Here is a 56,990-nt window from a genome sequence, read left to right on the forward strand (position 1 = left end):
CGGTACACGGCTCGATGGCGTTACCCTCCCCGTCGAGACCGTCAAACTCATACTCGACCGGCTCACCCGCAGCACCAACACGAATCGACCGATCCACCGAATCGTCGTAATCACCATCATTATTGACGTCGATCTGCAACAAATGCCCGCCGAAAAAACTATCGCCGAGGTCATAGGTGAACGTACCCGCAGACGTCGTCGTGCTGGTAGGAGTGAAATCGAAGCCGGAGGCCGACAGAGTGGTCTCGTCAACCGGCGACGGCGCGATGACCTGCGTATCGGCTTGCGCGGTGGTCTGGTTCCAGATGGTCGCTGTCGCGGGAAGGTCGGCGGCTGGCTCTTCGAAAAACAAGCGGTACGGATCGGCACAGGCCATCGAGTTGCCCCCACCGTCCCAGGACCGGTAGGACGGCGTGCAGGCGTCGGCTCCCGCAGTGCCGACCGGCACACCCATCGAGTTGGCGGAGACCACCGAGTCAATGCCGTAGTAATTCGTCAACCCGAGATTGTATTGGTATCCGCTGTCGTTGAGCATCCAGAAGTTGATGTCCTTCGCGGTGCCATCGTCCTGATGAATGTTGTAGTAGGTCACCCAAACGCGGCCGGGAATCTCGCTAACCCCGGTGGCCAGAGTCTGAGTGCGCGGATTGACGGCACCGAAACCAGGATTGCCGTCCCAGACAGTGAACGACCAGTTCTGGTTACCGCCGGCACCGACCTTCCAGACACCCACTTTGGCTCCGGTGGCCTGCTTCGGCGCGGAGATCCCTCCGTTCGCGGCACCCGAGTACACCGTGCCGTCGGGGGCAACGATGGTCGAAGTGCCGCCCTGCGCCCACCACTGCACATACTCACCCTCACCCACATAGGCGTAGTACGTGTTAGCCGTGTTCACCGAGTAGTCGGTGGTATCCGGGCTGACGTTGTCCTCGACCCCCACCGCATGAGCCTGGGGAGCAGTCACACCGATCATGGCCGCCACAGCAACAAGAACGAACGCCACAACCTGCGGTACTACGCTGCGGGGGGGGGAGAGTCGAGGCATGAAACGCATCCTTACTACAGAAATAGCGGCCCCGGCCGATCCCCGTGCAGGAAAATGCCAGAACCCTTCAGCCGGAGCTTACCTCAAACACAGGGAAGTCCTGGTAAATAGCCCACTGCCGCTCGTTGTCCCCCACAGGCGGGAGGCACCCCGTGCGGAGCGCCCTTCGGATGTGCCGCACTCGCACCTCAATGACCGGCATCAGCGGGTGAGGTGGTCGAGGAAGGCGGTCAGCAGGGCCTCGCGCAAGCGCGGCGGCGCGGCATCGAGGAGCGCATTGACCGGAGCCATGCGCTCGGGCAACCCCAGGCCGCCCGAGGCGTCGGCCAGGCCGGCGATCTGGAGCAGGCCGGCGAAGGCCGCATCGTCGAGGGCGGCCGGATCGAGCGAGGCCGCTGCGGCCCGCAGCCCCTCGTCAACGGTGACCGGTCCGCGTTCGACGGCCTCCTCGACGGAGACCGCCAGCGTCGCCAGGAAGTCGGGCACCGAGGCCGCGGTCGCGGCCGACAGGCTCACGTGCATGGTCGCAGGTGCTCCGGCGAAGGCCATCTGCGGCTGCACGAACCACCCGCGCTCGCCCATGAGGTCGGCGATGGTGAACACGTCACACGTGTCGTCGGCCGCGATGGCGACGAGGGTCGAGTCCGGCTCGGCGACGACCCGCACATGCTCGATCTCCTCGACACCCCGCACGAGCGCGGCCGTGCCCTCCAGCGCCGTGCGCGTCAACCGGGCGTAGCCGTCGGTGCCGATGAAGCGGGTCACCGCCCAGGCCGCCGCGAGCGGGCCGCCGGACTTGGTGGACTGCACCGTCGAGTTGAGCATCGTGTAACCCGGCCAGTCGGCGCTGGCGAAGAACTGGTCGCGGCGCAGCCCGGGCGCCGCGTGCAGCAGCAGCGAAACGCCCTTGGGCGTGTAGGCGTACTTGTGCAGATCGGCCGACAGACTCGTGACCCCCTCGACGGCGAAGTCGAAAGGCGGCACCCTTCGAGGCTCGGGAGTCGAATCGGCCCACGGCAGGACCCAGCCGCCGATGCAGGCATCCACGTGGAAGCGCACGCCTCGCACGCGGGCCACGGCGGCGATCTCCTCGATGGGATCGACCACCCCGTGCGCGTACGACGGTGCCGACGCGGCCACCAGCACGACCCGGCCCGCATGGGCGTCCATCGCCTCGGCCATCGCCGCCGGATCGGCCCGGAAGGTCAGCGGATCGACCGGCACCGCGACCCGCTCGACACCGAAGTAGTGACACGCCTTGTGGAAGGCCGCATGGACCGTCGACGGGGCGACGAGCACCGGATCGGCCACCCCGGCGGCGTCGCGGGCGGTCTTGACCGCGAGCAGGATCGATTCGGTGCCCCCGGAGGTCACGGTGCCCACCATGTCGGCCGAGCCGTGGAACAGGCCTCGAGCCATTGCCACGAGGTCGTTCTCCATGCGCAGCAGGCTCGGGAAAGCCGTCGGGTCGAGGCCGTTCGTGGAACCGTACATCGCCAGGGCGCGGCGGCCCAGCTCGTCGGCCTCGGCCAGGCCCGAGTCGTACACGTAGGCCAGGGTCCGCCCGCCGTGCGTCGGTAGATCGCCGGCGCGCAGGGCCTCCAACTCGGCCAGGATGTCATCGAACACCGCGGACCTCCTCGTCCAATCGATAGCCGCGCAGCGCCAGCAGGCTGACCGCGGTGAGCGCCGCCGGAACGATGGTGAAGCCCAGCCGGATCGCCAGGCGCGCCCCGTCAGACTGCGCGACATCCTCACCGGCCGAGGAGGAGGCATATCCGCCCAGCGCGAGGACGAGGGCGAACAGTGCCGGGCCGAGCGCCAGGCCCAGGGTCTCCCCCGCGGTCCAGACGCCGGTGAAGACGCCGATGCGGTTCTGCCCGGTCCGCTCGGCGTCGCGGGCCGCGACATCGGGCAGCATCGCCATCGGGAACACCTGCGCCCCCGCATAGCCGACGCCGACCAAGGCCGCGCCCGCATACGCCACGGCGGGAACGGCGGGCAGGAAGGCACCGATCACGAGCATCCCGGCGACCATGACGACCGTCGAGAGCACGTAGCCGGAGCGCTTGGTCCGTGCGCGGGCGTAGCGCTCCCACAGCGGGGTCACGACGAGCGCCGGGCCGACGAAGGCCGCGAACAGGATCGTCGCCGCCGAAGCCGCGTCGAGCACGTCGTCGGCGGCGTACGCGACCCCGGCGAGCATCGTGCCGATACCCAGCGCCTGCAGGACGAAGGTGACCAGCAGCGGGCGGAAGTCCGCCGCCTCGGCGACGAGGCGCACCTGCCCGGCGATCCCGCCGCCCGGGGTGTCGACCCAATGCTCCGGGGCGCCGCGCGTGCCCCACCAGGCCCCCAGGACCCCGATGACGAGGATCGCCGCGACGTACACGCCCATGAGCCGGTATCCGGCCGGCGAGTCGTGGCCCACGGCGTCGACGACCATCGGTGCCGTCGCCCCGGACAGCAGGATCGCCAGCGCGAGGACGGCCACCCGCCAGGTCATCAGCCGGGTCCGCTCGTCGTAGTCGAGGGTCAGTTCGGCGGGCATCGCCACATAGGGCACCTGGAAGAAGGCGTAGGCGGTGGCGCAGCCGGTGAACAGCACCACCACCCAGATCGCGCCGGCCACGGTGCTCGTCGGGCCGGCGAACAGGAGCGCGAAGCAGGCCGCGAGGACCAGCCCGCCACGCAGCAGGAAAGGCCGCCGCCGTCCCGCCGGGTGGGTGCTGGTGTCGCTGATCCGCCCCGCGACGGGATTGAGAACGACGTCCCAGGCCTTCGGCGCGAAGACGATCACGCCGGCCAGAGCGGCGGCCACACCGAGGGTGTCGGTGAGGTACGGCAGGAGCAGCAGGCCCGGCACGGTGCCGAAGGTGCCCGTCGCGACGCTGCCGAGACCATAGCCGCGCCGCACCCGTGCCGGCAGGACCGTGGTGGCCGTCATCGGCTCAGTCCCGGCCGGGGCGCAGGTGGGCGAAGGCCTCCAGGTTGCGCGTCGACTCCCCGCGCGCCTCGCGCCACTGCCACTCCTTGCGGATCGAGGACGCGAAGCCGAGTTCGAGGATGACGTTGAAGGACTCGTCGGCGTAGGTCAGCACCGCGCCGAGCAGCCGGTCGATCTCGGCGGGGGTGACCGCGTGCAGCGGCAGGCGGCCGTCGAGGTAGATGTCACCGGCGGCATCGAGCGCGAAGGCCACCCCGAACATCTTGAGGTTGCGCTCCAGCATCCAGCGGTAGACGCCCTCGTGGTTCTCGTCCGGGCGACGCGCGACGAAGGCGTGGACGCCGAGCGCGTGCCGGCCGACCTCCAGCCGGCAGGTGGTCGTGAGTTTGCGCACGCCGGGCAGATCGACCTCGAAAACCCCCGGCCGGTGTTCGACATACTCCAGTTCCGAAGCCGAGAGCGTCTCGGCGATGACCTCACGTGCGGACATGCGGTGTTCCTTCCCGTGCGGCGGCGTAGACCGCCAGCGTGCGCTCGGCCGTGGCATCCCAGCCGAATCCGGCGGCGTGCAGGACCGCCTTGGCACCCATCGCCTCACATAGCGCGCGGTCGGCGAGCAGCGGCCGCAGCGCCTCGGCGTAGTCGGCCGCGTCGTGACGGTCGACCAGCACCCCGCTGACGCCGTCGGAGACCGCCGTCGGCAGCCCGCCGACCCGCGCCGCGACGACCGGGGTGCCGCACGCCTGGGCCTCGATGGCCACCAGGCCGAAGGACTCGTTGTAGGACGGCACACACACCACGCTCGCGGCCGCGTACCAGTCGGCCAGGACGTCCTGCGTGACAGCCGGGACGAAACGGACCACGTCGTCCAGGCCGAGCCGGGCCGACAGGTCGGCGAGCGCGGTCGGCCGGTCCATGCCCGAGCCGGAGACCCCGCCGACGACGGCGACCCGCAGCCGCGAGCGCAGCGACGGATCCTCGGCGAGCAGGCGGGCTGCGGCCCCCAGCACCAGGTCGGGTGCCTTGAGCGGCTGGATGCGCCCGGCGAACAGGATCAGGGCGGTGTCGTCGGCGATGCCGAGCCGTCGGCGGGCCTGCCCCTGACGGCCCGCGCGGAACCGGTCGAGATCGACCCCCGGATGCACGACGTCCACACGCGCGGGGTCGGCGTCGTAGAGGCCGACCAGCTGGGCGCGCTCGTCGTCGGTGTTGGCGATGAGCCGGTCGGCGAGCCGCACGATCTCCTCCTCGCCGCGGACCCGGCCGAGGGGTTCGGGGGCGTCGCCGGCAGCGAGCTGGGCGTTCTTGACCTTCGCCATCGTGTGCATCGTGTGGACCAGCGGGACGCCCCACCGTTCGCTGACGACAGTGCCCACCTGCCCCGAGAGCCAGTAGTGCGAGTGGACGAGGTCGAAGTACCCCGGACCCAACTCGGCCTCCACCCGCAGCACGTCGCGGACGAAGGAGCACAACTGCGCCGGCAGGTCCTCCTTGCGCAGGCCCTCGAACGGCCCGGCGGCCACGTGCCGCACGGTGATGCCGGGTTCGGCCCGGACGGTCTCGTCCTGGTGCCGCGAGGTCGCGCGCGTGAAGATCTCGACCTCGACACCCCGCACGGCGAGCTGCCGCGAGAGTTCCATGACGTAGACGTTCATGCCACCGGCGTCACCGTCGCCGGGCTGGGCCAGCGGCGAGGTGTGGGCCGACAGTATGGCGACTCGACGGACACTCACCCCGCCATCATCGCGCACCGGCCGGCTCGCGCGGCGGGCCGTCCACCACCGTGGTGGAAGGATGAGGCCATGACCGTCACCCGTACCGCCGTCGTCACCGGTGCCAGCAGCGGCATCGGTGCCGCCACCGCCCGCGCCCTGGCCGCAGAGGGCTTCCACGTCGTCTGCGCCGCGCGCCGCGCCGACCGGATCACCGCGCTCGCCGATCAGATCGGCGGAACCGCCGTCCCCTGCGATGTCACCTCCGCCGCCGATGTCGCCCGGCTCGCCGAGGCCGTCGGGGAGCGGCTGGACGTCCTCGTCAATAACGCCGGCGGCGCACTCGGCCTGGACCTGGTCGCCGAGGGTGACGTCGAGCGGTGGCGGCGCATGTACGAGATCAACGTCGTCGGGACGGTCCAGGTGACGCAGGCGCTCGTGCCCGCCCTGGAGGCCGGCGGGGCGGGAACGATCGTCAACGTCGGTTCCACTGCCGGGCACGGGGTGTACGAGGGCGGGGGCGGCTACGTCGCGGCCAAGCACGCGCTCGCAGCGGCCACCGAGACGCTGCGCCTGGAGTTGAACGGCCGGCCCGTCCGGGTCACCGAGATCGCGCCGGGCATGGTCCACACCGAGGAGTTCTCCCTGGTGCGGCTCGGCGACCAGGCCAAGGCCGACGCGGTCTACGCCGGGGTGGAGGACCCGCTGCGCGCCGAGGACATCGCGGACGTGATCTGCTGGGTCGCCACCCGGCCCGCGCACGTCAACGTCGACCTGCTCGTCGTGCGGCCGCTCGCCCAGGCAGGCAACAGCAAGGTCCACCGTGGCCCGCTCCTCAGCCGGCTCGCAGAGCGGCCGAACCCAGTCATTGAGACGGGCAGAACGCCAGCGGCCGGTACCCGGTCCTGAGGTGCGAGGCCGCCTGCGGCCGAGCCTCGAAGGACGAGGGGACCCCGGCAAACGGTCCGCCATTAGGGTCATTTCGAGGCTCGCTCGTTCCTCGCTCGCACCTCAATGACCGGGATGCTCGGTCCCTGAGCTGCGTAGGCCGCCCGCGGCCGAAGCCTCGAAGGGACCCCATCAATGACCGGGACCGGGTGCGGCCTCGGGGCGGCGCAGCGCCCAGGGAGCGACGAGCAGCGCCCAGACGAATATCAACACGGCGATCTCGACACCGACATACCAGGGCCACTCCGGCAGGACGTCCAGCAGCGAGGCGCGCGCGGGCTTGCGGTTCACGTAGCCGTAGTTGGTGCCGACGACCGCGTTGAAGACGAGCACGCCGGCGAGCCACGCCAGGGTCGCGGCGATGGCCCGGCGGTAGGTGCTCCAGGTCGGCCCGGTACCGAGGCCCGGAACGAGCCAGAAGCCGGCCCAGATGATGAGCACATGCATGATCCAGAACATCAAAAAGCGCGGCTCCGGGAAGGGCGAGACCAGGTCCGGTGTCAGCATGCCCTGCATGGTCAGGGTCAGACCCCACAGCCAGGTGATCGTCGTGGTCGTCCGGTTCCGCGTCCACAGGGCGTGCGCGGCGACCATCCAGGCGAAGTCGCACAGTTGCAGCGGCAGTGAGGTCTGCAGGCTCCACTCCGCAGGCGTGAACTGCAGCAGCTGCATCGGCACGGTCACCGCCACGACGGCGACGGCCGCGCTGCGGGAGACGATCTCGGCGGCCGGGGTGTCGCGGCAGCGGTGCCCGAGCGCGATGACGGCGGCGATGCCGATGACGAAGACCACGAGGACCGTCACGTGCGAGGAGTCGTACGCCTCGAACCGGTCCGCCGCCCACATGCGGCCAGCGTAGAACGTCCACGAGTGAGCGGGAACCGATCCCTGAGGTGTGAGGCCGCCTGCGGCCGAGCCTCGAAGGGTGAAGGGACCTGTCCGTGGGTGGGTCCCTTCGAGGCTCGCAAGCTCGCACCTCAGGGGCCCACCACCGCAGGCGGCCAGCGTGGTCGCGCGCGGGGCTGGGGACGCGGTGAGCGGCGGCGGGTGTTGACTGTGCTCGTGACGGAGCGCGGCGCGGGAGGCATCGGATTCGGCGTCGCCGCCTACCTGTGCTGGGGCTTCTTCCCGCTGTACTGGCCGCTGCTCGACCCGGCGACACCCCTGGAAGCCCTCGCCCACCGGGTCGTCTGGTCACTGGTGTTCGTCGCAATGCTGCTGACCGCCACCGGCCGCTGGCCCGCCTTCTGGGCGGTGGCGCGCCAGCCTCGGCTCCTCGGACTACTGTGGTGCGCCTCGGTCGTCATCGCCGTCAACTGGGGCCTGTACATCTACGGGGTCACCAGCGGGCGGGTGATTGAGACGTCACTGGGCTACTTCATCAACCCGCTCGTCACGGTCATGCTCGGCGTCGTCGTCCTCGGCGAGCGGCTGCGCCGGCTGCAGTGGTCGGCCGTCGCACTCGCCGCCGTGGCCGTCGCGGTGCTGACGCTCGACTACGGGCACCCGCCGTTCATCGCGCTGACCCTGGCCTGCTCCTTCGCCACCTACGGCTTCCTCAAGAAGGCGGTCGACCTGGGTACCGTCGAGGGACTCGGCATGGAGACGCTGCTACTGGCACCGTTCGCGCTGGCCTTCCTCGCCTGGCTGGCCGCACAGGACCAGCTGGTCTTCGCCCACCACGGCTGGGGCAATGCGCTGCTCCTGGCCGGGGCCGGGATCGTCACGGCGATCCCGCTGCTGCTGTTCGGCGCGGCGGCGACCCGCTTGCCACTGACAGCCATCGGACTGCTGCAGTACCTGACGCCGGCGCTGCAGTTCGCCATCGGGCTGGTCGTGTTCGGGGAGGCGATGACGCCCGCCCGCTGGGCCGGGTTCGCGCTCGTCTGGCTGGCACTGACGCTGTTCACCCTGGACGCACTGCGCCATCGCCGCCAGGTGCCCGCCCCGCCTGCGCAGCCCTGAACTGCGGCGGACTCACCGGCCGCGGCCAGAACTTCGCTCCCTGAGGTGCGCAGGCCGCTCGCGGCCGGAGCCTCGAAGGGCGCGCCTCAGCCAGCGGGCCTCCTGGCAGAATCTCCGCTCACCGGCCGCGCAGCGGAAGGCGGATCGCGTCGAGACCGTGGCGCAGAGCGTAGGCGGTGACGTTGACGATCTGGTGACGGTTCGGGGCGGGTTCCTTGCCGGCGGCCATACGCCACATCTGCACGGTGTAGTACGTCAGCTCGGTGAGGCTGTCGAGCAGCGTAATGCCGGCGCGGCGCGGCTGGGTGACCACCTCGTCGAGGGAGCCGTCGAGCAGGGCGGCCGGGGAGTCCGGGGCCACGGCGAGGGGCCGGCCCAGCCCGACGAGGTCGATGCCGCCGGAGGCCACGGCGTCCTCCATCGCGGCGGCCGTGCGGAAGCCGCCGGTGAGCATGAGCGGCAGGTTCGGCAACTCGGCGCGCACCCGCAGCGCGTAGTCGAGGAAGTACGCCTCCCGCTGCCGGGTGCTTTCCTTGACCGGGCCGCCCACGCCGAGCATGGCCGCCGAGGAATAGGTGCCGCCGGAGACCTCCAGCAGGTCGATGCCCGCCTCGGCGAGCGCATGGACGACCTCCAGGGACTCGTCCTCGCCGAAGCCGCCGCGCTGGAAATCCGCAGAGTTCAGCTTGACGGCGAGAACCTTGTCGGCACCGATCCGCTCGCGCATCGCCCGCACGAGTTCCAGCAGGAAGCGGCGGCGGTTCTCCGGGGTGCCGCCCCATTGGTCGGTGCGCCGGTTCGACAGCGGCGAGAGGAACTGGCTGACGAGGTAGCCGTGCGCGCCGTGGATCTGCACCCCGTCGAAGCCCGCAGCGGTGACGACCCCGGCGGTGGCGGCGAAGCGGCCGATGATGTCCTCGATCTCGGCGCCGGTCAGTTCCCTGGGCGTGGCGAAGGACTTGGCGGTTCCGGGCACGGCGATGGCCGACGGCGCGACGGGATGCGCACTGAGGGTGCGCGGCGACTGGCGGCCGGGATGGTTGATCTGCACCAGGCCCACCGAACCGCCGCCGGTGACGATGCCGGCCCATTCGCGCAGGTCGTCGGCATGGCGGTCGTCCTCGACCACGACATTGCCCGGCTCGCCGAGCGCCCGCCGGTCAACCATCACGTTGCCGGTGATCGTCAGGCCCTGGCCGTTGGCGGCCCAGCGCCGGTAGAGGGTCTTGATCTGGTCGCCGGGTGCCAGCCCCGGTCCGGCCAGCGATTCGCTCAACGCCGCTTTCGCCAAACGGTTCGGGACGACCGTGCCGTTCGGCAGCATGAAGGGGGTGCGAAGCACGGGTGTCGAGGTCACTCGGACCGCCTTGGGGTGGGAGGAGACAACGGGGCGAGCGGCGAAGCGCTCCGGTCCATCATGAACGACGCAGTGCGCTCCTTCTCCACGAACCCGGTTTCTTCGCCTTGCGAGGCAAGGCCGCAGGCAGGAGACGTCATCAGGGTCCGGCGCTCCGCAGCAGCGGCGGGTGCAGGATGGACCGGTCACCGGGGCGGTAGAGGCGCGCCGGCCGGCCGCCGTCGCGAGTCGTGGTCTGCTCGGTCGAGGTGACGAAACCGGGGGTCTTGGTGACCTTGCGGTGGAAGTTGCGCGGGTCGAGCCGGGTCCCCCAGACCGCCTCGTAGACCCGGCGCAACTCGGCGATGGTGAAGGCCGGCGAACAGAAGGCGGTAGCCAGGGCGGAGTATTCGAGCTTGGCCCGCGCACGCTCCAGGCCGGCTGCCAGGATCCGGTCGTGGTCGAAGGCCGGCGGGGCCGGCAGCCGGTCGACTTCGGTCCACCGGGCGCGCGCCGCGTCGGTCCCGGCCTGCGGTTCGGGCAGGTCGGCGGCGAGAGCGAGGTACGCCACGCTCAGCACGCGCCCGCGTGGATCGCGGCCGGGATCGCCGAAACTGGCCAACTGCTCCACATGCACGCCCTCAGCATCGACCCCGGTCTCCTCGGCGAGTTCGCGCAGTGCCGCCTGCTCCAGGCCCTCCCCCGTCCGCACGAAGCCACCCGGCAGCGCCCACGTCCCCGCGAACGGTGCGAGCGCGCGCTCGACGGTCAGCACGTGCAGCCGCTCGTCGCGGATCGTGAGGATCACCAGATCGACGGCGACCGCGAACACCTCGCCCATCTGTCCGTCGCCCTGCGGATCGGCATCGCGCATGTCACCACTCTAGCAATTCTCGTCTTCTTGACGACAGTGGTACCCTTCACTTATCGTCAGAGTAACACTAAATCCGAGATCGGAGTCCCTCATGGCCGACATCGCCCGCTACCCCTTCGTCCGTCACCTGCGCGGCGGCGCGACGACCCACGTCCAGCACCTGCGCCGCGGCAAGACGGCCCACTCCGGCGTCGGTACGTCCTTCTGGTTCCGTCCGCTCAGCGCAGTGCTGACCGAGGTCCCCGTCGACGACCGCGAGTTGCCCCTGCTGTTCCACGCGCGCACCCGCGACTTCCAGGACGTCACCGTCCAGGCCACCGTCACCTACCGGGTCGCCGATCCCGCCCTGGCCGCCGTGCGCATCGACTTCTCCATCAGCCCCGACACCGGCGCGTGGCGCGGCACCCCGCTGGACCAGGTTGCCGGACTACTGACCCAGACCGCCCAGCAGTACGCGCTCGACCGGGTGGCCGGAGCAGACCTGACCGAGGTGCTGACCGCCGGCATCGAGCCGATCCGCAGCGTCATCGCCGACGGCCTGGCCCACGACCAGCGGCTGAGCGACATCGGCATCGAGGTCGTCGGCGTGCGCGTCGTGGCCCTGCGCCCCGAGCCGGAAGTCGAGAAGGCGCTGGGCCTGCCCACCCGCGAACAGGTGCAGCAGGAGGCCGACAAGGCCACCTTCGAGCGGCGCGCCCTGGCCGTCGAGCGGGAGCGCGCCATCGGCGAGAACGAGTTGCAGACGAAGATCGAACTGGCCCGCCGCGAGGAGCAGCTGATCGCCCAGCGCGGTGCCAACGCCCGGCGACAAGCCGAGGAAGCCGCCGCAGCGAGCACCACCGAGGCCGGGGCACGGGCCGAGGCGGCCCGCCTGACCGGCCAGGCCGAGGCCGACGGCGAGGCGGCGCGCGTCGCGGTCTACCGCGACCTGCCCGAGGCGGTGCTGCTGGGCCTGGCGCTGAAGGAACTGGCCGCTCACCTGCCGAACATCGAGACGCTGGTGCTGACACCCGATCTGCTGAGCAACGCGCTGGCAAAGTTCGGCGTCGCACCGAAGGAGTAAGCCATGTCCTCAGCGCCACGGGTCGTCGTGGTCCACCGCCGCAGCGAACTCGACGAACTGATCGCCCGGCACGGCACGCGCGGCCAGGCGGCGTTCTTCCTGTCCACCCGCGGGCGCGATCTGGCCGAGGTCGAGGACCGGCACCGGGCGACCGCCGCCGCCCTCGAACGGGTCGCTGCGGCGATCCCGGTCGACTGGCGTCGCGGCCTGCTGGAACGCGGCGACATCGACCGATTCCTGTTCGGACCCGATGACATCGTGGTAGTCGTCGGCCAGGACGGCCTCGTGGCGAACGTCGCCAAGTACCTCGACGGCCAGCCCGTCGTCGGCATCGACCCCGAGCCGGGCCGCAACGCCGGGGCGCTGGTCACCCACGCCGCCGCAGACGTCGCCGACCTGCTGCGCGCCCACGACGCGATCAGCGAGCGCACGATGGCCGAGGCGGTGCTCGACGACGGGCAACGGCTGCTCGCGCTCAACGAGGTCTTCCTCGGGCATCCCTCCCATCAGAGCGCCCGCTACACCCTCACCACGCCCTCCGGCGCGGCCGAACAGCAGTCCTCGTCGGGCCTCATCGTCTCAACCGGCACCGGGGCGACCGGCTGGTGCAGTTCCATCGCCCGCGAACGGCAGAGCACGCTGACCATGCCCGATCCGGGCGAGGAGCGCCTGCTGTGGTTCGTCCGCGAGGCGTGGCCCTCACCGGTGACCGGGACCGACCTGACCGCCGGGGAACTCACCCGCGGCCAGGTGGAGGTCGTCGCGCAGTCGGACCGTCTCGTGGCCTTCGGCGACGGCATCGAATCCGACGCGCTCAGCATCGGCTGGGGCCAGTCGGTCCGCCTGCGGATCGCCGCCCGCCGCCTCCGCCTCGTCGGCTGACCCGAGCGCCAGTTGATCGATCTCCCGAACAACTCGTCTTGCGACGACCAGAGGAGTCAAGCGAGCCGAGAACGGAGATACTCCAGGGCCTCGTCGGCGATCCGACCCGCAGTTTCATGGCGATCGGGGAAGTTGACAGCCCACGGGCGGCCCGGATGCAGCGTGTCCCACCGCGACTTCACACCTGCACGGCGACCGGTGCCTGGATCGTGGTTCCCGAAACCTTCCACCAGCGTGTTCCACACGGGTTGAGAATGCTGGATCATCGCCGACTCGCCGAGAGGGATCCAGATCGGCTCGACGACGAGATAACGGAAACGAAAATCTTCGATGTTCAGGTTCTCGGTGTGGCCGATGCTCTTCACGTGCTCTCGCAGCCTGTCGCGCAACGCCTTCGTTCGCGCTGTCACATCCACCGCAATGCCTTTACGCGCGCCTCCGGGGACGGCCTTCCCGACATAGATCGCCACATCATGCGCAGCCTCGTCTACCAATGGAGCGTAGGCGGGGAAGGACCCCCGGTAGTAGATCGCGTAGACACCAGCGCCTCGGAAGTCTCCGATGTCAGTGGATGTGACGGCGGGCGTCTGCAACAACTTGCTGGCGATGCTTGTGGCGAGGTTCTCCATGTCGAGAGGATTGAACGCCGTCACGCCGCCGGATCGTTTCGTCTCCACGCGCGAGCTTCGACGGCGGCACGCACCGTCGCCAACTCTAGGTGCGTGCGCACCGACCCTGCGACGATCTGCGCCAATCGGACGGGGACGGCGTTGCCCAGTTGCCGCATCGCTTCAGTCCATGATCCGTGGAGTTCGTACGCATCGGGGAAGGTCTGCAAACGAGCGGCCTCACGCACCGTGAAGTAACGCACCGTGCCGTCTGGCCGACGCAGCATGTTCTCACCGCCCGGCACACCATGATCGCCGGCTTTCAGCGCCTTCGACGGCAGATCGAGAGGCGAACCGGTGTGCCCCGGATAGGACCGCGCGCCGGGACGCAACACGTGGTTGAGGTAGCGGCGACTGCCGTTCTCCGTCGGCTCAGGAAGCCCCTCCACGGCTTCTCGGACAGTGCGCCACGGCTTACCCACCGGCGCGATCAAGCCGCCGTCCAGTTGTCGCGCACGTGAGAGCTGTCGCTCCGTCGGCTCCGGTCGCTTCGCGCGCGACACCCGCAGCCGGTCCCAGTACTCGCCTGAGACCCATTGGTCGTACACCAGCGCGTCGGAGGTGTGTGTCGCCGCCGGGAAGGACCATTCCGCGTTCACGTCGGCACGGAAGCCGACGAGGAAAACCCGCCACCGCTGTTGCGGCACGCCGTAGTCGGCCGCGTTGACCAGAGTCGGAATGACTCGATACTCGAGCATCCCGTGCGCCGCCGTGGTCAGTTCTGCTTGCAGCCGAGCGTGGTGCTCCGTCCACGACTCCCCCTGCTTGGCGGAAAGTTCCGGAAACCTCAAGCGGGCCTGAATGTAGTCGTAGTAGTTGGCAAAAGCCGGGCGCGTGAGTCCTCTGACATTCTCGATGATGAATGCTCGGGGCCGAAGCTGACGAATCACCTCAGCCGTCGCCGGGAACATATCGCGCTGGTCATCGGCGGCCCGCGCCTTGCCCCCCATCGAGAACGGCTGGCAAGGAGGCCCGCCCGCCACCAAGTCGATGTCGCCGAACGACGACCAATCAACATCGCGCACATCGCCCTCGTGGACATCCCACCCTGCTACCAGCGGATAGCCCCGCTCACGGTTCCCACGGACCGTGTCACACGCCCAATGGTCCCATTCGGCCACCATCGCAGGCTCAAATCCGGCCAAACCGCAGCCTAAAGCCAAGCCTCCGGCACCGGCGAACAACTCCACTGATCTCACTTCACGACCGTACCGCAGTAGATGACGACCAGGCCACAAAATCGAACAGTTGATCGAAAGCCTTCCCGAAGCGGCCTCAGCCGAGGCGGGTGGCGACGGCGTCGCAGAGTTGTTCGAGGGCAGCGCGGGCGGAGATGTCAGGCAGGCCGTGCAGCAGGGCGCGGGCCGCGTCGGCCTCGGCCTGGACGTAGGCGCGCGCGGCATCCATCGCGGAGTGCGCACGCAGCGCCGCCAGCGCCTCGGCGTGCTCGGCGTCGTCGACCAGCGGCTTGCCCAGCAACTCGCGCAGGCGGGCATCGGCCGGATCATCGGACTGCAAGGCGAGGAGCACCGGCAGCGTCGGCACGCCCTCGCGCAGGTCGGTGCCGGGCGTCTTGCCGGACTCCCCGGTCTCGCTGGCGATGTCGATGATGTCGTCGCGCAACTGGAAGGCCGTGCCGATGCGCTCGCCGAACTCGGTCAGCGCCCGCTCCACCTCGACCGGCGCGGCGGCCATCATCGCGCCGAAACGCGCTGCAGTGGCGATCAGCGAGCCGGTCTTGTCGGCCACGACGTCCAGATAGTGCCGCAGCGGGTCGGCCTCGCCGGGGCCGATGGTCTCGCGGATCTGCCCCTGCACGAGGCGCGAGAAGGTCCGCGCCTGGATGCGGACCGCCTCCGGGCCGAGCGAGGCGACGATCTGCGAAGCCTGCGCGAACAGGAAGTCCCCGACGAGGATGGCCAGGGTGTTGTCCCAACGGGCGTTGGCGCTGTCCGCGCCGCGCCGCTTGTCGGCCTCGTCCATCACATCGTCGTGGTAGAGCGTGGCCAGGTGGGTCAGTTCGACGACGACCGCCGACGGCACGACACCCGGTGCGGCAGGGTCTCCGAACTCCGCAGCCAGGGCGACGAGCAGCGGCCGGAACCGCTTGCCCCCCGCGCGCAGCAGGTGCGAGGCGGCCTCGGCGACGAACGGCTCGTCCGAATGCGCGGCGTCGGCGAGCTGGCGCTCGATCTCCGACACGCCCGCGACCACCCGCGCCTCCAGGGCCGGATCGGCGACCGCGAAGGGCAGCGCTGACGAGGTCTGCACGGATTCCTCCAGGGACGTAGACGGCACCCTCACGGCACGAGGGAGCCTGCTTGCTGCACCAACTCAAGCACAGGGCCGGGGACGATGCCGAGGATCACCGTACCGACGGCGGCCAGCACGACGACACCCGTGGTCAGCCGCGCGCCCGAGGCCACGGTCAGCGCGTCCGGATCGGCGAAGAACACCACCGAGATCATGCGGACGTAGAAGAACGCCGCCACCGCGCTCAGCAGGACGCCGAGCACCACGAGCCAGGCGTATCCCGCGCTCGCCGCCTCGGCGAAGACCGCCCATTTGCCGATGAAGCCGCCGGTCAGCGGGATGCCGGCGAAGGACAGCATGAAGACCGCGAAGCTCACGCCCAGCACCGGACTCTCCCGGCCCAGGCCCGCCCAGCGCGCCGCAGCCGTCGCCTCGCCGCCGGCGTCGCGCACCAGCGCCACGACCGCGAAGGCACCCATCGAGGCCAGGCCGTAGGCCAGCAGGTAGAACAGCACCCCGGCTGCGTCGCCGTCGAGCACTCCGGTCAGCACGAATCCGGCATGGGCGACCGACGAGTACGCGAGCATACGCTTGACGTCGCTCTGGGCGATGGCCAGCAGCGACCCGACGAGCATGGTGGTCGTCGCGATCACCGCGACGAGCGGCTTCCAGTCGGTCTCGGCGGCCGCGAACAACACGCGCATCAGCGCCACGAAAGCGGCGGCCTTCGTTCCAGCGGCCATGAACGCGGTGACGGGGGTCGGCGCGCCCACGTAGACGTCGGGCGTCCAGGCGTGGAACGGCACGGCACCGACCTTGAACAGCAGCCCGACGGCCATCAGCGCGAGGGCCGCGACGCGCAGTTCGGCCTCGCCGCCGGGCGCGCCCAGCCCGTCGAGGGCGAACGAGCCGGAGTAGCCGTAGGCCAGCGCGGCACCGTAGAGGAAGAACGCCGAACTGAACGCCCCGAGCACGAAGTACTTCAGGGCCGCCTCCTGGCTCCACAGCCGGCGCCTCCGGGCCAGCCCGCACAGCAGGTACAGCGGCAGGCTCAGGACTTCGAGCGCGACGAACATCGTCAGCAGGTCGGCGCTGGCCGCGAACAGCATCATGCCGAGCAGCGCGAACAGGCCGAGCGGGAAGACCTCCGTGTGCTCGATCCGCTCGCGCAGCGCCTCGGCCTCCTCGTCCGAACCGGGGCGGTCGGCGGCCCGGCCGGTGAAGGCGCTCAGCCCGCCGTCGGCACGGCGGTCGGCGAACAGCGCGACACCGAGCAGCGCGAAGGCCGACAGCGCGATCCAGGTCAGCACGGCGGCCCGGTCGGCGAGCACAGTGCGACCCGGCTGGTCGGCCGGGCCGAAGCCGCCGCCGGCGTACACGGCGACGCTCGCGGCCAGCGCGACCAGGCTCACCGCGAACGCGAGTCCGGCCTGCACCGCGAATCGCGGGCCGCGCGGGCAGAAGGCCTCGATCAGCACCCCGGCCAGCGCGCCGGCCGCCACGAGGAGCAGCGGAGCGAGTAGCGCGTAGTCGAGATCGGGAGCGGGGATCACGGCAGCCCTCCTACGACGACGGCCACGGCCGGACCCACCAGGTCGAGTATCGGCTGCGGGAACAGGCCCAGCCCGATGATGACGACCACCAGCGGCGTCAGGGCGGCGATCTCGCGCGGCGTCAGCTCGGTGACCCCGCGCGCCTGCTCGGTCAGCGGCCCGGTCATCGTGCGCCGGTACAGCACCAGCACGTAAACCGCAGCCAGGACGATGCCGAGCGTGGCCGCAGCGGCCAGCGGCACCGAGACGGTGAACGTCCCGGCCAGCACGAGGAACTCACTGACGAACGGTGCCAGGCCCGGCAGCGACAGGCTCGACAGGCCCGCGACGAGCAGCACCCCCGACATCACCGGAGCGATCTTCTGCACACCGCCGAAGTCCCCGATCTCGGCCGAGCCGCGCCGCGCGATCATCACGCCGGTCACGAGGAACAGCGCGGCGGTCGACAGGCCGTGGTTGAACATGTACAGCGCCGATCCAGCCATCGAGGTCTGCGTGAAGGCGAAGATGCCGAGGATGATGAAGCCGAAGTGCGATACCGAGGTGTAGGCGACGAGCCGGCGGAGGTCGCTCGATCCGATGGCCGCCAGCGCGCCGTAGAGGATGCTGACGACCGCGAGCGCCATGATCGTCGGCGAGGCCCAGTCGGCCGCGCCGGGGAACAGCCCCAGCCCCCAGCGGATCATGCCGAAGGTGCCTACCTTGTCGATGACGCTGACCATGAGCACCGAGGTCGCCGGGGTCGCCGACGCCGCCGCCTCCGGCAGCCAGGTGTGGAACGGCCACAGCGGTGCCTTGATGCAGAACGCCGCCATGAAGCCGGCGAACAGCAGCCGCTCGGTGCCATCGCCCATCGGCAGCGCGGCCAGGTCGGCCAGCCGGTAACTCGGCTCCCCGGCGTCGGACGACACGACGTACAGCCCGACGACCGCCGCCAGCATGAGCAGTCCGCCCAGCAGGTTGTACAGCAGGAAGGTCGTGGCGGCCTTGCGCCTGCCGGGGCCGCCGTAGGAGCCGATGAGGAAGTAGATCGGCACGAGGGTCGCCTCGAAGGCCACGTAGAACAAGAAAGCGTCCTGGGCACAGAACACGAGGAACGCCAACGCCTCCAGCACCAGCATGTAGGCGACGTAGGAGTTGGCGCTGCGGCGGCCGGGCAGCTCGTCGCGGTAGGAGGCGAGGATGACGACCGGGGTGAGGATCGCGGTGAGCAGGACGAGCAGCAGCGCGATGCCGTCGACCCCGACCGCGTACCAGGCACCGAGCGGCTCGATCCAGCGGTGCTCGGCGAGCATCTGGGTTCCGCCCGCGTCGAGGTCGAAACGTGCCGCGACCGCGAACGCGACGCCGAGGGCCGCCAGGCTCGCGCCGAGGGCGACGTGCCGCGCGCGCTGCTGCTCGGCGCGGCTGCGGCGCGGCAGAGCGGTGACGGCCAAGGCACCGACGAGCGGTGTCAGAACCAGGACGGAGATCATCGCCAGATCACCACCAGCAGGCTCAGGGCGACGACGAGCGCCCCGGCGAGGATCGTCAGCGCGTAACTGCGCACGAAGCCGTTCTGCCACGTGCGCATCCCGGCGGCCCCCTCCCCGATCAGGCCGGCGACTCCGGTGATGGCGCCGTGCAGCCCGGCGCGGTCGAACCGGGCGATGCCGCGCGCGAGGGCGGTCACAGGGCGGACCACGACCCAGGCGTTGATCGCGTCGCCGTAGAGGTCGGCCCGCGCGGCGCGGGTCAGGATCGAAACCTTCTCCGGCGCGGTGTCGGCGACTTCGCGGCGGCCGTACGTCAGCCAGGCCGTCAGGACGCCGAGCGCCACGACGCCGGTGACCAGGCCGGAGACCGCCAGCGGCGACCATGCGCTGCCGGCGATCACGACGTCGTGATGTCCTTCGCGATGTGCAGGGTGGCCCACGACCGGCCGGAGCCAGTCGGTGATCCAGTCGCCGAGGAGCAGCGCGCCGCCCAGCACGGAAGCCGCCGCCAGGACCACCAACGGCACGGTCATCGTGGCCGGCGACTCGTGCGGATGCACCTGCTCGCGCCAGCGGCGACGGCCCGCGAAGGTCATCGCCATGAGCCGGGTCATGTAGAAGGCGGTGACACCGGCACCGAGCACCGTGGCCAGGCCGATCCAGACGTCATGGGCGAGCGCGGCCTCGATGATCCTGTCCTTGCTGAAAAATCCCGAGAATCCGGGGAATCCGATGATCGCCAGGTAACCGAGTCCGAAGGTGGCGAAGGTGACCGGCAGCGCCCGCGCCAGCGCCCCGTAGTGACGCATGTCGACGTCATCGCCCATCGCGTGCATGACCGATCCGGCACCGAGGAACATGTTCGCCTTGAAGAAGCCGTGGGTGAGCAGGTGGAAGATCGCGAAGGCGTAACCGGCCGGGCCGAGGCCGGCGGCGAGCATCATGTAGCCGATCTGGCTCATGGTCGATCCGGCGAGCGCCTTCTTGATGTCGTCCTTGGCGCAGCCGATGATCGCACCGGCCAGCAGCGTCACCAGGCCCACGATCACGACGGCCGTGCGCGCGGCCGGCGAGGCGTCGAAGATCGCGTGGCTGCGCACGACGAGGTACACGCCTGCAGTGACCATCGTTGCGGCGTGGATCAGCGCCGAGACCGGGGTCGGACCCTCCATCGCGTCGAGCAGCCAACTCTGCAGCGGGACCTGCGCGGACTTGCCGCACGCACCCAGCAGCAGGAGCAGACCGAGCGCCGTGATCGTGGTCGCCGCAGTACCGGGCACCGAATCGGCTACGGCGGCGATCTCGGTCGTGCCGAACTCGGCGAACATCAGCATGATCGCCAGCGCCATGCCGACGTCGCCGACCCGGTTGACGACGAAGGCTTTCTGCGCGGCGGCCGCCGCCGAGGACTTGTGCTGCCAGAAACCGATCAGCAGGTACGACGCGAGACCGACGCCCTCCCAGCCGAGGAACAGCACCAGGTAGTCGCCCGCGAGCACCAGCACGAGCATCGCCGCGACGAACAGGTTGAGGAAGGCGAAGAAGCGCCGCCGTCGTTCGTCGTGGGCCATGTAGCCGATGGAGTAGACGTGGATCAGCGTGCCGACACCCGTGATGAGCAGCACGAACACCGCCGCCAGCGGGTCGTAGACGAAGGACATCTCGACGTGGAACTCGCCCGTGGAAAACCAGGTGAACAGCGCCTCGCTCACCGTCCGGTCGTGGGCGTCGCGGCTCAGCAGGCCGACGAACAGCCACACGCCCCAGCCGAAGGACACCGCCGAGGCGGCCGTGGCGATGAGGTGACCGAAGCGGTCTGATTCCTTGCCCCAGGTGAGCAGCAGCGCGGCCCCGAGCGCGGGGGCGGCGATCAACGGCCACAGGATCATCCGCGCACCTGCCTGACCTCGTCGAGACTGATCGAGCCGCGGGAGCGGTGGACGGCGATGATGATCGCCAGGCCGACGACGACCTCCGCTGCGGCCACGACCATGACGAAGAAGGCCGCGAGCTGTCCGTCGAGGGTGCCGTGCTCGCGCGAGAAGGCGACGAACGCGAGGTTGGCGGCGTTGAGCATGAGTTCGACGCACATGAAGACGATCAGTGCATTGCGGCGCACGAGGACGCCGACCGCGCCGATGGTGAACAGGATCACCGACAGGCTCAGCAGATCACTCATCGTCCGCCTCCTCACCGGTCCCTGAGGTGCGAGCTTGCGAGCCTCGAAGGGACCCACCGTGGGGCGGGTCGATCACCTGGCCGCGGCGCACCAGGCTGCCCGGCACCGACGACTCCAGCGGCGTGCCGTCGGGCAGCAGGGCCGGCGCGTCCACGGCGTTGTGCCGGGCGTAGACGCCGGGGGTCGGTGCGTTGCCCGGATGTTTGCCGGACTCGCCGAAGTCCCGGATGCGCCGCGCGGCCAACTCCGCCTGCGTCGGCACCGGCCTCAGCCGTTCACGATGCGCGAGCACCATCGCCCCGAGCACCGCCGTCACCAGCAGGGCCGCAGTGAACTGGAAGGCGAGCATGTACGGACCGAACATCAGGGCTGCCAAACCTTCGACGTTCTCGTCCTCGACGGCCGAGACCTGGGCCGAGAAACCGCCGGCGGCCGCCTGCGCGACGCCGATCACGAGCAACGCGCCGAATCCCAGGCCGACCAGCGTGGCCGCGACCCGCTGCAGCGGCAACGGCTCGGTGAGTGCCTGCGGCCCGGACTCCACGCCGACGAGCATCACCACGAAGAGGAAGAGCATCATGATCGCGCCGGTGTAGACGATGATCTGCACCGCGAACAGGAACGGTGCCCCGTTGGCGGCGTACAGCACTGCCAGGCCGATCATCACCACCGCCAGGCACAGCGCCGCGTGGACGGCCTTGCGAACGAAGATCAGCCCGAGCGCGGCGATCACGATGACCGGCGCCACCACCCCGAACGCGCTCATGGGTTCACCCCCCATTCATTGAGGTGCGAGCCTGCGAGCCTCGAAATGAACGGCGGCAGCACCCTTCGAGGCTCGTCGCTGCGCTCCTCGCGCCTCAGGGAGCGGTTCCTCCACGCGCTCATTCGTCACGCTCCACGAGGGGGAGGGTCTTGCCCCGGTAGTAATCGTGGTGGTCATCGCTGAGAAGCATCGCGTGCGGCGGCTCGGTCATGCCCGGCAGCAGCGGCGCGAGCAGGTCGGACTTCTCGTAGATCAGGTCGGCGCGGTTGTCGTCGGCCAACTCGTACTCGTTGGTCATCGTCAGCGCGCGGGTCGGGCAGGCCTCGATGCACAGCCCGCACAGGATGCAGCGCAGGTAGTTGATCTGGTAGACGCGCCCGTACCGCTCCCCCGGACTGAACCGCTCCTCGTCGGTGTTGGCCGCGCCCTCGACGTAGATGGCATCGGCCGGGCAGGCCCAGGCGCACAGCTCGCAGCCGACGCACTTCTCCAGGCCGTCGGGCCAGCGGTTGAGCTGATGGCGGCCGTGGAAACGCGGTGCCGTGGGCACCTTCTCAAACGGGTACTGCTCGGTGACGACCTTTTTGAACATCGTCCGGAAGGTCACGCCGAAGCCTGCCACGGGATCCCAGACATTGCCCTTGATGCTCATGCCACCTCCTCCTTCTCCTCGTAGCGGAGGGGGACGGGATAGCCGTCGGCGGCCGATCCGGTGGCCGGGTCGGGACGCGGCGGCGTGGGCTTGTTGCGCCGCAGCGCGATGACCGCGAGCAGCGCCAGTGCGACGGCAACCCCCGCCCAGTCGACCACCGAGGCATCGACCGAGCCGTCGAGCACCGCCTTGCGCAACACGATGACGACGAAGATCCACGCCAGCGAGACCGGGATGAGGATCTTCCAGCCGAAGGCCATGAACTGGTCGTAGCGCATCCGCGGCAGGGTGCCGCGCAGCCAGATGAACACGAAGATGAAGCCGAGCGTCTTGCCGAGGAACCACAGCACCGGCCAGTACCCGGAGTTGGCACTCTCCCACACCTGCGCCAGGCCGAACGGCGCGCGCCAGCCGCCGAGGAACAGCGTGGTGGCCAGCGCCGAGACCGTGACCATGTTGATGTACTCGGCCAGGAAGAACAGCGCGAACTTCAGCGACGAGTACTCGGTGTGGAAGCCGCCGACGAGTTCACCCTCGGCCTCCGGCAGGTCGAAGGGCGCGCGGTTCGTCTCGCCGACCATCGCGATGACGTAGACGACGAAGGACGGCAGCAGCGGCACGAAGTACCACAGGTCGGCCTGCGCGGCGACGATCTCGGAGGTCGACATCGTGCCCGCGTAGAGGAAAACGGTGACGAAACTCAGCCCCATCGCCACCTCGTAACTGATGACTTGAGCGCTGGAGCGCAGGCCGCCGAGCAGCGCGTACGTCGAACCCGACGACCACCCGGCGAGCACGATCCCGTAGACGCCGATGGAGGTGACCGCGAGGACGTACAGGACCGCTACCGGCATGTCGGTCAGTTGCAGCGGCGTGACGGTGTCGGTGAAGGGGATGCGCACCTCGGGGCCGAACGGCATGACCGCCCAGGCGAGGAAAGCCGGGATCGTGGCGAGGATCGGCGCGAGGACGTAGACGATCTTGTCGGCCGCCTTGACGATCAGGTCCTCCTTGAGCGCGAGTTTCACGCCGTCGGCCAGGCTCTGCAGCAGGCCGAACGGGCCGTGGACGTTGGGGCCGACGCGGTGCTGCATGCGCGCGACGACACGGCGCTCGAACCAGATGTTGAACAGCGTGTAGACCACGAGAATCACGAAGATCAGCGTCGCCTTGAGCGCGACCACCCAGAACGGCTCGCTCCCGAACGCCTCACTCATCGCCGGCCTCCGGTGTACGTCCCTTCGAGGCTCGGGGACCGGAGTCTGGCCGACCCCTGAGGTGCGACGAGGAACGAGGAGCCTCGAAGGGACCAGCCTCCGCAGCCACAACACTGCCGTGGCCGAGGCCGAGTTCGCGCAGGTTGACCCCGTTGTTGCCCGGCACCCACACGACCCCGTCGGGAAGGTCGCCGACCCGCGCCGGGAAGGTCGCGCCGCCGGCAAGCCGGACGCTGCCGCCGGGCGTCACGCCGAGCGCCTCCCAGGTACCGGCGCTCGCCAGCGCGACGGCCGGCCGGGCGGTGGCGCGATACTCCGGCTGCCCGTCCTGGCTACGGCCGTCGTCGACGAGTTGACGCCAGGTGGCCACGACGACGTGCCCCGGTGCCAGACGTTCGGGGGCGCGCATCGCCGAGGACGGGCCCTCGGCCCGCGCGCCGTCCCACGCTCCGAACGCCTCGTGGTCGGCCAGGGCCTCGGCGGTGGCGCGGAAGCCGAGCGGGCACCCCATCTCCTCGGCGATCCCGGCCAGCACCCGCACGTCCGGGAGCGACCCCGGCTCGCCCAGCGCCGCCTCGAAGCCCCGGCGGCGTCCCTCCCAGGTGACGAAGGTGCCGGACTTCTCCGCCGGCGGCGCCACCGGAAGGACCACGTGGGCATGGTCGGTGACCTCACTGCGGCGCACTTCCAGGCTCACGACGACATCGGCCGCCGTCAGCGCCGCGCGCGCCCGAGACGGATCGGGAAGGTCGGCGATCTCGACCCCGCCGACGAGCAGGCCGAGCAGGCTGCGGTCGGCGACTGCCTCCACGATCCCGGCGGTGTCGCGGCCGCGGGTCCGGGGAATGACGGCCCCGCCCCACCCGGCGGCCAGATCGGCGCGGGCCTCGGCCGAGGCGACCGGACGCCCACCGGGCAGCAGGTTGGGCAGCAGTCCGGCCTCGACCGCCGCACGGTCCCCGGCCCGGCGCGGCACCCAGGCGACCGGAACGCCGTCGAGATCGCTCAGCAGGGCCAGCAGGCCGGGCACCAGCGCCGCACGCTCCCCGGCGAGCACGACATCGCCGGGTCCGAGGCCGAGGGCGGCGAGGGCCGCCGCCTCCTGGCCCGGCACGGCCTGGACCAGCTCCGCGCCGAGTTTGACCGAACCGCGGCTGCGGTGACTGGCGACGGTCACGACCCGCAAGCCGCGCCGGCGCACCGCTCGACGCAACCGCAGGAAGAGCGTGGCCGCCTCGTCCTCCGGTTCCAGCGCGACCAGCACGACGCGCCGCGCCCGGTCCAGATCGGCATAGGTGGGACCGAGGCCCGAACCGGCGACGCGCGCGGCGAGGAAGTCGGCCTCCTCCGGGCCGATGGCCCGCGAACGGAAGTCGACGTCGTTGGTGCCGAGCGCGATGCGGGCGAAGGCGCTCCACCCGTGGGCGTCCTCCAAGGTCAGGCGGCCGCCCGGCAACACCCCGACCGCGCCGCGCACCGACTCCAGCAGGCGGCCGGCGACGGCCAACGCCCCCGGCCACGACATCGGCCGCAACTCCCCGCTCTCGTCGCGGACGAGGGGGGTGCGCAGGCGGTCGTCCTGACGTGACCAGGTGAAGGCGAAGCGGTCCTTGTCGCTGATCCACTCCTCGTTGACCTGCGGGTCGTCCCCGGCGAGGCGGCGCAGGACCCGGCCGCGGCGGTGGTCGACGCGGATCGCCGCACCGCAGGCGTCGTGCTCGGCCACCGACGGCACCGAGACGAGGTCGAAGGGCCGCGAGCGGAAGCGGTAGTCGGCGCTGGTCAGCGCTCCGACGGGGCAGATCTGGATCGTGTTGCCGGAGAAGTAGGACTGGAAGGGGGCGTCGGGACCGGTACCGATCTGCTGCTGGGCACCTCGCTCGACCAGCGCGATAAACGGGTCACCGGCGACCTGCTCGGAGAATCGGGTGCAGCGGGCGCATAGCACGCACCGCTCGCGGTCGAGGAGCACCTGCGCCGAGACCGGGACCGGCTTGGCGAAGGTGCGCTTGGCCTCGGCGAACCGGCCCTCGGTGCGCCCGTGGCTCATCGCCTGGTTCTGCAGGGGGCACTCCCCGCCCTTGTCGCAGACGGGACAGTCGAGCGGATGGTTGACCAGCAGGAACTCCATCGTGCCGCGCTGCGCGGCGGCCGCGACCTCGGAGGTGAGGTGGGTGCGCACGACCATGCCGGGGGCGACCTCCAGCGTGCAGGACGCCTGCGGCTTGGGGAAGCCCCGGCCGTTGCCCGCGTCGGGCACGTCGACGAGGCACTGGCGGCACGCACCGACCGGATCGAGCAGCGGGTGGTCGCAGAAGCGCGGGATGTCGACGCCGATCAGCTCGGCCGCGCGGATCACGAGGGTCCCCTTCGGCACGCTGACGCTAATGTCATCGATGGTGACGGTCACCAGTTCGACGGGTGCCTGGGTCTGCGGCGTGGCCTCAACGGTCATGGCGTGACCTCCCCGAGATCGTGGAGGTCATTTCGATCCCCCGCAAGCGGGAGGTGCCCCCACTCGCACGCTCGCGCCTCAATGACCGGGCCACCCGGTCCCTGAGGCGCGACGAGCGCAGCGAGGAGCCTCGAAGGGACATCACGCGCCCACCCCCTCAGCGGCAAACAGGGTCGAGGCCGCAGGCGGGAACAGCTCGGCCAACGGGGTGCGCATGCCGGCCTCGAACTCGGAGCGGAAGTGCGCGATGCCCGAGGTAATCGGGCTGGTCGCGCCGTCACCGAGCGCGCAGAACGAACGGCCGAGGATGTTGCCGCACAGCTCCAGCAGCAGGTCGATGTCGCCCTCGCGGCCCTGCCCCGAGTCGAGTCGGCGCAGCACCTGCACGAGCCACCAGGTGCCCTCACGACACGGCGTGCATTTGCCGCAGGACTCGTGCTTGTAGAACTCCGTCCAGCGCAGCACGCACCGCACGACCGAGGTGGTCTGGTCGAAGACCTGCAGCGCCTTGGTGCCCAGCATCGAGCCGGCCGCACCGACACCCTCGTAGTCGAGCGGGATGTCCAAGTGATCGGCGGTGAGGATCGGCGTCGAGGAGCCTCCGGGGGTCCAGAACTTCAGCCGCGAGCCGTCCCGCATGCCGCCGCCGAGGTCCAGCAGTTCGCGCAGCGTGATGCCGAGCGGTGCCTCGTATTGGCCGGGGCGCTTCACGTGGCCCGAGAGCGAATACAGCGTGAAACCGGGGGACGTCGAGGTGCCCATCGAGGTGAACCACTCAGCCCCGCCGTTGACGATGGCCGGCACCGAGGCGATGGACTCGACGTTGTTGATAACGGTCGGGCAGGCGTACAAGCCCTCGACAGCCGGGAACGGCGGGCGCAGGCGCGGCTGACCGCGGCGGCCTTCGAGCGAGTCGAGCAGCGCGGTCTCCTCGCCGCAGATGTAGGCCCCGGCACCGGCGTGGATGACGAGATCGACGCCCGTGCGCTCGCCGAGATACCCGGCCGCATACGCCTCGCGCACGGCCGCGCGCAGCCGGCGGATCACGTGCAGCACCTCCCCGCGCACGTAGACGAAGGCCTGCCGCGCGCCGATGGCCCGGGCGGCGATGATGACGCCCTCGACGAGCGTGTGCGGGCTGGCCATCATCAGCGGGATGTCCTTGCAGGTGCCCGGCTCGGACTCGTCGGCGTTGACCACGAGGTACGTCGGCTTGCCGGAGTCGGCGGGGATGAAGGACCACTTCAGGCCGGTCGGGAAGCCCGCGCCGCCACGGCCGCGCAGGCCCGCAGTTTTCACGAGGTCGATCAGTTCGGCCGGCGTCATGGACAGCGCCGTGCCGAGCGCGAGGTAGCCGCCACGAGCGGTGTAGGACTCCAGCGTCCAGGCCCGGTCGTCGGCCCAGCCGGCGCTGAGGACAGGAGTCAGCCTGTCAGCCATCGTGACCTCCCTTCGAGGCTCGCTCGTCCCTCGCTCGCACCTCAGGGAGCGACAAGGCTTCGGTCCCTGAGGTGCGAGCTTGCGAGCCTCGAAGGGACGACTCCGGTGCGGTCCAGCCGCGCTCGTTCGCGATCTCCAGGCCCGCGAGCGAGGCGTCGCCGGCGGCCGGCCCCTCGTCGACCCGGCCGTCCTCGAAGCCGGCGATAACCCGCTCGGCCTCGCGCCAGGAGGTGATCGTCGCGCCTCGCGGGGAGACGACCTCCTCGCCGGAGCACAGCCGGTCGACCAGGCCAACGGCCGAAACCGGGTCCTGGCGGTCGAAGAACTCCCAGTTCACGGTCATCACCGGGGCGTAGTCGCAGGCGGCATTGCACTCGATGCGTTCCAAGCTGATTTGGCCGTCCTCGGTGGTCTCGTCGTTGCCGATACCGAGGTGGTCGCACAGGCGCTCGTAGATCGCGTCGCCGCCCATGACCGCGCACAGCGTGTTGGTGCAGACGCCGACGTGATGCGTGCCCATCGGACGGCGCTTGTACATCGTGTAGAAGGTCGCGACACCGGACACCTCGGCGGTGGTCAGGCCGAGCAACTCGGCGCACAGTTCGATGCCCTCGGCCGAAACGTGGCCCTCGACGGACTGGACGAGATGCAGCATCGGCAACAGCGCCGACCGCGCCTCGGGATACCGCCCCATCAACTCCCGCAGTTCAGCCACGGTCGTCTCATCGAATCGGCTCATCGCACACCCCCTTGCGTCCCTTCGAGGCTCGGGGACCGGCAGATTCCGGTCCCTGAGGTGCGAGCTTGCGAGCCTCGAAGGGACCTCCGGAGCGCCAGCGAGTCGCGCGGACTCACCGGTCAACACCCCCCATGACGGGATCGATGCTCGCGATGGCGACGATGACGTCGGAAATCATCCCGCCCTCGCTCATCACCGAGGTGCCCTGCAGGTTGACGAAGGACGGGTCGCGGAAGTGAACGCGATACGGCCGGGTGCCGCCGTCGGAGACCGCGTGACAGCCAATCTCGCCGCGCGGCGACTCGACGGCCGCGTACGCCTGACCGGGCGGCACCCGGAAGCCCTCGGTCACGAGCTTGAAGTGGTGGATCAGCGCCTCCATCGACTCGCCCATGATGTGCGCGACGTGCTCCGGGGAGTTGCCCTGACCGTCGCCACCGACGCTGAGCCGGGCGGGCCAGGCGATCTTCTTGTCCGCGACCATCGTCGGCTGACCGTGAGTGTCAGCCAACCGCTCCACGGCTTGTTCAACGATCCGCAGACTTTGAGTCATCTCGTCCAGGCGCACGCGGAAGCGGCCGTAGGCGTCCGGCTCGTCCCACGTCACGACGTCGAAGTCGTAGCCGTCGTAGCCCCAGTACGGCTGGGTGCGGCGCAGGTCCCAGTCGTAGCCGGTCGCGCGCAGCACCGGGCCGGTCAGCCCGAGCGCGAGGCAGCCGGCCAACTCCAGGTGGCCGACGCCCTTGAGCCGCCGCGTGAAGATCGGGTTCGCGTTGCACAGCGCGGCGTATTCCGGCAGCCGCTTCTTGAGCGTCGCCACGGTCTCGCGCACCCGCTCCAGGCCGTCGTCGGGCAGGTCCTGGGCGACGCCTCCGGGGCGGAAGTAGGCGTGGTTCATGCGCAGGCCGGTGATCGCCTCGAAGCAGTTGAGGATCAGCTCACGGTCGCGGAAGCCGCAGGTCATCACCGTCAGCGCGCCGATCTCCATGCCGCCGGTGGCGATGCAGACCAGGTGCGAGCTGATCCGGTTGAGTTCCAACATGAGGATGCGCAGGTCGAGGGCGCGCTGCGGGATCTGGCCCTCGATCCCGAGCAGCCGCTCGACGGCCATCACGTAGGCAGCCTCGTTGGAGAACGGCGCGACGTAGTCCATGCGGGTGCAGAACGTGACGCCCTGGGTCCAGGTGCGGAACTCCATGTTCTTCTCGATGCCGGTGTGCAGGTAGCCGATGCCGGCGCGGGCGTCGGTGACCGATTCGCCGTCGAGTTCCACAATGAGCCGCAGCACGCCGTGGGTGGAGGGGTGCTGCGGACCCATGTTGACGACGATCTGGTCCCCGTCGGCCAGAGACGGATCGATCGTGTCCCAGTCCTGGCCGGTCACGGTGAAGACCGGTCCGCTGCCCGCGTCCGCAGCCCCCGCATACGGATCAGCGGCGCTCATGCGGCCCCTCGGGTCCGTGGCTTCGAGGCTCGGCCGCAAGCGGCCTCGCACCTCAGCCAGCGATGCGCGCACTCGGTCCCTGAGGTGCGAGCTTGGTCCCTGAGGTGCGAGCCTCGAAGGGACCCCGACATCGCCCTCATGCGTACGACCTCCGCTGGTCCGGTGCCGGGGTCGCCGCACCCTTGTACTCCACGGCAATGCCGCCGAGCGGGTAGTCCTTGCGCTGCGGGTGGCCGGGCCAGTCGTCGGGCATGAGGATGCGGGTCAGGCCGGGATGACCGTCGAAGACGATGCCGAACATGTCCCAGGCTTCCCGCTCGTGCCAGTCGGCGGTCGGGTAGACCGGCGTGATGCTGGGGACGTGCGGGTCGGCCTCCGGCGCGGCTACCTCCAGGCGGATGCGACGCCGGAAACTCATCGACAGCAGATGGATGACGACATGCAGCTCGCGCCCGGTCTCGGTCGGATAATGCACACCCGACAGCGAGGAGCAGAACTCGAAGCGCAGCGTCGGGTCGTCGCGCAGGTGCCGGGCGACCTCCGCTAACCGGTCGCGCACGACGTGGAAGGTGATCTCCCCTCGGTCGACGACGACCTTCTCGACGGCACCGCCTGCCCCCGCGTCGAGGTGCTCGGCCACCTCGTCGAACCAGCCGCCGTACGGCGGCAGGCTCGCCGGCGGCATCGCGACGGGCGTGCGCAGCCCCCCGAAGCCGCTGGTGTCGCCCGTGCCGCTCACCCCGAAAGCACCCTCGCGGACGCCGACGACCTCCAACTCGGTGGCTCCCTCCGGTACTAACTGGCTCACCGCAGCAGCCCTTTCATCGCCGAGGTCGGGGCGGCGGCGAGCGCGGCGGCCTCCTGCTCGCGCACCTCGGCTTCGCGGTGCGATCCGAGCTTGGCGTGCTGAACCTTGTCGTGCAGTTTCAACACCGCGTCGATCAGCATCTCCGGGCGCGGCGGACAACCCGGCAGGTACATGTCGACCGGGACGATGTGATCGACCCCCTGCACGATGGCGTAGTTGTTGAACATGCCGCCCGAGCTGGCGCACACGCCCATCGCGAGCACGTACTTCGGCTCGGCCATCTGGTCGTAGATCTGCCGCAGGACCGGGGCCATCTTGTTGCTGACCCGGCCCGCGACGATCATCAGGTCGGCCTGGCGCGGACTCGGCCGGAACACCTCCATGCCGAAGCGCGAGGAGTCGAAGCGCGGCGCGCCGAAGGTCATCATCTCGATGGCGCAGCAGGCCAGGCCGAAGGTCGCCGGCCAGAAGGACGCCTTGCGCATGTACCCCGCCAGGCCCTCGACCGTCGACAGCAGGACGCCGCTCGGCAGCTTCTCTTCCAGGCCCATCAGGTCCACTCCATTCCGCCGCGCCGCCACTCGTAGGCGTAGACGATGGTGAGGTTGACCAGGAACAGCAGCACCGCGAACACCGCGAACCACGTGAGCCGGTCGAAGGCGACCGCGAAGGGGTAGAGGAAGACGATCTCGATGTCGAAGACGATGAACATCATCGCGGTGAAGAAGTATTTGACGCTGACCTTGCCGCCACCGTCGGGCAGTGGACTGGGGCTGATGCCCGATTCGTAGCGGTCGAGCTTGGCCCGGTTGTAGCGGCGCGGTCCGGTGAGCGGCGCGATGGCGACGCTGAAGACGGCGAACCCGGCGGCGAGGGCACCCAGCACGAGGATCGGCGTGTACACGTTCATGTCACCTCCCGCAGGGCTTCGGTCGGATGGCCGGCGGCACTGTGAAACGCCTCACATCGCTACCGGTTCCCACGCTACGCCCGGCCGGGGTCCATGTGTTGCTTAGGTCACACTAAGAGATGGCGCGGATGGGCCGAACCCGTCATTGCCCCCCGCAAGCGGGAGGTGCCTCCAGTGCGCCCTTCGAGGCCGCTCGTTCCTCGCACCCCACGCGCACCAAGGGAGGAAGCCGTCAGGCGGGTTTGACGGAGTGGTGCAGGGCGACGATGCCGCCGGAGAGGTTGTGCCACTCGACGCGGCCCCAGCCTGCCTCGACCATGCGCAGGGCAAGGCCCTTCTGGTCCGGCCAGGCGCGGATCGACTCGGCCAGGTACACGTAGGACTCCGGATTGGACGAGACGCGGCGCGCAATCGGGGGCAGCGCCCGCATGAGGTAGTTCTGGTAGATCGACCGGAACGGCGTCCACGTCGGCGTACTGAACTCGCACACCACGATCCGTCCGCCCGGCTTGGTCACCCGGTGCAGCTCGCGCAGGCCCTCGACGGGATCGTGGATGTTGCGCAGCCCGAAGGAGATCGTCACCGCGTCGAAGGAGTCGTCCGCGAACGGCAGCCGCATCCCGTCGCCGGCGGTGAAGGGCAGGTCCGGGTACTGGCCCTTGCCCACCTGCAGCATGCCCAGCGAGAAGTCGCACGGCACGACCCACGCTCCGGCGTCGGCGAACGGCTTGCTGGAGGTGCCGGTGCCGGCGGCCAGATCGAGGATGCGCTCACCGGGTCGCGGCACGACCAGGCCGACCACGGCCCGGCGCCAGCGGCGGTCCTGGCCGAGCGACAAGACATCGTTGGTGAGGTCGTAGCGCGCGGCAACCTGGTCGAACATGCGCGCGACCGCGTGGGGGTCCTTGTCCAGTCCGGCTCGGCTCACCGGCTCACTCTCCCACGAGTAGGCTGGCACGTCGTGACCAACCCCGCCGGACCCGAGGCCGCCAGCGCTCCCGCGCGCCTGGTCGTGCGGACCCGGCGCGTGGAGGTCGACGACCTGCTCTCGCTGGTCCCCGAGCACGACTTCCTCGCGTGGGTACACGACGGCGACGGCATCGTGGGATGGGGCCGCGCCGCGCGCCTGAACGTCTCCGGCCCCGACCGTTTCACCGAGGCACGCCGCTGGTGGGACGACCTGCGCCAGCACGCCGTCGTCCGCGACGAGGTGTCCGCGCCCGGCAGCGGACTGGTGGCCTTCGGCAGCTTCGACTTCGCCCCCGGCGGACGCGGACACCTCGTGGTCCCGGAGATCGTCGTCGGCCGGCGCGGCGACACCGCCTGGGTCTCGACTCTCGGCTCCTCGCTGCTCCCGGCACCCCGGCTCGCCCCGGCGAGCGCCCCGGTGCCGCCCCGCCAGACCGAGATCGACCCCGGCGACCCCGGCACCTGGACCGACGCGGTGGCCTCGGCCGTGGAGCGCATCAACGGCGGCGACCTCGACAAGGTGGTGCTGGCCCGCGACGCGCACGCCCGGTTCGACGAACCGCTCGACGCCCGCTGGCCGGTGACCCAGCTGGCGAACGGATACCCGGCCTGCTGGACCTTCCACGTCGACGGCTTCTTCGGGTCCACGCCGGAGATGCTCGTGCGGCTCGACAGCGGATTGATGACCTCCCGTGTCCTGGCCGGCACCATCCGGCGCACCGGGGACGAGGCCCGCGACGCAGCGCTCGCCGGTTCGCTGGCCCGGTCGAGCAAGGATCTCGAGGAGCACGAGTACGCCGTACGATCGGTGGCCGACGCACTGCAGGCGCACTGCTCGGCGGTGACCTGCTCAGAGGCACCCTTCGTGCTGCACCTGCCGAACGTCATGCACCTGGCGACCGATGTCGCCGGTGTGGTCCCGTCCGGAACGTCGGTGCTGTCGGTTGTGGCCGACCTGCACCCGTCGGCCGCCGTCGGCGGCACCCCCACCGATGCCGCAGTGGCGCTGATCGAGGAGATCGAGAACCTCGACCGCGGCCGCTACGCCGGTCCGGTCGGCTGGATCGACGGCTGCGGCGACGGCGAGTGGGGCATCGGGCTGCGCGCGGCGCAGTTGGCCGCCGACGGACGCTCCGCGCGCCTGTTCGCCGGCTGCGGCATCGTGGCCGACTCCGTTCCCGCCGACGAACTCGCCGAATCCGAGGCCAAGCTCATCCCCGTCCGCTCGGCCCTGACCGCCCCGCCTGACCCGGCTCAGGCGGCTGGGGGAGCCAGCAGGGGGTAACGGGGGCTGAGCGCGTCGCCGGAGGAGGTGCCGCGCAGCCGGCGGCCCACCCACGGGCCTGCGTGTTCCTTGGCCCAGGCCAGATGCGCCGCACGGCGCTGCGCCGGGGTCAGCAGCACTGCGGGAGGCAACGGCAGCGGCTCCAGGTCGTGCTCGACCCCGAGCGCGTCGAGCACCGCCATCGCCATGCGCTGATGCCCCGCGCTCGACATGTGCATACGGTCGGTGTCCCACATCCGGTCGTCGCGGTAGTCGCGCAGCCGCCAGAAGTCCACGAGCGTGGCCCCATGCCGCTCGGCTACCTCGCGCACCAGCTCGTTGTAGATGGCGAACCGCCCGCGCAAGAAAGCGAACACGGGGGCCCCGCCGGGATCGTAGGCGGTGAACATCACCACCTGCGCCCCAGCCCCAACCAGCCGGGCGATGGCCGCGTCATAGTCGGCCACCAGCGCATCGATGTCGATCCGAGGGCGCAGCACGTCGTTGGCACCGGCATAGATCGTCACCAAATCGGGACGCAGGGCGAGCGCGGGCACCATCTGCTCGGCCAGGATCGGCCGCAGTTTGCGACCGCGGATCGCCAGGTTGGCGTAGGTCAGGCCCGCATACTGCTGCGCGAGGGCGACGGCGGCACGGTCGGCCCAGCCTCGAACACCGTTGGGACGAGCGGGATCGGCGTCGCCGACGCCTTCGGTGAAGGAGTCTCCGAGGGCGACGTACCGCTGAAATCGCATGAAATCAGGGTAGAAGACGCCTCCGTACCCTCCTCGGGCAGCACCGGCGGGGTCAGCGTGCGAAAGCGTGGCACCAGGCCGTCGCCGAGCGAACGCCCGCGCAACCGCCGCACGAACCACGGGATCGCATGCGCGACCAGCCATGCCAGCCGCCTGGCCCTGCGCGGTGCCTCCGGCGGCGGGTCGATGACGATGTCGTGCCGGACCCCGAGGCGCTCGCACACCTCGCGGGCGACGAGTTGGTGCCCCGGCGTGGACAGATGCATACGGTCGTCGCCCCACCAGCGGCGCTCGCCCAGATCGAGCAGACCCCACAGGTCGATCACGGTGGCGTCATGGCGGCGCGCGATCTGGCGCACCAGTTCGTTGTAGATCGCGATCCGGCCGCGGAACGGGCGGAACACCCACACCGGCGACGGGTCGCTGATGGTGAACAGCAGCACCCGCGCCCCGGTCTGACGGAGCCGGGCAACCGCGTTCTCGTAGACCGCCATGAGTTCGTCGAGATGGACCCGCGTGCGCATGAGGTCGTTGACCCCGCCGAACATCGCCACCAGGTCCGGCCGCAGCGACAGCGCGACATCGACCTGCTCGGACACGATCTGATCCAGCCGCTTGCCGCGGATCGCCAGGTTCGCGTACTGCACACCCGGCCACGACCGGGACAGTTGCTCGGCCACCCGGTCGGCCCAGCCGCGCACGCCGTTGGGCAGCGCCGGGGCCGGATCGCCCATACCCTCGGTGAAGGAATCGCCGAGGGCGACGAACCGGCGGTGGACGACGTGCCTACTGCTCACAGCGCCAGGTTAGCGGGCACGACCACTGCGGCGCGCGGACCGACTCGTGAACGTCACCGGTCACCGCAGGGTCTTCTTACCGCCGTAGAGCAAGCCGATGAGCAGCGCAGCGGTCTTGTCGGTCTTCTCATCGCGCTCGAAGGTCGTCAAGTTCAGCAAAGGCTTGAACCGCTGCCGGGTGATCGACTTGGCGTAGGTGAACTCGCGCAGGCCGTCGGCACCGTGGATGCGTCCGAAGCCCGAATCGCCCACCCCGCCGAACGGCAGCGCCGGCACCCCGGCGAACATCGCCACGGCGTTGATCGAGGTCATGCCCGACCGGACCCGCTCGGCGATGCTCGTGGCCTGCCGCTTGCCGAACACCGAGCCGGCCAGCCCGTAGGCCGTGGCGTTCGTCAACTGCACGGCCTCGTCCATGTCGTCGACCGGGTTGACCACCAGCGTCGGGCCGAAGGTCTCTTCGGTGATCGCCAGGGAGTCCTCGGGGACATGGGTGATGATCGTCGGCTGCACGAACCGCTCGCCCACCGCGCCGGCACCGCCGAGCACGACCCGGCCGCCCTTGGCGATGGCGTCGTCGATGTGGCTCTGGATGATCGGCAACTGCTTGGGCATGGTGATCGGGCCGAGCGGGGAGTCCGGGTCGGCGTCGGCGCGCAGCGTGCGGGCGCGGGTCAGCAACTCGTCCATGAACGGCTCGAAGACCGCCCGGTGGACGTAGACCCGCTCGGCACCGATGCAGGTCTGGCCGGCGTTGGACATCGCCGACCACAGGGCACCGTCAGCCGCCGCAGCCAGGTCGGCGTCGCGGTCGACGATGACCGAATCCTTACCGCCGGCCTCGATGACGACCGGGGTCAGCGTCTCGGCGCAGGCGGCCATGACGCGCTTACCGGTGGCCGCCGAGCCGGTGAAGGCCACCTTGTCGACGCCCGCCGCGCACAGGGCCGCGCCGGTCTCCCCGAAGCCGGTCACCAACTGCAGGATCGGCCGGCCGCCGACGATCTCGGTGAAGGTGTCGACCAGCCACTGACCGACGCCGGGGGTGTACTCACTCGGCTTGAAAACGACGGTGTTGCCGGCCGCCAGCGCGTACGTGGTCGAGCCGAGCGGGGTGAAGACCGGGTAGTTCCACGGGCCGATCACGCCGACGACACCGAGCGGGTTGTACCGGACGCTCGACTCGTGGTTGACCGCGAAGACGCCCGAGTTGACCTTGCGCGGGCCGAGCACCTTCTTGGCGTGCTTGGCCGCCCAGTGGATGTGGTCGATGGCCAGGCCGATCTCCAGTTGGGCGTCGCTGTGCGGCTTGCCGGTCTCCAGGTGGACCAGGTGGGTCAGTTGCGCGAGACGCCGGGTGATGACGCTGCGCCACTGCAGCAGGTACTCCTTGCGGCCGTCGAAGCCGATCTCGCGCCACCAGATGCCCGCGAGCCGCGCCCGCTCGACCGCCTCGGCGACCTCCTCGGGGCTGTGGATGGGGTGCTCGCCGACGACATCACCGGTGCGCGGGTTGACCGACTCGAAGGTCGGACCCTCACGGACCGGCAGCGAGGAGACGGGGGGCTCGGTGCTTGCAGTCATCACGCCACCGCCTGAGGAGAAACGACGGTAGGCGGTGCCGTCATGACCTGATCTTGGATTTTCACTCGCTGGCGCTCGTTCATCGGGACTCCTTGATGAGGTCGGCGGCCTTCTCGCCGACCATGATGGCGGGGGCATTGGTGTTGCCGCGGGGCACGCGCGGCATGACGGAGGCGTCGGCGACCCGCAGGCCCTCGACTCCCTGGACGCGCAACTGCGCGTCGACGACCTTGCCGAGCGCGCAGGTGCCGACCGGGTGGTAGATCGTCTGGGTCAGGCGCGAGACGGCGGCGACGATCTCGTCGTCGGTCGGCTCCCAACTGCCCGGCACCCACGGCGCGGCGATGTAGCGCGACAGCGGGCCGCTGGAGGCGATCTCCAGGGCGCGCCGGACGCCGACGATCATGCGGTCCAGGTCGCTCGGGTCGGTGTAGTAGCCGGGGTCGATCTCGGGATGGATCGACGGATCGGCCGAGCGCAGGCTCACGTGTCCGGCGCTCTCGACCCGGACGAGGGTGGAGGCGACGACCATGCCGCGCTTGGCCGGCTCGTGCAGGCCGTTGTCCCAGAAGGCCGTCGGCAGCACGTGCAGTTGCAGGTCGGGGGCCGGCTGGTCGTCACCGGAGGTGAAGAAGGCCCCGGACTCGGCGACATTGGAACTCAGCGGGCCGCGGCCGAACTTTTGCGCCTTGAGCAGGTTGCCGAAACTGAGGTGCTCGGCCAGGTCGGTGGTATCGCGGGTGTCGAGCAGCACGCCGGCGACCGGGTGGTCCTGCAGGTTGCGGCCGACCTCCGGGGAGTCGACCTTGACCTCGATGCTGTGCTCGCGCAGCTGCGCGCCGGGGCCGACGCCCGAGAGCATGAGCAGTTGCGGTGAGTTGACCGCGCCACCGGACAGGACGATCTCGGCCTCGGCGCGCACCGTCTCGACGGCCCCGTGACGCCGGTAGGTGACGCCCGTGGCGCGCCCGCCGTCGATCTCGATCTTCGTGACGAAAGCCTCGGTGCGCACCGTCAGGTTGGGGCGGTCCATCGCGGGGCGGATGAAGGCATCGGCGATGGACCAGCGGCGGCCCTTGCGGCAGGTGACCTGGTACAGCCCGGCACCCTCCTGCTCGGCACCGTTGAAGTCGTCGGTGGGTGTGAACCCGGCCGCCACAGCCGACTCGACGAAGGCGTGGGTCAGGTCGTGGTTGTACCGGCGGTCCTCGACCCACAGCGGGCCGTCGGTGCCGTGGTACTGGCCGCCGAGGCGGCGGTTGCCCTCGGACTTCGTGAAGTACGGCAGGACGTCGTCGTAACCCCAGCCCTCGCCGCCGTAGACGTCGCGCCACTCGTCGTAGTCGGCGCGGTTGCCGCGGATGTAGATCATCGCGTTCATCGAGGAGCAGCCGCCGAGGGCCTTCATGCGCGGCCAGTCGGCGCGCCGGCCCATGAGGTGTTTCTGCCCGGTAGTGCGGTACGACCAGTCCCACTTCGTCTTGAACAGCGTCGAGAAGCCGGCGGGCAGGTGGATCATGTCGTCGTCGTCCATCGGCCCGGCTTCGAGCAGCAGGACCCGCAGCGAGGGATTCTCGCTCAGGCGCGCCGCGACGACACCGCCGGCACTGCCCGATCCGATGACGATGTAGTCGAACGACTCGTGAAGGTGACCCACGCCACCACCGTACTCCCCGCTACGGCGGGCGTGTCACCTGTTTCAGAGATTGCGCGGATAGGCGGGACCGGTCATTGAGGTGCGAGCTTGCGAGCCTCGAAATGACCACCACCACACGCTCGCACCTCAGGGACCGGGTTTCACCCATCCGGGCACGTTCTCAGGGATACGTCTCGCGTACGGCGGCGGCCAGCCGCCGGGCGTCACTGCGGCGGGTCCGGCGGTCGAGGGGTACCTCGACGACCGACAGGCCGCGCGGTCGGTCGAGCGCGGCCGGCAGGTCGGCGACCGCGACCCTGCGGTGGGGCACACCGTGCGCGCGGCACAGGGCGGCCAGATCGGTTCCGGTGGGGGTGGCGTAGATCCGCTCGAAGGCGTCGGCGTAGGCCGGATCGCCCTGCTCCAGCAGCGAGAAGATGGCCCCGCCGTCGTCGGAGGCAACGACGATCGTGAGGTCCGGGCGCGGCTCACCGGGGCCGATCAACAGGCCGTTGGCGCCGTGGCAGAAGGTCAGGTCGCCGACGAGGGCGAAGGCCGGGCGACCGGCGGCCAGTGCCGCGCCGATGGCGGTGGAGAGCATGCCGTCGATGCCCGCGAGGCCGCGGTTGGCGATGACGCGCGCCGGCGGTGCGCCGGCGGCGATGAGGTCGAGGTCGCGCACGACCGAGGACGACCCGACGACGAGCGTCCCCCCCGCAGCGGCCTGCCAGACGGTTGCGGCGAGGCGCAGGGGGTCGGACGCCTGCGCCCGGATCGCGGCACGCGCCCGCCGGTCGGCTCGCCGCCAGGCGGCGAGCCAGGCCGGATCACCCGTGCCGGTGACCTCGACGGACTCGACGAAGCGAACATGGGCCGCCTCGCCAGGAAATGTCGATTTATCTCCTACGTGGACGATGTCGAGGTCGGCGCGGGCCAGCAGCCCGGAAACGGGACGCGAGAGGGTCGGGTGACCGAGGCAGACGACTCTCTCGATGCGCTCGGCGAGCGGGTGACCGCCGAGCAGGAGGCGGTAGGCGGCGATGGCGTTCTCGTCGCGCAGACCGGAACTCGGCTCGGCGAAGACGGGGTACCCCCAGCGCTCGGGATGCGGATCGCCCTCGGCGGCCCCGTCACCGGCCACGACGACCATCAGCGGCCCCGGGCCGAGGCGAACCCGGTCCCTGAGGCGGCGCGAGGACCGAGCGCCCTCGAAGGGACCTCTCGAAAAATCCCACTCCACCGCCTCGACGAGCGGTTCGTCGAGTTCGAGGTTGAGGTGCTGCGGGGCGTCGAGGCCGGCCAGCTCCGCCGCAGCCTCGACGAACCGGATACCGGGGAAGATGCCGCGCTGCTCGGTGGTCTGGTTCGCTCCCGTGCCGCGCAGCTGGCCGGGGCGGTCGGCCGTGATCGCGATGACCGGGACGCGCGCGTGCCGCGCCTCCAGCATCGCCGGATGCAGGTTCGCCACGGCCGTCCCGGAGGTCGTCACGACCGGCACGGGCCTCCCCGACCCCTTCGCCAGGCCCAGGGCGAGGAAGCCCGCCTCGCGCTCGTCGACGCGCACGTGCAGGCGGATCAGTCCCTGCGCGTCGGCCGCATGCAGGGCGAGCGCCAGCGGCCCCGAGCGCGATCCCGGTGCCAGCACCGCCTCCGCCGCCCCCAACCCCAGCAGCCGCTCCACGACCTCCCGGGCCGCCTCGACCGCCCGGCTCACTGCTGCCCCCCGTCCTGTGCGGCCACGCGGGACGTGCGGGCGAGCCACCAGGCAGTGCGGGCGGCGGCGGGAGCAGCCGCGGCGAGCAGCGCCGGATCGACCGTGGGCCGACGGACGGGGATCACACCGCCAGTCGGACTCAGCGGATCGGACACGACGTCGGCTACCAACATCGCCTGCGTTCCCAGCCCGCAGGCGTAAGGCAGCGCCGGAAGCGCCGCCGCCAGAGCGATCCCGGCCGCCAGGCCGACCGAGGAGTCGACGGCGCTCGAAACGACGACCGGCAGGCCGATCTGCCCGGCGATCTCCAGGCAGGCCCGTACCCCGCCGAGCGGCGCGACCTTCAGCACGGCGATGTCGGCCGCCTCCAGTTCGGCGACGCGAAGGGGGTCGTCGGCCTTGCGGATCGACTCGTCGGCGGCGACCAGGACGTCCGACTCGCACCGCACGGTCGCCAGGTCCTCCACCCGTGCGCACGGCTGCTCCACATACTCCAGACCAGCCTCCGCATCGAGCGCCGCCAGCGCCGCCAGCGCCTCGCGGACCCCCCACCCGCCGTTCGCGTCGATGCGCACCCGCCCGTCCGGTCCGATGGCCTCCCGGACCGCCGCCACGCGGGCGAGGTCGTCGGACAGGCTCTGACCGGCCTCGGCCACCTTGACCTTCGCCGTGCCGCAGCCGGAGGCGGCCACGATCTGCGCCGCCCGGTCCGGGCCGACCGCCGGCACCGTGCAGTTGACCGGAACCTCATGGCGCAGCGGCGCGGGCCAGCCGATGAAGGCCGCCTCGTGTGCCGCGCGCCACCACGCCGCAGCCTCGGCGTCGCTGTATTCGGCGAAGGGTGCGAACTCGCCCCAGCCGGCCGGTCCTTCGATCAGCACGCCCTCACGCCGGTCGATACCGCGAAAACGGTCCCGCAGCGGCAACGAGAACACCCGAGGAGTCACCCCGCGAGCCTACGGGCCGTACGCCGCCTGCCTAGGCGTGAGGCGCGGTGGAGGCCAAGGCGCGGGCGGCCAGGCGGTCGGGCTTGCCGCCCGGCAGCATCGGGATCGCCTCGACGAGCACGACCTCGCGCGGCCCCCACGTCCGGGGGAAGCCCGCCTCCTCAACCGCGTCGCGCAGCCGCTCGACGCGCACCGCGTCGAGGCGCACGGCCTCGCCGGGCACCACGAGCGCGACCACCCGCTGACCCCACTCGGCATCGGGCACGCCCAGCGCCAGCGCATCGGCAACACCGTCGGCCTCCTGCAGCGCCGCCGTCACCGCCGTCACCGGCACGTTGACGCCGCCGCTGAGCACGATGTCGTCCAGGCGGCCGACGACCCGCAGCTCGCCGTCGGCGGTGAGTTCGCCACGATCCTGGGTGGCGAACCATTCCCCTTCGTGCGGCGCGCCGACGTAGCCGTCGAAGAGCACCCCCCCGGCGATCCAGATCTGGCCGTCGCCCTCATCGACGCGCAGCCGGACGCCGTCGAGCGGGAAACCGTCGTATACGCAGCCTCCGCAGGTCTCCGACATCCCGTAGGTGCGCACGACGTGAATGCCCGCCTCGGCCGCCCGCTCGACCAGCGAGGCGCGCACCGGAGCGCCGCCGACGAGCACCGCGTCCAGCGCGGCCCAGGGTGCGGCCTGGCCGGCTTCGAGGAGGCGATGCAGTTGAGTCGGCACGAGCGAGGCATAGCGGCGCTCGGCGGTGTACTCACTCGCCGAGGCCACCGGGTCGATCCCGGTCAGCAGGGACCGCACGATGACCTGCAGACCCGCCACCCCGGTCGGCGGCACCGCCAGAAGCCACTGTCCCGGTCCGCCGAGGCGCGCATGGGTGGCCTTCGCCGAGGCGCGCACCGCTCGCGGCGAGAGCACGACGTCCTTGGGTCGCCCCGTGCTGCCGCTCGTGCGGATCCACAGGGGATCATCGCCGTCGAGCCAGCGGCGCAGCAGCGGCACCAGTTCGTCGAGGCTGCCGCTGACCGGTTGCAGGCCCGCGCTCACGACTCCGGCTCCTCCCAGGCGTCCGAGAACTCCTCGGCGTCAGCCTGACGTCTGGCCTGCTCCCGCTCCCGGTCGCGCAGAGCGATCTGGAAAGCGATAGCGCAAGCCACGACGGTCACGGCGGCCAGCCCGAAGTAACGCGCCCAGGCCGAACCGGAGATGAGGGTGCCCCAGCCGAGGCCGACGGCGATCACGATCAATGCCCAGGGAAACGGACGGTCCACCCCGCCACGGTACTCGCCGGCGCCTGGCAGACTCGTGCCCCGTGACCCCCGATCAGCCCGAGTCCACGCCGCCCGTCGCCCCGTCTCCGCCCCACGGGCTGCGCCTGTGGATCGCCGGGGCCAGGCCGCGCACGCTGCCGGCCGCGGTGGCACCCGTGGCCGCCGGCACCGGTGCTGCGGCCCTCGCGGGGGAGTTCTGGTGGTGGAAGGCAGTGCTGGCGCTCGGCGTCTCGCTCGCGCTGCAGATCGGCGTCAACTACGCCAACGATTACTCCGACGGCGTGCGGGGCACCGACGACGGCCGAGTCGGGCCGCTGCGGCTGGTCGGCTCCGGACTCGTCCCCGCCGGTCGGGTCAAGACTGCGGCCCTCGGCTTCCTCGGTCTCGGCGCGGTGTTCGGCCTGGTCCTCGCGGCGACGACGACCTGGTGGCTGCTGGCCGTCGGTGCCGCCGCCCTGGTCGCCGCCTGGACCTACACCGGAGGCCCCAGCCCGTACGGCTATCGCGCCCTCGGCGAGGTCAGCGTTTTCGTGTTCTTCGGACTCGTCGCGGTCGTCGGCACGACGTTCGTCCAGGTCGAACAGATCACGGCGGCCAGCGTGCTGGCGGGTGTCGCGGTGGGGGCTATGGCGTGCGCGATCCTCGTCGCCAACAACCTGCGCGACATCGCCACGGACACGGTCTCGGGCAAGCGCACCCTGGCGGTCCTCCTCGGGGACGCCCGCTCGCGGTGGTTGTACGTGCTGCTCACCGTGGTCGCCGCAGCCGTGGTCGTCGCGCTAGCCGTGACCGAGACACCGTGGGCGCTGCTCGGCATGGCCGGCCTGCCTCCGGCGGCGAACGCCTCCCGCATGGTGCTGCGCGGGGCCACCGGTCCGGCGCTGATCGCCGTCCTGCAGGCCACCGGCATCGCCGAACTCGCCCTGGCCGTCGGCCTCGGCCTCGGCCTGGCCCTCGGATAGGGATTCCGCCAGTAGGCGGAGCCGGTCATTGAGGTGCGAGCTTGCGAGCCGGGTCCTGAGGTGGCGCGAGGAACGAGCGCCCTCGAAGGGCGAAATGACCAGCCCACGGCAGGCTTCGAGGTTCGGCCGCAAGCGGCCTCGCACCTCAGCCAGCGGACCTATCCGCAGAACCTCAGGGACCGGGGGCAGGTCTGCTAACTGCGACCGGCCTCGCGGACGACCCGGTCGAGGAGGTCGAGCATGACCGCGCGCACCGGCAGGAACGCAGCCACATCGGCGAGCGCCCCGAGCATGCCGGGCGAGTCGTAGGCGAACCGCAGCGTCAGCCACGAGCCGCCCGCCCCGTCGTCGCGCACCATGATCCGGAACCGGTGGTCGATGCCGGTCAGTGTCACCCACGCCAGGTCGCGCGCCTCGCGCAGCGCCACCACCTCGATGATCGCCCCCAGCGGCGACGGACCCACGTGCAGCGCGCTGCGGTAGCGCGAGCCGAGGGACGCCGGCTCGGCCGGCTCGCTCATCGGCTCGATCTCCAACCGGCTGCTCAAGGTGCCGATCCGGGCCGGGTCGCCGGCCACCTCCCACACCCGCTCCGGCGGCGCGGAAACCCGGACCTTCTTCTCGAACCTCATCCGATCACCGGCAGTCGTCGTTCGCTGTTCATGCGTGTCAAGGTCTCCTGCATCAGTCCGGTGATGTAAGCGTAGATCTCGGCGACATCCGGGTCCTCGCCGAACTGCTCGATCAGGTCGATGGGTTCCAGCAGCTCGATGTGGATCTTGGCCGGCGCGGGCAGGTGCGGCAGCGGGCCGACATGCAGGCCGAACGGCATCGCCAGCATGATCGGGAGCGTCTTCAGCCGCATCGAGCGGTCCACGCCGAGGAAGCGCGCCAGGCCCTCGCCCTGGGTCAGGAAGATCGCCGTCTCCTGCCCGCCGAGGGTCACCATCGGCACGATGGGGACGCGCTTGTCCAGCGCCAGCCGGACGAAGCCCATGCGCCCGCCCATGTCGATGCGGGCGCTCTGCCAGCTCGGCCGGAACACCTCGTGGTCGCCGCCGGGGAACACCGTGACGATGGCACCGGCGTCGAGGGCCTTGACCGCGTTGCCCGGATCGGCCTCGACCGTGCCGAAGCGGCGCACGATCCAGCCGACCGGCGAGTTCAGCACCATGCGGTGCGCCAGCTGGTAGTGCAGCCGCTCGGCCCCGAAGTAGGTGCTGAAGGCCAGCTGCGAGATCAGGACCTCCGGCGAGGCGATGCCGCCGGTGTGGTTGCCGACGACGAGCACCGGACCTTCCTTCGGGATGTGGTGCAGGCCGCCGATGCGCGGGCGGAACCATGCCGACACGAGCAGCCACATGCCCGGAAGGATCTCGCGCATGAAGTCGGGATCGCGGTCGTCGAGGTTGCCGGGGCGAAAGCGCGGGGCCAGCGCCGAGACCGCCCGGCGGGCCGGTGAGGTCGCCGCGCCGGCGAGCGCGAGGGCTTTGGACGAGAATGCCACCGCGCCATCTTGGCGTAGTGACGCCGATCACGCCAGCGGTTCACCGATATCGGCGCGCCGGACCGGCCCCGCCCGCGCTCAGGCGAGCCGGCCGGTGGCGTCGTAGGCGGCCAGCCGCTCGGCGTAGGGGGCTGGATCGAGGTCGTGCGCGGCGAGCCAGGCCGGGTCGGCGTGGCTCGCGCGATACCGCTCCCCGCCGTCGCACAACAGCGTGACGATGCTGCCGGACTCCCCCGCCGCAGCCATGCGCGTGGCCGTCAGCAGGGCGGCCCAGACGTTGGTGCCGGTCGACGGACCCACCTCGCGGCCGAGCCGGGCCGAGGTCCAGGCCATCGCCGCGATGGAGGCCGCGTCGGGCACCCGCACCATGTCGTCGATGACCCCGCCGACGAAGGACGGCTCGATGCGCGGCCGGCCGATCCCCTCGATGCGCGAACTCGCCCCCGTCACGACGGCCGCCGAGTCGGTGCGCCAGCCGTCGTAGAACGCCGACCCCTCGGGATCGGCCACCAGGACGCTCGTGGGATGACGCCGATAGCGCACGTAACGGCCGATAGTCGCCGAGGTGCCGCCGGTGCCCGCGCCGACCACGATCCAGGCCGGGATCGGATGCCGCTCGGCAGCCATCTGCTCGAAGATCGACTCGGCGATGTTGTTGTTCCCCCGCCAGTCCGTCGCCCGCTCGGCGTAGGTGAACTGGTCCATGTAGTGCCCGTCGCACGCCTCGGCGAGCCGGCGGGCCTCGTCGTAGACCTCGGCGGCGGACTCGACGAAGTGGCACCGCCCGCCGTGCCACTCGATCAGCGCGACCTTCTCGCGGCTCGTCTCGGCGGGCATGACGGCCACGAACGGCAGCCCGAGCAACCGGGCGAAATAGGCCTCGCTGACCGCCGTCGATCCGCTGGAGGCCTCCACGACCGTCGTGTCCGGGCCGATCCAGCCGTTGCACAGGGCGTACAGGAACAGCGAGCGCGCGAGCCGGTGCTTGAGGCTGCCGGTCGGGTGAACGGACTCGTCCTTGAGGTAGAGGTCGACGCCCGGCGTCGGCAGCGTCAGCGCGTGCAGGTGCGTGTCGGCGCTGCGGTTGGCATCGGCCTCGACGAGGCGGACGGCCTCGTCGATCCAGGCCCGTCGCTCAGTCGACGTCTTCGGCACGGCGCGACTCTTCGATGCGCTCGGAGATCTTCTCGGCCCGCTGCTGGACCTGCACCGCGAACGCCTCGCGCAGGCCGGCCAACAGGAAGAAGGAGAGGGCCGAGGAGACGATCATGGCGACCAGCAGCACGATGAGATTGGTCAGCTCGCTGAACTCAGCCAGCCCGAAACCGAAGCCGACCCCGGCGAGCACCGCGTAGGTCGCGGCCAGCAGACCGAGGCGGGCGAGGGTGTACTTCCAGAACGGCGACATGGTGGCAGCGTAGCCGGGCCGGCGCGCTTCGCTACGGTGGCGGGCATGGGCAAGGCCATTCTCGTCGCCGTCGGCGTCGTGCTCGTCATCTACGCCTTCTTCGATGCGCTGGCGACGCCGAGCGCGCGCATCCGGCTGCTCCCCAAGGCCCTCTGGGTCGTGGTGATCGTGTGCCTGCCGGTGCTCGGGGCGGTGGGTTGGCTGCTGCTGGGCACCCGGCGTCTGCGCCTCGGAGCGGACCGCCGCCCGCCGCGCGGCCCCGACGACGACCCGGACTACCTGCGCGGCCTGTAGGGCCGATGCCCGCCGGCCGAGGGAAGCGCTGATGATTCGGGTTGTGGGTCGATGGCCGGTCCCTGAGGTGCGAGCTTGCGAGCCTCGAAGGGACCAGAACCACAGCTCATTTCGAGGCTCCGCTCGTTCCTCGCTACGCACCTCAATGAGCGGCATTGCCTCTTTACCAGCACTTCCCAAGGGAGGCGCTCACGCCTCCCAGCGGAAGAACCTGGCCGAGATCACCGCGAACACCGCCGCGAAGCCGAGCAGGATGACGATGGGCCAGACGATCGCGTCCACGCCCTGACCGCGCACCATGACGTCGAGCATTCCGGTGTTGAGGTGCTTGAGCGGCAAGCAGTTGCTGATGATTCGCAGCCAGGCCGGCGACCCGTCGAGCGGGAAGAACGACCCCGACAGGAAGGCCATCGGCAGCACGATGAAGTTGGCCAGCCCGACCGCGCCCTCCTCGGTCTTGGAGATCGCGCCGGCGAGCATGCCGATGGACAGGAACGCCAGGGTCCCGGCGAGCAGCAGGGGAATCATCAGCGGCCACCACCCGGTGAGCTTCAGCCCGAACACCGCGACACCAAGGCCGACGAAGATCGCCGCCTGCACCAAGGCGATCACCAGGCTGACACCGACGCGGGCCAGGACGACCGAGCGGGTCGGGATCGGTGCCAGCCGCAGCCGGCGCAGCAGCCCGTTCTTGCGCCACACGACCAGGCTGGCCGCCGCGCCGAAGGTGGCGCTCATCGCCACCGCCCAGCCCAGCAGGCTCGGCGTCACATACTGGATCTGACGCAGCGACTCGTCCTCGACCTGGGTGGCCGCCAGGTCGAAGGCCGGCTGTTCTCCGGTCGTCTGCAGGTACACCCCGGCGTTGGCCTGCTGGACGATGGCCTGCAGGACGCCCTGGACCTGGGCGGCGGTCACGGCATCGGCCTGCGAATAGTGGACCTCGACGGTACCGCCGGACTCGGTGACGAGCGCGTCGGCGTCGCCCTCCTTGACCTTCTGCAGCGCGGCGTCGAAATCATCGGAGCGGGTGATGTCGAGGGCGTCGTCAATACCTTCGCGCGCCCCGTCGGGGGCGTCGTCGATGACCGAGACGTGGCCGACGGCGATGATCTTGGCCGCGCTGGCCGAGCCGGAGTCGGTGAAGATGCCGCCGAACAGCACCAGGAACATCAGCGGGAAGGCGATGGCCCAGAACAGGGTCATGCGGTCGCGCACGAACCCCTTGAACATGGCGATGGTGAGCGCTTTCAGGGGCGTCGCCCGAATGGGGGCCGTCTCGGCGGCAGGTGTCTGCCGGCTCATGCCCGGTACTCCCGTCCGGTGAGGTTCAAGAAGACGTCTTCGAGCGTGCCGCGGGACACGCTCAGCCCGTCGAGCGCCTCACGGCGGCCCAGTTCGGACAGCACCGTGGCGGCCTCGCGCGTCTGGATGACCAGGCTTCCGGCGCTCACCTCGGCGTCGAGGACGCCCGGCAGGCCTCGCGCCTCGTCCAGCGCGACGGCCTCAGCACTCAGGCCGATGCGGGTCACGGCGTCGAGTCGGCCGATGAGGGCGGCGGGAGTGTCGAGTTCCAGGAGACGGCCACGGTCGACGATCGCGACGCGGTCGCACAGCTCCTCGGCTTCTTCCATGTAGTGCGTGGTCAAGACGACGGTGCGACCCGAGTCGTTGATCCCGCGCAGCACGTCCCACAGGTTGCGCCGCGCCTGCGGGTCGAGCGCCGCAGTCGGCTCGTCGAGGAAGACCACCTCGGGGTCGTGCACGAGCGCACAGGCGATGGACAGCCGCTGCTTCTGCCCGCCGGAGAGGTCTTCGACCTGGGCGTCGGCCTTCTCGCTCAACCCGACCTGTTCCAGCAGTTCGCCGAAGCGGGTCTGCGGTACGCCGTAGAGGGCACCGAAGGTCTGCAGCTGTTCGACGGCGGTGAGCCGCTCGAAGAAGGACGAGGCCTGCAACTGCACGCCGATGCGGCGCTGCACGTCCGGTTCGCGCTTGGCGGGGTCATGCCCGTCGATGGCGACGCGGCCGCCGCTGGGACGCCGCAGGCCCTCGATGGTCTCCAGCGTCGTGGTCTTACCAGCACCGTTGGGACCGAGCAGACCGAAGAACTCCCCCGGTTCGACCGTGAACGTGATGTCGTCGACCGCAACCACGTCGCCGTAGCGCATCGTCAGGTGGTCGACCTCGATTCGTACACCCATGCCCGCGACGCTACTCGCCCCACCCAGAGCCGAGATCACGACACGTCAGCCACCCGCCCAGCCTCTGAGGTGCGCCGAAGGAGCCTCGAAGGGACGGACCCCTGCAACGGCCCGCTGTCTGGGTCATTTCGAGGCTCGCAAGCTCGCACCTCAATGACCGAGTTCGCCGGCCATCTGGTTCCTGAGGTGCGAGGAGCTTGCGACGAGCCTCGAAGGGCGAAGGGACCCGCCGCGTGCGCTACTTGGCGTAGGAGTGCAAGCCGGGGAAGAGGGTGTTGACGCCGTAGTAGCTGAACACGAACGTCGCAAAGCCGATCAGGGCGATGATCGCGGCCCGGCGTCCCCGCCAGCCCGCCGTCACCCGCGCGTGCAGATAACCCGCGTACACCGCCCAGGTGACGAACGCCCAGACCTCCTTGGGGTCCCAGCCCCAGTACCGGCCCCAGGCGTAGTGCGCCCAGATCGGACCGGCGATCAACGCACCGAAGGTCCACAAGACGAAGCCCACCGCGTGTACCCGGAAGGCGATCCGGTCCATCGCGGCGATCTCCGGAACCCGCGCCAGTATCGGCCCGACGGTTCCGCGCTGCTCGGCGCTGTCCTTGAGCAGATACAGCACCGAGGCCGCCGCACCCACGAGGAACAGCGCGCCGGCGATCATCACTGCGGCAACGTGGATGACCAGCCAGTACGAGTGCAGCGCCGGCACCAGCGGGCCGGCCGGCACGTACTCGACCCCGGCCAGGCCGAGAATCGCCAGGCCGAAGCCGGTCACCATCGGTGCCACCCACTGCACCTGCACGAGCCGCACCAGGACGAGGTAGACCACGAGCGCGATGGACACCCCGGTCAGGCCGAACTCGTACATGTTGCCCCACGGCACCCGCCCGGCGGCCAGCGCGCGGGTGAGGACGCTCGCCACGAGCACCCCGGCCGCGACCACCGTCAGGGCGACGCCGATACGGCTCAGGACGGCACTGCGCGGCTCGACCTCGGCGGCCTCCTCATCGGCGGACAGACCCGCCCCGGCTCGAACCGGCACGACCGCCTCCTGGCGGGCGAACAGCAGCTCGGCCAGATGGGCCAGGAATGCCAGCGCCAGCACCACGGTTCCGGAGGCCATCGCGTAGTTGGAGAACTCGGCGTAGTCGGCACTCGTCATGGCATCTCCTCGGTCTCCACCGCATCACGGAAGCGGTCGATGAACGCGCTCAAGTCGCCCGGCAGATCGTCCCGGGGAACCCGGTCCAGCACGGCGACCTCCACCACGGTACGGGAGCCGTCACGGCAAACGCGGACCCAGGTGCGGCGCGGGCGGACGAACAGCGACAGCACCAACCCCGCCAATCCGGCGGCCACACCGCCGAGCGGCAGCCCGGCCAGCGGCGAAGAACTGATCTGGAAGCGCGCGAACTGCTTCAGCGCGGTGAACTCCACGGTGGTCCCGTCGGGCAGCGTCGAGGACTGTCCGGGCTGCAGCTCGACGCGGAAGGGATTGCCGTTCTCGCCCATCACCTGCGTCATGTCGCTGGTGTCGAGCACGTACACCGACTGCGGGGTGCCGTCGTCCAGTCCGAGGTTTCCGGTCCAGACCTGCATCGCCACGTACGGGTTGGCGGCGGCGGGGAAGGCCGAGATCGAGGCGTCGTCCTCCCCGGTCGTCACCGCCGTCGGCAGGAAGAAGCCCTGCATCCCGATCTGCTCGGGCTGCGCGTCGGGGACCTTGACGACGCCGCCGGAGGTGTAGGTGGCGTCCTGGGGCAGGAACGGCACGGCCTCGTCGAAGACCACCGTCCCGGTCGCGTCGGTGACCTTGATGACCGGCGCGTACCCCTGGCCCACGAGGAAGACGTCCGTCGAGCCGATGGACACCGGATGGTTGACCCGGATCGCGTAGTCCCGCTCGTCGCCGTCGATCCCCTCGCGATAGGTGCCGGTGGCCTCGAACAGGCGCGGGGCACCGCGCTGGGGGCCGTCGAGCTGAAACTTCGCCAGCAGGTCGTCGAGTTGGAGAGAGAACGCGGGCAGGTCGTCGGGGTCGAACCACGTTCCCGAGGTGAATTCGTCGTACTGAGTCAGGACGTTGGAGAACCGGTCTCCCTCGACGACGATGACCGATCCGCGATAGCCCAACAGCGAGCCGGTCGCCACGCCGATGAGCACCACGACGATGCTGACGTGGAAGACGAGGTTGCCGAACTCACGCAGGTAGCCGCGCTCGGCCCGCACCTCGGCAGTGTCGCCGTCGCTCACCACGTCGATGCGGGCACGACCGAGGGTGCGGCGGGCCGCCGCGACGACGTCGTCCGGGCTCGCTGCGGTCTCGAAACCGCCCGAGGCGGGCAGCCGGTCGAAACGCTGCGGCGCCTTCGGCGGACGGGCGCGCAGCGCACGCAGGTAGACGCGGGTACGCGGCAGGACGCAGCCGATCAGGGAGACCATGAGTAGCAGGTAGATCGCGCTGAACCACGGCGAACTGTAGACGTCGAACACGCCCAGCCGGTCCAGCCACGGCGACAGGGCGGGGTGACGCATCCGGTAGGCCTCGACCGCGCGGGCGTCGACCCCGTGCTGCGGCACGAACGACCCCGGCAGGGCCGCGAGGGCCAGCAGCAGCAGCAGTTGCAGCGCGGTGCGCATCGAGGTCAGCTGTGTCCAGATCCACCGCAGGAACTCGACCGGACCGAGCGCCGGTGCCCGCTCGCCGCGACCTGGCCGGTTCACAGGGCCGCCCCGAATCCGCCGGCCCAGGTCTGCAGCGCGCCGATGAGTCCGTCCCACCAGCCGGTCACGAGCAGCAGACCGACGACCAGCAGCAGCACCCCGCCGGCGATCTGGACACCGCGCTGGTGGCGGCGCACCCATCCGGCGGTCCGGGCGAAGCGGGCGAAGCCGAACGCGGCCAGCACGAACGGCACCCCGAGGCCGGCGCAGTACAGCGCGGTCAGCAGCGCTCCGCGAGCGGCGGTGGCCTCGTTCCCGGCGAGCGCGAGCACCGCGGCCAGCGTCGGACCGATACACGGCAGCCAGCCCAGCCCGAAGAACACCCCGAGCACCGGCGCGATGGCGACGCCCACCGTCGGCACGGCATGGATGCGCCAGTCGCGCTGCAGCCGCGGCACCAGGCCGAGGAAGACCAACGCCAGCGCGATGACGAGCAGCCCGGTGACCACGGCGAAGGCCCGCTGATGTTGGGCCAGGCGCAGCCCCACCGCGCCGAACAGGGCACCGCCGGCCACGTAGATCACCGAGAATCCCGCGACGAACAGGATCGCGCCGAGCACGATGCGCGGCTTCCTGTCGCCGTCGAGATCCTGCACGCCGACGCCCGAGACGTAGGAGAGGTAGCCCGGCACCAGCGGCAGGACGCACGGGGAGAAGAACGACACCAGGCCCGCGGCCAGCGCCACCGGGATCGCCAGCGCGAGCGAGCCGGACATCACCGTCTCCTGCAGCCAGTCGTTCATGCGCCGTCCTCGGCCAGGAGGTCATCGAGAATGTCGCCCAGGGTCGAGGCGTCGACCTGGTCGAGGATGCGTGCGGCCACCCGCCCGTCGGCGTCGATGACCCAGGTCGTCGGGATCGCCTGCGACGGCAGCGAGTCGACGAAGCGCAGTTCGAGGCTGCCTCCGGCGTCGGAGAAGCTCGGGTAGTCGATGCCGTAGGTCTGGTTGAACGCCTTGGCCGCGGCGTCGTTGCTCCGGTTGACGATGCCGAGGAACTGCACCCGGTCGGCGTAGGTCGTGGACAGCTCGGCCAGCACCGGGGCCTCGGCCCGGCACGGCGGGCACCACGACCCCCACACGTTGACGACGAGCACGCGGCCGGCGAAGTCGTCGCTCGACAGCGGCTTCCCGTCGAGGCCGGTGCCGCTCAGCGTCGGCGCGTCGACCCGGTCGGCCGGATCCACGAGGGTCACGGTGCCGTCGGCGCTGACGTAACCACCGGTCGACCCGCCCGTGCCGGCACCCTCGCAGGCACCCAACGCGAGCACGGCCACCGCGATCAAGGCGCCGAGACGGCGAACAGCCATGCGGCTCACGCGCCGCCGACGAAATCGCCGGAGTCCGGCAGCAGGTCGGCAGCCGGCTCGGCGTAGCTGAAGCCTGCGTAGTCGTCGCCGTCGAAGTGCAGGCTGGTGATGCTGGCGAGCGTGCATTCGCGGTTGCGCGGGTCGTGGGCGAACTTACGGCCCTCGAAGGCCAGGCGGGCGATCCACACCGGCAGCTGGTGCGACACGACGGCCGCCTCGTGGCCGCGCGCGGCTTCACGCGCGTCGGCGACCGCCTCCCGCATGCGCCGGGCGACCTCGGTGTACGGCTCGCCCCACGACGGCCGCCAGGGGTTGCGCAGCAGCCACCAGTTGCCCGGATGCAGGAAGGCCTTCGGCCCGACCCCGACGACCTTGCCCTCGAAGAGGTTGCCCGCCTCGATGACGCGGGGGTCGGTGGAGATCGTCGCGCCGAGCGCGTCGGCGAGCGGCTGGGCGGTCTGCTGCGCCCGCTCCAGCGGCGAGGCGACCAGATGCGTGATGTCGTTGCCGCCCAGATGGTCGGCAACGCGGCGGGCCATCTCGTGCCCGAGGTCGCTCAGGTAGAACTCCGGCAGGCGGCCGTAAAGGACCTTGCCGGGGTTGTCGACCTCGCCGTGGCGTATCAGGTGCACGGTCGTACGGGCGCTCATGGGGACCTCGGTATTCGTGGGAAGGCGGGGGTTGTCGCCGGTTTAGTGCGGTGTCGCGGCGGCAGCGGCCGACGCGGCGGCCGGCAGCGCTGAGGTGATTCTAGAGAGGGCCTCGTCATCGTGCGCCGCCGAGACGAACCAGGCCTCGAACGCACTGGGCGGCAGGTAAACCCCGGCGTCGAGCATCGCGTGGAAGAACGGCCCGTAGCGCCAGGCCTCCTGCGCCTGGGCCTGAGTGAAGTCGCGGACGCCGGCCCCCTCCTCGATGCCCCAGAAGACGCTGAACATCGACCCGGTGCTCTGGATGACGTGCGGCACCCCGGCTACGGCGAGCGCCTCGCCGACGGCCTCCTGGAGGCGGCCGGAGACGTCGAGTAGATGGTCGTAGACCTGCGGCGTCGCCAGGCGCAGCGTCGCCAGGCCGGCGGTGGTGGCGACGGGATTGCCGGCGAGGGTGCCAGCTTGGTAGACCGGCCCGGACGGGGCCAGCAGATCCATGAGGTCAGCTCGTCCGCCGAAGGCTGCAGCCGGGAAGCCGCCGCCCATGACCTTGCCGAAGGTCATCAGGTCCGGCGCCCATCCCTCGACCGCGCCGTCCAGTCCCCATTGCCCGCTGCGGCTGGCGCGGAAGCCGGTCATCACCTCGTCGCTGATGAACAGCGCGCCGTGCCGGCGGCAGGTCGCCGCGAGGAAGGCGTTGAAGCCCGGCTCCGGCGGCACGAGGCCCATGTTGCCGGGGGCGGCCTCGGTGATGACGCAGGCGATGCGCTCGCCCAGCTCGGCGAAGGCCGCCGTGACGGCGTCGCGGTCGTTGTAGGGCAGGACGACGGTGTCGGCCGCGACGTGGCCGGGCACGCCGGGGGTGCCTGGGATGCCGAGCGTGACGACGCCCGAGCCGGCCTCCGCCAGCAGCGGATCGACGTGGCCGTGGTAACAGCCCGCGAACTTGACGATCGTGTCGCGCCCGGTGGCTCCGCGGGCCAGGCGGATGGCCGACATGGTCGCCTCGGTGCCCGAGGAGACCAGGCGCACCCGCTCGACGGGGGTGCGGGCCACGATCTCCTCGGCGAGCGCAACCTCCGGCTCGCTCGGCGTGCCGAAGGAGGTGCCGCGCGCCGCCGCCTCGCCGACCGCAGCCAGCACCTCCGGGTGCGCGTGCCCCAGGAGCATCGGTCCCCACGAGCCGACCAGGTCGACGTACTCGTTGCCGTCAGCATCGCTCAGCCAGGCACCGCAGCCCGAGCGCATGAACCGCGGGGTGCCCCCGACGGCCCGGAAGGCCCGCACCGGAGAGTTCACTCCGCCGGGCGAGACCGCCTGCGCGCGGGCGAACAGGGCCTCGGATCGTGTCGTCTCCACCGGCCCATCCTCCCACCCGCCGGCACCCGCGCAGAGAGCGTCGTAGGATGCGTAACCCAGATCACATCTGGATCGTTGTTGGAGTGCCGTCCACATGGCGTCGGACCGTCACTTCCGGTTACGATGTCGGTCGGTGCGACTCCGAAAGCCGGGGTCGTTCAATGAGAGGGAACTCGATGCGGGCTGGAAAGTTGACCCGGTGGCAGAAGGCCGGGGCGTTGGTGCCGATGGCTGTCCTCGTGGGGGCCTGGGGCGTCGCATTGGCGAACTCCGGCCTTGCGTCGGCCGTCGACAGTGATAACGGCGGAGAGGTCCCTTCAGTGCCGAGCACCGCCTACGACGACCCGGCCAGCGTGGTCGACGAGGCCCCTGCGGGCATCGACCCGCGCGCGGGCACCGAGGGCACGGTGGCGACGCTGTCGACCGACGGCATCCCGAACGCCGCGCTCTCGGCCTACAAGCGTGCCGAGACCCTGCTCGCCCAGGCCGACGCCGGCTGCCACCTGCCGTGGCACCTGCTGGCGGCCATCGGTCGCGTCGAGTCCAACCACGGCCGCATCTCCGGAAACCAGCTGAACGCCTCGGGCACCGCGACGCCGGGCATCTACGGTCCGCAGCTCAACGGCAGCAATAACACCACCCAGATCAACGACACCGACAGCGGTGCGCTCGATCAGGATCCGGTCTACGACCGTGCGGTCGGCCCCATGCAGTTCATCCCGGGCACCTGGAAGTCCGTCGGCGTCGACGCCGACAACGACGGTGTCAAGAACCCGCAGAACGTCAACGACGCCGCCACCTCGGCCGGTATCTACCTGTGCGCCGGCCCCGGCGACCTGAGCAACCCGGCCGAACTCCGTTCGGCGGTCCTGCGCTACAACCGCTCCGAAACGTACGCCGACACGGTCATCGCGATCTCGAACGGCTACGCCCAGGGCAATTACACGCAGTCGCCGAACAACCTGACGTCGTCGTCTCCGCTCGTGCAGCGCAGTTCCGATCAGTCGATCTCGGCCGCTGATCGCCAGGCCGCTGCGGCCGAGGAAGCCAACCCGACGACAACCACTCCGACGACGACCTCCTCGACGGACGGCACCAGCGGCACGTCGGGCACGGGCAGCAGCGGCACCACGACCACCACCACGCCGAGCACGCCCACCAGCAGCAACAGCGGCGTCACCGGACTGGTCGAAAGCCTGACCAGTGACCTGACGGGCCAGTCCGGCACCAGCGGCACCAGCACGCTGAGTTGGGTCGAGGCTCGCGCCGCCTGCCTGGCGAGCGGCGTCTCGGTCCTCGACGTCAAGGCTCTGACGACCTGCGTGGCCGAACTCCTGGGCTGACGCCACCGGCATCCAGCGAAGCGTTCGGTCCCCTCATGTCAGAGGGGACCGAACGCTTTTCAGGGCACTTCGCGCACACGGTAGGTGGAGGAAAAGCCGATCATTGAGGTGTGAGCACAGCACATTCGAAATGACCCACCACCGCTGGCTTCGAGGCTCCTCGTTCCTCGTCGCACCTCAGCCAGCGGGACCTACCTCCGGTCCCTGAGGTGCTACGACGAAGGAGCAGCCTCGAAGGGACTTACCGCCGCCGGCTTCGAGGCTCCAGCCGCTTGCGGCCTCCGCACCTCAGCCAGCGCCCATCCGCGCACGCTCCCATCCCCGCTGGCTAAGGTTCACCTACTGGCGGACGTTCTTATCCGGCGAGGCGGGCGGCGTACTCGGCGGCCCAGTACGTCAGCACGATGTCGGCACCGGCCCGTCGGATCGAACCGATGGTTTCGGCAATGGCGCGATCCCGGTCGATCCATCCCTGCGCAGCGGCGGCTTCCACCATCGCGTACTCCCCCGAGACGTTGTAGGCGGCCACCGGGGCGTCGGTGCGCTCGCGAACCGCAGCAACGATGTCGAGATAGCCGAGCGCGGGCTTGACCATGACGACGTCGGCCCCCTCGGCGAGGTCCAACTCCAACTCGCGCAGCGCCTCGCGGAGGTTCGCCGGGTCTTGCTGATAGGTGCGCCGGTCCCCCTGCAAGGCCGAATCGACCGCCTCGCGGAAGGGGCCGTAGAAGGCCGAGGCGTACTTGGCGGTGTAGGCCAAGATCGCCACATCGGTGCGGCCGGCGGCATCGAGGGCGGAGCGGATCACGCCCACCTGACCGTCCATCATGCCGCTCGGGCCGACCCAATGCGCTCCCGCCTCGGCCTGGGCGAGTCCCATGCGCGCGTAGATCTCCAGCGTCGCATCGTTGTCGACCCGCCCCGCGTCGTCGAGCACCCCGCAGTGGCCGTGGTCCGTGAA

53 protein-coding genes and 2 pseudogenes (1 of these 55 running past the window's edge) are annotated in these 56,990 nt (G+C 70.5%); 8 read left to right on the forward strand and 47 right to left on the reverse strand.

Annotation, left to right across the window (positions count from 1 at the left end; translation table 11 throughout):
- From QM597_RS06145 to mshA, 5 genes are all read right to left on the reverse strand, one after another.
- A partial coding sequence (locus QM597_RS06145; protein ID WP_415003989.1) for a hypothetical protein occupies nt 1-1,003 on the reverse strand: 1,003 nt, incomplete at its 3' end.
- A 243-nt stretch (nt 1,004-1,246) separates the two neighbouring features.
- The gene (locus QM597_RS06150) at nt 1,247-2,674 is read right to left on the reverse strand and encodes a pyridoxal phosphate-dependent decarboxylase family protein (protein WP_415003990.1); all 1,428 of its coding nucleotides are present in this window, start codon (nt 2,672-2,674) and stop codon (nt 1,247-1,249) included.
- A complete protein-coding gene (locus tag QM597_RS06155; RefSeq protein ID WP_415003991.1) occupies nt 2,664-3,992 on the reverse strand; it encodes an MFS transporter in 1,329 nt (442 codons plus the stop codon). The genes QM597_RS06150 and QM597_RS06155 overlap by 11 nt, the downstream gene beginning before the upstream one ends.
- Nucleotides 3,993-3,996: 4 nt before the next feature.
- Nucleotides 3,997-4,482 (reverse strand): YbjN domain-containing protein, encoded by a 486-nt coding sequence (locus QM597_RS06160; RefSeq protein WP_415003992.1) that lies wholly within the window; start codon nt 4,480-4,482, stop codon nt 3,997-3,999.
- Nucleotides 4,469-5,725, reverse strand: coding sequence for a D-inositol-3-phosphate glycosyltransferase (gene mshA, locus QM597_RS06165; RefSeq protein ID WP_415003993.1), 1,257 nt, complete (start codon nt 5,723-5,725; stop codon nt 4,469-4,471). The genes QM597_RS06160 and mshA overlap by 14 nt, the downstream gene beginning before the upstream one ends.
- Nucleotides 5,726-5,794: 69 nt before the next feature.
- On the opposite strand from mshA, the pseudogene QM597_RS06170 reads away from it, so the two are divergent.
- A pseudogene (locus tag QM597_RS06170) lies at nt 5,795-6,529 on the forward strand (SDR family NAD(P)-dependent oxidoreductase); the annotation flags it as partial.
- A gap of 255 nt (nt 6,530-6,784) precedes the next feature.
- Here QM597_RS06170 and QM597_RS06175 read toward each other — a convergent pair.
- Nucleotides 6,785-7,498, reverse strand: coding sequence for a TIGR02206 family membrane protein (locus tag QM597_RS06175; RefSeq protein ID WP_415003994.1), 714 nt, complete (start codon nt 7,496-7,498; stop codon nt 6,785-6,787).
- A 216-nt stretch (nt 7,499-7,714) separates the two neighbouring features.
- On the opposite strand from QM597_RS06175, the gene rarD reads away from it, so the two are divergent.
- Entirely contained in the window at nt 7,715-8,617 is a 903-nt protein-coding gene (gene rarD, locus QM597_RS06180) for an EamA family transporter RarD (protein ID WP_415003995.1), read from the forward strand.
- A gap of 118 nt (nt 8,618-8,735) precedes the next feature.
- Here the strand turns inward: rarD and QM597_RS06185 are convergent, their stop codons facing one another.
- Complete coding sequence (locus QM597_RS06185) at nt 8,736-9,974, reverse strand: NADH:flavin oxidoreductase/NADH oxidase family protein (RefSeq protein WP_415003996.1); 1,239 nt, start codon at nt 9,972-9,974, stop codon at nt 8,736-8,738.
- Between the two features lie 139 nt (nt 9,975-10,113).
- Nucleotides 10,114-10,827: an NUDIX hydrolase gene (locus tag QM597_RS06190; RefSeq protein ID WP_415003997.1), complete on the reverse strand. Its 714-nt coding sequence runs from the start codon at nt 10,825-10,827 to the stop codon at nt 10,114-10,116.
- Between the two features lie 91 nt (nt 10,828-10,918).
- Here QM597_RS06190 and QM597_RS06195 point away from each other — a divergent pair, with 91 nt between their 5' ends.
- On the forward strand, nt 10,919-11,890 hold the full coding sequence (locus QM597_RS06195) for an SPFH domain-containing protein (RefSeq protein WP_415003998.1): 972 nt from the start codon (nt 10,919-10,921) through the stop codon (nt 11,888-11,890).
- A 3-nt stretch (nt 11,891-11,893) separates the two neighbouring features.
- Complete coding sequence (locus QM597_RS06200) at nt 11,894-12,772, forward strand: hypothetical protein (RefSeq protein WP_415003999.1); 879 nt, start codon at nt 11,894-11,896, stop codon at nt 12,770-12,772.
- A gap of 56 nt (nt 12,773-12,828) precedes the next feature.
- On the opposite strand, the gene QM597_RS06205 is transcribed toward QM597_RS06200, so the two are convergent.
- The 18 genes from QM597_RS06205 to QM597_RS06290 all read right to left on the reverse strand — a co-directional run bounded on the left by QM597_RS06205 (nt 12,829) and on the right by QM597_RS06290 (nt 32,259).
- Complete coding sequence (locus QM597_RS06205; protein WP_415004000.1) at nt 12,829-13,449, reverse strand: Eco29kI family restriction endonuclease; 621 nt, start codon at nt 13,447-13,449, stop codon at nt 12,829-12,831.
- A complete protein-coding gene (locus QM597_RS06210; protein ID WP_415004001.1) occupies nt 13,422-14,639 on the reverse strand; it encodes a DNA cytosine methyltransferase in 1,218 nt (405 codons plus the stop codon). Before QM597_RS06210 ends, QM597_RS06205 begins: the two co-directional genes overlap by 28 nt.
- 76 nt (nt 14,640-14,715) lie before the next feature.
- Nucleotides 14,716-15,711 (reverse strand): polyprenyl synthetase family protein, encoded by a 996-nt coding sequence (locus QM597_RS06215; RefSeq protein ID WP_415004002.1) that lies wholly within the window; start codon nt 15,709-15,711, stop codon nt 14,716-14,718.
- Nucleotides 15,712-15,740: 29 nt separating this feature from the next.
- Nucleotides 15,741-17,246: an NADH-quinone oxidoreductase subunit NuoN gene (nuoN, locus tag QM597_RS06220; RefSeq protein ID WP_415004003.1), complete on the reverse strand. Its 1,506-nt coding sequence runs from the start codon at nt 17,244-17,246 to the stop codon at nt 15,741-15,743.
- Nucleotides 17,243-18,721: an NADH-quinone oxidoreductase subunit M gene (locus tag QM597_RS06225; protein ID WP_415004004.1), complete on the reverse strand. Its 1,479-nt coding sequence runs from the start codon at nt 18,719-18,721 to the stop codon at nt 17,243-17,245. Before QM597_RS06225 ends, nuoN begins: the two co-directional genes overlap by 4 nt.
- Nucleotides 18,718-20,610, reverse strand: coding sequence for an NADH-quinone oxidoreductase subunit L (nuoL, locus tag QM597_RS06230; RefSeq protein WP_415004005.1), 1,893 nt, complete (start codon nt 20,608-20,610; stop codon nt 18,718-18,720). The genes QM597_RS06225 and nuoL overlap by 4 nt, the downstream gene beginning before the upstream one ends.
- A complete protein-coding gene (gene nuoK / locus QM597_RS06235; protein WP_415004006.1) occupies nt 20,607-20,900 on the reverse strand; it encodes an NADH-quinone oxidoreductase subunit NuoK in 294 nt (97 codons plus the stop codon). The genes nuoL and nuoK overlap by 4 nt, the downstream gene beginning before the upstream one ends.
- Nucleotides 20,893-21,666 (reverse strand): NADH-quinone oxidoreductase subunit J, encoded by a 774-nt coding sequence (locus QM597_RS06240; RefSeq protein WP_415004007.1) that lies wholly within the window; start codon nt 21,664-21,666, stop codon nt 20,893-20,895. The genes nuoK and QM597_RS06240 overlap by 8 nt, the downstream gene beginning before the upstream one ends.
- A gap of 118 nt (nt 21,667-21,784) precedes the next feature.
- Nucleotides 21,785-22,318, reverse strand: a complete 534-nt coding sequence (gene nuoI / locus QM597_RS06245; RefSeq protein ID WP_415004008.1) for an NADH-quinone oxidoreductase subunit NuoI — start codon at nt 22,316-22,318, stop codon at nt 21,785-21,787.
- On the reverse strand, nt 22,315-23,535 hold the full coding sequence (nuoH, locus tag QM597_RS06250) for an NADH-quinone oxidoreductase subunit NuoH (RefSeq protein ID WP_415004009.1): 1,221 nt from the start codon (nt 23,533-23,535) through the stop codon (nt 22,315-22,317). The genes nuoI and nuoH overlap by 4 nt, the downstream gene beginning before the upstream one ends.
- Nucleotides 23,528-25,990, reverse strand: a complete 2,463-nt coding sequence (locus QM597_RS06255) for an NADH-quinone oxidoreductase subunit G (RefSeq protein ID WP_415004010.1) — start codon at nt 25,988-25,990, stop codon at nt 23,528-23,530. Before QM597_RS06255 ends, nuoH begins: the two co-directional genes overlap by 8 nt.
- A 141-nt stretch (nt 25,991-26,131) precedes the next feature.
- Nucleotides 26,132-27,430: an NADH-quinone oxidoreductase subunit NuoF gene (gene nuoF / locus QM597_RS06260; RefSeq protein WP_415004011.1), complete on the reverse strand. Its 1,299-nt coding sequence runs from the start codon at nt 27,428-27,430 to the stop codon at nt 26,132-26,134.
- Entirely contained in the window at nt 27,423-28,169 is a 747-nt protein-coding gene (nuoE, locus tag QM597_RS06265; RefSeq protein WP_415004012.1) for an NADH-quinone oxidoreductase subunit NuoE, read from the reverse strand. Before nuoE ends, nuoF begins: the two co-directional genes overlap by 8 nt.
- A gap of 112 nt (nt 28,170-28,281) precedes the next feature.
- Nucleotides 28,282-29,613 carry an NADH-quinone oxidoreductase subunit D gene (locus QM597_RS06270; protein WP_415004013.1) on the reverse strand — a complete coding sequence of 444 codons (1,332 nt, stop codon included), beginning with the start codon at nt 29,611-29,613 and terminating at the stop codon, nt 28,282-28,284.
- A 136-nt stretch (nt 29,614-29,749) separates the two neighbouring features.
- Nucleotides 29,750-30,505 (reverse strand): NADH-quinone oxidoreductase subunit C, encoded by a 756-nt coding sequence (locus QM597_RS06275; RefSeq protein WP_415004076.1) that lies wholly within the window; start codon nt 30,503-30,505, stop codon nt 29,750-29,752.
- Entirely contained in the window at nt 30,418-30,972 is a 555-nt protein-coding gene (locus QM597_RS06280) for a NuoB/complex I 20 kDa subunit family protein (protein ID WP_415004014.1), read from the reverse strand. The genes QM597_RS06275 and QM597_RS06280 overlap by 88 nt, the downstream gene beginning before the upstream one ends.
- Complete coding sequence (locus QM597_RS06285; protein ID WP_415004015.1) at nt 30,972-31,331, reverse strand: NADH-quinone oxidoreductase subunit A; 360 nt, start codon at nt 31,329-31,331, stop codon at nt 30,972-30,974. The genes QM597_RS06280 and QM597_RS06285 overlap by 1 nt, the downstream gene beginning before the upstream one ends.
- A gap of 232 nt (nt 31,332-31,563) precedes the next feature.
- Complete coding sequence (locus tag QM597_RS06290; protein ID WP_415004016.1) at nt 31,564-32,259, reverse strand: demethylmenaquinone methyltransferase; 696 nt, start codon at nt 32,257-32,259, stop codon at nt 31,564-31,566.
- Nucleotides 32,260-32,292: 33 nt separating this feature from the next.
- On the opposite strand from QM597_RS06290, the gene QM597_RS06295 reads away from it, so the two are divergent.
- Nucleotides 32,293-33,585: an isochorismate synthase gene (locus tag QM597_RS06295; protein ID WP_415004017.1), complete on the forward strand. Its 1,293-nt coding sequence runs from the start codon at nt 32,293-32,295 to the stop codon at nt 33,583-33,585.
- Here QM597_RS06295 and QM597_RS06300 read toward each other — a convergent pair.
- The 8 genes and pseudogenes from QM597_RS06300 to QM597_RS06335 form a co-directional block, all read right to left on the reverse strand.
- Nucleotides 33,555-34,319 (reverse strand): SGNH/GDSL hydrolase family protein, encoded by a 765-nt coding sequence (locus QM597_RS06300; protein WP_415004018.1) that lies wholly within the window; start codon nt 34,317-34,319, stop codon nt 33,555-33,557. The genes QM597_RS06295 and QM597_RS06300 overlap by 31 nt on opposite strands.
- Before the next feature lie 233 nt (nt 34,320-34,552).
- Nucleotides 34,553-35,116, reverse strand: a pseudogene (locus QM597_RS06305) (SGNH/GDSL hydrolase family protein); the annotation flags it as partial.
- Nucleotides 35,117-35,176: 60 nt separating this feature from the next.
- A complete protein-coding gene (locus QM597_RS06310) occupies nt 35,177-36,700 on the reverse strand; it encodes an aldehyde dehydrogenase family protein (protein ID WP_415004019.1) in 1,524 nt (507 codons plus the stop codon).
- Nucleotides 36,701-36,779: 79 nt separating this feature from the next.
- Complete coding sequence (locus QM597_RS06315) at nt 36,780-38,357, reverse strand: GMC family oxidoreductase (RefSeq protein WP_415004020.1); 1,578 nt, start codon at nt 38,355-38,357, stop codon at nt 36,780-36,782.
- Nucleotides 38,358-38,517: 160 nt separating this feature from the next.
- Nucleotides 38,518-40,050 carry a 2-succinyl-5-enolpyruvyl-6-hydroxy-3-cyclohexene-1-carboxylate synthase gene (gene menD, locus QM597_RS06320; RefSeq protein WP_415004021.1) on the reverse strand — a complete coding sequence of 511 codons (1,533 nt, stop codon included), beginning with the start codon at nt 40,048-40,050 and terminating at the stop codon, nt 38,518-38,520.
- Nucleotides 40,047-40,997: an o-succinylbenzoate synthase gene (locus QM597_RS06325; protein ID WP_415004022.1), complete on the reverse strand. Its 951-nt coding sequence runs from the start codon at nt 40,995-40,997 to the stop codon at nt 40,047-40,049. The genes menD and QM597_RS06325 overlap by 4 nt, the downstream gene beginning before the upstream one ends.
- Before the next feature lie 31 nt (nt 40,998-41,028).
- The gene (locus QM597_RS06330) at nt 41,029-42,045 is read right to left on the reverse strand and encodes an AMP-binding protein (protein ID WP_415004023.1); all 1,017 of its coding nucleotides are present in this window, start codon (nt 42,043-42,045) and stop codon (nt 41,029-41,031) included.
- On the reverse strand, nt 42,042-42,269 hold the full coding sequence (locus QM597_RS06335) for a hypothetical protein (protein ID WP_415004024.1): 228 nt from the start codon (nt 42,267-42,269) through the stop codon (nt 42,042-42,044). Before QM597_RS06335 ends, QM597_RS06330 begins: the two co-directional genes overlap by 4 nt.
- Nucleotides 42,270-42,310: 41 nt before the next feature.
- Here QM597_RS06335 and QM597_RS06340 point away from each other — a divergent pair, with 41 nt between their 5' ends.
- Complete coding sequence (locus QM597_RS06340; RefSeq protein ID WP_415004025.1) at nt 42,311-43,231, forward strand: 1,4-dihydroxy-2-naphthoate polyprenyltransferase; 921 nt, start codon at nt 42,311-42,313, stop codon at nt 43,229-43,231.
- 194 nt (nt 43,232-43,425) lie between these two features.
- Here QM597_RS06340 and QM597_RS06345 read toward each other — a convergent pair whose 3' ends face one another.
- The 4 genes from QM597_RS06345 to QM597_RS06360 all read right to left on the reverse strand — a co-directional run bounded on the left by QM597_RS06345 (nt 43,426) and on the right by QM597_RS06360 (nt 46,146).
- Entirely contained in the window at nt 43,426-43,863 is a 438-nt protein-coding gene (locus QM597_RS06345) for an SRPBCC family protein (RefSeq protein ID WP_415004026.1), read from the reverse strand.
- The gene (locus tag QM597_RS06350) at nt 43,860-44,738 is read right to left on the reverse strand and encodes a lysophospholipid acyltransferase family protein (RefSeq protein ID WP_415004027.1); all 879 of its coding nucleotides are present in this window, start codon (nt 44,736-44,738) and stop codon (nt 43,860-43,862) included. The genes QM597_RS06345 and QM597_RS06350 overlap by 4 nt, the downstream gene beginning before the upstream one ends.
- 78 nt (nt 44,739-44,816) lie before the next feature.
- Entirely contained in the window at nt 44,817-45,893 is a 1,077-nt protein-coding gene (locus tag QM597_RS06355; protein WP_415004028.1) for a PLP-dependent cysteine synthase family protein, read from the reverse strand.
- A complete protein-coding gene (locus tag QM597_RS06360) occupies nt 45,874-46,146 on the reverse strand; it encodes a DUF4229 domain-containing protein (protein WP_415004029.1) in 273 nt (90 codons plus the stop codon). The genes QM597_RS06355 and QM597_RS06360 overlap by 20 nt, the downstream gene beginning before the upstream one ends.
- 45 nt (nt 46,147-46,191) lie before the next feature.
- On the opposite strand from QM597_RS06360, the gene QM597_RS06365 reads away from it, so the two are divergent.
- A complete protein-coding gene (locus tag QM597_RS06365; protein WP_415004030.1) occupies nt 46,192-46,440 on the forward strand; it encodes a PLDc N-terminal domain-containing protein in 249 nt (82 codons plus the stop codon).
- Nucleotides 46,441-46,629: 189 nt separating this feature from the next.
- Here QM597_RS06365 and QM597_RS06370 read toward each other — a convergent pair whose 3' ends face one another.
- The 8 genes from QM597_RS06370 to hemL form a co-directional block, all read right to left on the reverse strand.
- A complete protein-coding gene (locus QM597_RS06370) occupies nt 46,630-47,745 on the reverse strand; it encodes an ABC transporter permease (protein WP_415004031.1) in 1,116 nt (371 codons plus the stop codon).
- Nucleotides 47,742-48,644, reverse strand: coding sequence for an ABC transporter ATP-binding protein (locus QM597_RS06375; RefSeq protein WP_415004032.1), 903 nt, complete (start codon nt 48,642-48,644; stop codon nt 47,742-47,744). The genes QM597_RS06370 and QM597_RS06375 overlap by 4 nt, the downstream gene beginning before the upstream one ends.
- A 238-nt stretch (nt 48,645-48,882) precedes the next feature.
- Nucleotides 48,883-49,806: a c-type cytochrome biogenesis protein CcsB gene (gene ccsB, locus QM597_RS06380; protein ID WP_415004033.1), complete on the reverse strand. Its 924-nt coding sequence runs from the start codon at nt 49,804-49,806 to the stop codon at nt 48,883-48,885.
- Complete coding sequence (locus QM597_RS06385) at nt 49,803-51,368, reverse strand: cytochrome c biogenesis protein ResB (protein WP_415004034.1); 1,566 nt, start codon at nt 51,366-51,368, stop codon at nt 49,803-49,805. The genes ccsB and QM597_RS06385 overlap by 4 nt, the downstream gene beginning before the upstream one ends.
- Nucleotides 51,365-52,111, reverse strand: a complete 747-nt coding sequence (locus tag QM597_RS06390) for a cytochrome c biogenesis CcdA family protein (protein ID WP_415004035.1) — start codon at nt 52,109-52,111, stop codon at nt 51,365-51,367. The genes QM597_RS06385 and QM597_RS06390 overlap by 4 nt, the downstream gene beginning before the upstream one ends.
- Entirely contained in the window at nt 52,108-52,677 is a 570-nt protein-coding gene (locus tag QM597_RS06395) for a TlpA family protein disulfide reductase (protein WP_415004036.1), read from the reverse strand. Before QM597_RS06395 ends, QM597_RS06390 begins: the two co-directional genes overlap by 4 nt.
- 5 nt (nt 52,678-52,682) lie before the next feature.
- Nucleotides 52,683-53,327 carry a histidine phosphatase family protein gene (locus QM597_RS06400; protein WP_415004037.1) on the reverse strand — a complete coding sequence of 215 codons (645 nt, stop codon included), beginning with the start codon at nt 53,325-53,327 and terminating at the stop codon, nt 52,683-52,685.
- A 42-nt stretch (nt 53,328-53,369) separates the two neighbouring features.
- The gene (gene hemL / locus QM597_RS06405; RefSeq protein ID WP_415004038.1) at nt 53,370-54,686 is read right to left on the reverse strand and encodes a glutamate-1-semialdehyde 2,1-aminomutase; all 1,317 of its coding nucleotides are present in this window, start codon (nt 54,684-54,686) and stop codon (nt 53,370-53,372) included.
- Between the two features lie 176 nt (nt 54,687-54,862).
- On the opposite strand from hemL, the gene QM597_RS06410 reads away from it, so the two are divergent.
- Nucleotides 54,863-56,029 (forward strand): lytic transglycosylase domain-containing protein, encoded by a 1,167-nt coding sequence (locus tag QM597_RS06410; protein ID WP_415004039.1) that lies wholly within the window; start codon nt 54,863-54,865, stop codon nt 56,027-56,029.
- 355 nt (nt 56,030-56,384) lie between these two features.
- Here QM597_RS06410 and hemB read toward each other — a convergent pair whose 3' ends face one another.
- On the reverse strand, nt 56,385-56,990 hold the 3' portion of the coding sequence (gene hemB, locus QM597_RS06415) for a porphobilinogen synthase (RefSeq protein WP_415004040.1). 378 nt of this gene lie beyond the right edge of the window; the window shows 606 of its 984 coding nt (coding positions 379-984); the start codon falls outside the window, past its right edge; its stop codon occupies nt 56,385-56,387.

The organism is Aeromicrobium sp. (assembly GCF_047607065.1).
Taxonomy (GTDB): Bacteria; Actinomycetota; Actinomycetes; order Propionibacteriales; family Nocardioidaceae; genus Aeromicrobium.

What these genes read in the sequence shown, in the direction of transcription:
- QM597_RS06155 (WP_415003991.1), bottom strand. Translation starts at nt 3,992, where the DNA reads ATGACGGCCACCACGGTCCTGCCGGCACGGGTGCGGCGCGGCTATGGT.
- QM597_RS06160 (WP_415003992.1), bottom strand. Translation starts at nt 4,482, where the DNA reads ATGTCCGCACGTGAGGTCATCGCCGAGACGCTCTCGGCTTCGGAACTG.
- QM597_RS06175 (WP_415003994.1), bottom strand. Translation starts at nt 7,498, where the DNA reads ATGTGGGCGGCGGACCGGTTCGAGGCGTACGACTCCTCGCACGTGACG.
- QM597_RS06190 (WP_415003997.1), bottom strand. Translation starts at nt 10,827, where the DNA reads ATGCGCGATGCCGATCCGCAGGGCGACGGACAGATGGGCGAGGTGTTC.
- QM597_RS06195 (WP_415003998.1), top strand. Translation starts at nt 10,919, where the DNA reads ATGGCCGACATCGCCCGCTACCCCTTCGTCCGTCACCTGCGCGGCGGC.
- QM597_RS06200 (WP_415003999.1), top strand. Translation starts at nt 11,894, where the DNA reads ATGTCCTCAGCGCCACGGGTCGTCGTGGTCCACCGCCGCAGCGAACTC.
- QM597_RS06225 (WP_415004004.1), bottom strand. Translation starts at nt 18,721, where the DNA reads ATGATCTCCGTCCTGGTTCTGACACCGCTCGTCGGTGCCTTGGCCGTC.
- nuoL (WP_415004005.1), bottom strand. Translation starts at nt 20,610, where the DNA reads ATGATCCTGTGGCCGTTGATCGCCGCCCCCGCGCTCGGGGCCGCGCTG.
- nuoK (WP_415004006.1), bottom strand. Translation starts at nt 20,900, where the DNA reads ATGAGTGATCTGCTGAGCCTGTCGGTGATCCTGTTCACCATCGGCGCG.
- QM597_RS06240 (WP_415004007.1), bottom strand. Translation starts at nt 21,666, where the DNA reads ATGAGCGCGTTCGGGGTGGTGGCGCCGGTCATCGTGATCGCCGCGCTC.
- nuoI (WP_415004008.1), bottom strand. Translation starts at nt 22,318, where the DNA reads ATGAGCATCAAGGGCAATGTCTGGGATCCCGTGGCAGGCTTCGGCGTG.
- nuoH (WP_415004009.1), bottom strand. Translation starts at nt 23,535, where the DNA reads ATGAGTGAGGCGTTCGGGAGCGAGCCGTTCTGGGTGGTCGCGCTCAAG.
- QM597_RS06255 (WP_415004010.1), bottom strand. Translation starts at nt 25,990, where the DNA reads ATGACCGTTGAGGCCACGCCGCAGACCCAGGCACCCGTCGAACTGGTG.
- nuoF (WP_415004011.1), bottom strand. Translation starts at nt 27,430, where the DNA reads ATGGCTGACAGGCTGACTCCTGTCCTCAGCGCCGGCTGGGCCGACGAC.
- nuoE (WP_415004012.1), bottom strand. Translation starts at nt 28,169, where the DNA reads ATGAGCCGATTCGATGAGACGACCGTGGCTGAACTGCGGGAGTTGATG.
- QM597_RS06270 (WP_415004013.1), bottom strand. Translation starts at nt 29,613, where the DNA reads ATGAGCGCCGCTGATCCGTATGCGGGGGCTGCGGACGCGGGCAGCGGA.
- QM597_RS06280 (WP_415004014.1), bottom strand. Translation starts at nt 30,972, where the DNA reads ATGGGCCTGGAAGAGAAGCTGCCGAGCGGCGTCCTGCTGTCGACGGTC.
- QM597_RS06285 (WP_415004015.1), bottom strand. Translation starts at nt 31,331, where the DNA reads ATGAACGTGTACACGCCGATCCTCGTGCTGGGTGCCCTCGCCGCCGGG.
- QM597_RS06300 (WP_415004018.1), bottom strand. Translation starts at nt 34,319, where the DNA reads ATGCGATTTCAGCGGTACGTCGCCCTCGGAGACTCCTTCACCGAAGGC.
- QM597_RS06310 (WP_415004019.1), bottom strand. Translation starts at nt 36,700, where the DNA reads ATGACTGCAAGCACCGAGCCCCCCGTCTCCTCGCTGCCGGTCCGTGAG.
- QM597_RS06345 (WP_415004026.1), bottom strand. Translation starts at nt 43,863, where the DNA reads ATGAGGTTCGAGAAGAAGGTCCGGGTTTCCGCGCCGCCGGAGCGGGTG.
- QM597_RS06360 (WP_415004029.1), bottom strand. Translation starts at nt 46,146, where the DNA reads ATGTCGCCGTTCTGGAAGTACACCCTCGCCCGCCTCGGTCTGCTGGCC.
- QM597_RS06365 (WP_415004030.1), top strand. Translation starts at nt 46,192, where the DNA reads ATGGGCAAGGCCATTCTCGTCGCCGTCGGCGTCGTGCTCGTCATCTAC.
- QM597_RS06370 (WP_415004031.1), bottom strand. Translation starts at nt 47,745, where the DNA reads ATGAGCCGGCAGACACCTGCCGCCGAGACGGCCCCCATTCGGGCGACG.
- QM597_RS06375 (WP_415004032.1), bottom strand. Translation starts at nt 48,644, where the DNA reads ATGGGTGTACGAATCGAGGTCGACCACCTGACGATGCGCTACGGCGAC.
- ccsB (WP_415004033.1), bottom strand. Translation starts at nt 49,806, where the DNA reads ATGACGAGTGCCGACTACGCCGAGTTCTCCAACTACGCGATGGCCTCC.
- QM597_RS06390 (WP_415004035.1), bottom strand. Translation starts at nt 52,111, where the DNA reads ATGAACGACTGGCTGCAGGAGACGGTGATGTCCGGCTCGCTCGCGCTG.
- QM597_RS06395 (WP_415004036.1), bottom strand. Translation starts at nt 52,677, where the DNA reads ATGGCTGTTCGCCGTCTCGGCGCCTTGATCGCGGTGGCCGTGCTCGCG.
- QM597_RS06400 (WP_415004037.1), bottom strand. Translation starts at nt 53,327, where the DNA reads ATGAGCGCCCGTACGACCGTGCACCTGATACGCCACGGCGAGGTCGAC.
- QM597_RS06410 (WP_415004039.1), top strand. Translation starts at nt 54,863, where the DNA reads ATGCGGGCTGGAAAGTTGACCCGGTGGCAGAAGGCCGGGGCGTTGGTG.